Source organism: Enterobacter sp. HK169, assembly GCF_001719105.1.
Lineage (GTDB): Bacteria > Pseudomonadota > Gammaproteobacteria > Enterobacterales > Enterobacteriaceae > Enterobacter > Enterobacter asburiae_B.
The window spans coordinates 4447058-4504728 of record NZ_CP017087.1 but is presented as its reverse complement, the minus strand read 5'-3'; the positions used below and the strand labels follow the sequence as shown (position 1 = coordinate 4504728).

At 55.2% G+C, this 57671-nt stretch carries 43 protein-coding genes (1 of these 43 cut by a window edge); 11 read left to right on the top strand and 32 right to left on the bottom strand.

Annotation, left to right across the window (positions count from 1 at the left end):
• Positions 1 to 917: the 3' portion of an aspartate transaminase gene (gene aspC / locus EnteroDNA1_RS21325; protein ID WP_069303891.1), read on the top strand. Its footprint begins 274 nt before the window's first position; the window shows 917 of its 1191 coding nt (coding positions 275-1191); its start codon lies off the left edge, out of view; it ends in the stop codon at positions 915 to 917.
• A 48-nt stretch (positions 918 to 965) separates the two neighbouring features.
• Here the strand turns inward: aspC and EnteroDNA1_RS21320 are convergent, their stop codons facing one another.
• The 7 genes from EnteroDNA1_RS21320 to cmoM all read right to left on the bottom strand — a co-directional run bounded on the left by EnteroDNA1_RS21320 (position 966) and on the right by cmoM (position 11603).
• Positions 966 to 1613, bottom strand: coding sequence for an MBL fold metallo-hydrolase (locus EnteroDNA1_RS21320; protein ID WP_033145105.1), 648 nt, complete (start codon positions 1611 to 1613; stop codon positions 966 to 968).
• Between the two features lie 20 nt (positions 1614 to 1633).
• The gene (locus EnteroDNA1_RS21315) at positions 1634 to 2185 is read right to left on the bottom strand and encodes a YcbK family protein (RefSeq protein WP_033145104.1); all 552 of its coding nucleotides are present in this window, start codon (positions 2183 to 2185) and stop codon (positions 1634 to 1636) included.
• A gap of 174 nt (positions 2186 to 2359) precedes the next feature.
• Entirely contained in the window at positions 2360 to 4183 is a 1824-nt protein-coding gene (ldtD, locus tag EnteroDNA1_RS21310; protein ID WP_033145103.1) for a L,D-transpeptidase, read from the bottom strand.
• Between the two features lie 178 nt (positions 4184 to 4361).
• A complete protein-coding gene (mukB, locus tag EnteroDNA1_RS21305; protein ID WP_069303890.1) occupies positions 4362 to 8813 on the bottom strand; it encodes a chromosome partition protein MukB in 4452 nt (1483 codons plus the stop codon).
• A complete protein-coding gene (gene mukE / locus EnteroDNA1_RS21300; protein WP_008499954.1) occupies positions 8813 to 9517 on the bottom strand; it encodes a chromosome partition protein MukE in 705 nt (234 codons plus the stop codon). The genes mukB and mukE overlap by 1 nt, the downstream gene beginning before the upstream one ends.
• Positions 9498 to 10820: a chromosome partition protein MukF gene (gene mukF / locus EnteroDNA1_RS21295; protein WP_033145101.1), complete on the bottom strand. Its 1323-nt coding sequence runs from the start codon at positions 10818 to 10820 to the stop codon at positions 9498 to 9500. Before mukF ends, mukE begins: the two co-directional genes overlap by 20 nt.
• Before the next feature lie 3 nt (positions 10821 to 10823).
• Complete coding sequence (gene cmoM / locus EnteroDNA1_RS21290; RefSeq protein ID WP_023311004.1) at positions 10824 to 11603, bottom strand: tRNA uridine 5-oxyacetic acid(34) methyltransferase CmoM; 780 nt, start codon at positions 11601 to 11603, stop codon at positions 10824 to 10826.
• 124 nt (positions 11604 to 11727) lie between these two features.
• Between cmoM and elyC the strand changes: the two genes are divergently transcribed.
• Positions 11728 to 12507 carry an envelope biogenesis factor ElyC gene (gene elyC, locus EnteroDNA1_RS21285; protein WP_069303889.1) on the top strand — a complete coding sequence of 260 codons (780 nt, stop codon included), beginning with the start codon at positions 11728 to 11730 and terminating at the stop codon, positions 12505 to 12507.
• Here elyC and EnteroDNA1_RS21280 read toward each other — a convergent pair.
• The 13 genes from EnteroDNA1_RS21280 to EnteroDNA1_RS21220 form a co-directional block, all read right to left on the bottom strand.
• Entirely contained in the window at positions 12484 to 13377 is an 894-nt protein-coding gene (locus EnteroDNA1_RS21280) for a YcbJ family phosphotransferase (RefSeq protein WP_023311002.1), read from the bottom strand. The two genes, elyC and EnteroDNA1_RS21280, sit on opposite strands and share 24 nt — an antisense overlap.
• Positions 13378 to 13519: 142 nt before the next feature.
• On the bottom strand, positions 13520 to 14266 hold the full coding sequence (gene kdsB / locus EnteroDNA1_RS21275) for a 3-deoxy-manno-octulosonate cytidylyltransferase (protein ID WP_023311001.1): 747 nt from the start codon (positions 14264 to 14266) through the stop codon (positions 13520 to 13522).
• Positions 14263 to 14445, bottom strand: a complete 183-nt coding sequence (gene ycaR / locus EnteroDNA1_RS21270) for a protein YcaR (protein WP_006174474.1) — start codon at positions 14443 to 14445, stop codon at positions 14263 to 14265. The genes kdsB and ycaR overlap by 4 nt, the downstream gene beginning before the upstream one ends.
• A 45-nt stretch (positions 14446 to 14490) precedes the next feature.
• Positions 14491 to 15720, bottom strand: a complete 1230-nt coding sequence (locus EnteroDNA1_RS21265) for a winged helix-turn-helix domain-containing protein (RefSeq protein WP_069303888.1) — start codon at positions 15718 to 15720, stop codon at positions 14491 to 14493.
• 44 nt (positions 15721 to 15764) lie between these two features.
• Positions 15765 to 16742, bottom strand: coding sequence for a tetraacyldisaccharide 4'-kinase (gene lpxK, locus EnteroDNA1_RS21260; RefSeq protein ID WP_069303887.1), 978 nt, complete (start codon positions 16740 to 16742; stop codon positions 15765 to 15767).
• A complete protein-coding gene (gene msbA / locus EnteroDNA1_RS21255; protein WP_069303886.1) occupies positions 16739 to 18490 on the bottom strand; it encodes a lipid A ABC transporter ATP-binding protein/permease MsbA in 1752 nt (583 codons plus the stop codon). The genes lpxK and msbA overlap by 4 nt, the downstream gene beginning before the upstream one ends.
• 36 nt (positions 18491 to 18526) lie before the next feature.
• The gene (locus EnteroDNA1_RS21250) at positions 18527 to 20791 is read right to left on the bottom strand and encodes a ComEC family protein (RefSeq protein ID WP_069303885.1); all 2265 of its coding nucleotides are present in this window, start codon (positions 20789 to 20791) and stop codon (positions 18527 to 18529) included.
• A 214-nt stretch (positions 20792 to 21005) separates the two neighbouring features.
• Positions 21006 to 21293, bottom strand: a complete 288-nt coding sequence (ihfB, locus tag EnteroDNA1_RS21245) for an integration host factor subunit beta (protein ID WP_008499965.1) — start codon at positions 21291 to 21293, stop codon at positions 21006 to 21008.
• Positions 21294 to 21463: 170 nt separating this feature from the next.
• Positions 21464 to 23137 carry a 30S ribosomal protein S1 gene (rpsA, locus tag EnteroDNA1_RS21240; protein ID WP_014169387.1) on the bottom strand — a complete coding sequence of 558 codons (1674 nt, stop codon included), beginning with the start codon at positions 23135 to 23137 and terminating at the stop codon, positions 21464 to 21466.
• A gap of 111 nt (positions 23138 to 23248) precedes the next feature.
• Entirely contained in the window at positions 23249 to 23932 is a 684-nt protein-coding gene (gene cmk, locus EnteroDNA1_RS21235; RefSeq protein ID WP_013097305.1) for a (d)CMP kinase, read from the bottom strand.
• Between the two features lie 185 nt (positions 23933 to 24117).
• Positions 24118 to 25401 (bottom strand): 3-phosphoshikimate 1-carboxyvinyltransferase, encoded by a 1284-nt coding sequence (gene aroA, locus EnteroDNA1_RS21230; protein WP_029739498.1) that lies wholly within the window; start codon positions 25399 to 25401, stop codon positions 24118 to 24120.
• A 69-nt stretch (positions 25402 to 25470) separates the two neighbouring features.
• Entirely contained in the window at positions 25471 to 26559 is a 1089-nt protein-coding gene (gene serC, locus EnteroDNA1_RS21225) for a 3-phosphoserine/phosphohydroxythreonine transaminase (RefSeq protein WP_069303884.1), read from the bottom strand.
• Between the two features lie 162 nt (positions 26560 to 26721).
• Complete coding sequence (locus tag EnteroDNA1_RS21220) at positions 26722 to 27414, bottom strand: DUF421 domain-containing protein (protein ID WP_023310994.1); 693 nt, start codon at positions 27412 to 27414, stop codon at positions 26722 to 26724.
• A gap of 127 nt (positions 27415 to 27541) precedes the next feature.
• Here EnteroDNA1_RS21220 and ycaO point away from each other — a divergent pair, with 127 nt between their 5' ends.
• From ycaO to pflA, 4 genes are all read left to right on the top strand, one after another.
• On the top strand, positions 27542 to 29302 hold the full coding sequence (gene ycaO / locus EnteroDNA1_RS21215; RefSeq protein ID WP_048976855.1) for a 30S ribosomal protein S12 methylthiotransferase accessory factor YcaO: 1761 nt from the start codon (positions 27542 to 27544) through the stop codon (positions 29300 to 29302).
• A gap of 406 nt (positions 29303 to 29708) precedes the next feature.
• Entirely contained in the window at positions 29709 to 30566 is an 858-nt protein-coding gene (gene focA / locus EnteroDNA1_RS21210) for a formate transporter FocA (protein WP_008499974.1), read from the top strand.
• A gap of 51 nt (positions 30567 to 30617) precedes the next feature.
• Entirely contained in the window at positions 30618 to 32900 is a 2283-nt protein-coding gene (gene pflB, locus EnteroDNA1_RS21205; protein WP_033145088.1) for a formate C-acetyltransferase, read from the top strand.
• Between the two features lie 204 nt (positions 32901 to 33104).
• A complete protein-coding gene (gene pflA / locus EnteroDNA1_RS21200; RefSeq protein WP_023310991.1) occupies positions 33105 to 33845 on the top strand; it encodes a pyruvate formate lyase 1-activating protein in 741 nt (246 codons plus the stop codon).
• Positions 33846 to 33881: 36 nt separating this feature from the next.
• On the opposite strand, the gene EnteroDNA1_RS21195 is transcribed toward pflA, so the two are convergent.
• From EnteroDNA1_RS21195 to lrp, 10 genes are all read right to left on the bottom strand, one after another.
• Entirely contained in the window at positions 33882 to 34403 is a 522-nt protein-coding gene (locus EnteroDNA1_RS21195; RefSeq protein WP_069303883.1) for an anti-virulence regulator CigR family protein, read from the bottom strand.
• Between the two features lie 123 nt (positions 34404 to 34526).
• Positions 34527 to 35675 carry an MFS transporter gene (locus EnteroDNA1_RS21190; protein ID WP_069303882.1) on the bottom strand — a complete coding sequence of 383 codons (1149 nt, stop codon included), beginning with the start codon at positions 35673 to 35675 and terminating at the stop codon, positions 34527 to 34529.
• A gap of 275 nt (positions 35676 to 35950) precedes the next feature.
• The gene (locus EnteroDNA1_RS21185; RefSeq protein WP_069303881.1) at positions 35951 to 36814 is read right to left on the bottom strand and encodes a dimethyl sulfoxide reductase anchor subunit family protein; all 864 of its coding nucleotides are present in this window, start codon (positions 36812 to 36814) and stop codon (positions 35951 to 35953) included.
• A 1-nt stretch (position 36815) separates the two neighbouring features.
• Positions 36816 to 37433, bottom strand: coding sequence for a DMSO/selenate family reductase complex B subunit (locus EnteroDNA1_RS21180; protein WP_047061494.1), 618 nt, complete (start codon positions 37431 to 37433; stop codon positions 36816 to 36818).
• A gap of 10 nt (positions 37434 to 37443) precedes the next feature.
• Positions 37444 to 39888 carry a dimethylsulfoxide reductase subunit A gene (dmsA, locus tag EnteroDNA1_RS21175; protein ID WP_069303880.1) on the bottom strand — a complete coding sequence of 815 codons (2445 nt, stop codon included), beginning with the start codon at positions 39886 to 39888 and terminating at the stop codon, positions 37444 to 37446.
• A gap of 211 nt (positions 39889 to 40099) precedes the next feature.
• Positions 40100 to 41392, bottom strand: a complete 1293-nt coding sequence (gene serS, locus EnteroDNA1_RS21170; protein ID WP_008499983.1) for a serine--tRNA ligase — start codon at positions 41390 to 41392, stop codon at positions 40100 to 40102.
• A gap of 92 nt (positions 41393 to 41484) precedes the next feature.
• On the bottom strand, positions 41485 to 42828 hold the full coding sequence (rarA, locus tag EnteroDNA1_RS21165; RefSeq protein WP_033145084.1) for a replication-associated recombination protein RarA: 1344 nt from the start codon (positions 42826 to 42828) through the stop codon (positions 41485 to 41487).
• Between the two features lie 9 nt (positions 42829 to 42837).
• Positions 42838 to 43452, bottom strand: a complete 615-nt coding sequence (lolA, locus tag EnteroDNA1_RS21160) for an outer membrane lipoprotein chaperone LolA (RefSeq protein WP_023310983.1) — start codon at positions 43450 to 43452, stop codon at positions 42838 to 42840.
• 128 nt (positions 43453 to 43580) lie between these two features.
• On the bottom strand, positions 43581 to 47291 hold the full coding sequence (locus EnteroDNA1_RS21155; RefSeq protein ID WP_069303879.1) for a DNA translocase FtsK 4TM domain-containing protein: 3711 nt from the start codon (positions 47289 to 47291) through the stop codon (positions 43581 to 43583).
• 135 nt (positions 47292 to 47426) lie between these two features.
• Complete coding sequence (gene lrp, locus EnteroDNA1_RS21150; protein ID WP_000228469.1) at positions 47427 to 47921, bottom strand: leucine-responsive transcriptional regulator Lrp; 495 nt, start codon at positions 47919 to 47921, stop codon at positions 47427 to 47429.
• Positions 47922 to 48465: 544 nt separating this feature from the next.
• On the opposite strand from lrp, the gene trxB reads away from it, so the two are divergent.
• The 5 genes from trxB (at position 48466) to infA (ending at position 54289) form a co-directional block, all read left to right on the top strand.
• The gene (trxB, locus tag EnteroDNA1_RS21145; protein WP_058842107.1) at positions 48466 to 49434 is read left to right on the top strand and encodes a thioredoxin-disulfide reductase; all 969 of its coding nucleotides are present in this window, start codon (positions 48466 to 48468) and stop codon (positions 49432 to 49434) included.
• Positions 49435 to 49548: 114 nt separating this feature from the next.
• Complete coding sequence (gene cydD, locus EnteroDNA1_RS21140) at positions 49549 to 51315, top strand: heme ABC transporter permease/ATP-binding protein CydD (protein ID WP_032658216.1); 1767 nt, start codon at positions 49549 to 49551, stop codon at positions 51313 to 51315.
• On the top strand, positions 51315 to 53036 hold the full coding sequence (cydC, locus tag EnteroDNA1_RS21135; RefSeq protein ID WP_048979707.1) for a heme ABC transporter ATP-binding protein/permease CydC: 1722 nt from the start codon (positions 51315 to 51317) through the stop codon (positions 53034 to 53036). The genes cydD and cydC overlap by 1 nt, the downstream gene beginning before the upstream one ends.
• Positions 53037 to 53081: 45 nt before the next feature.
• On the top strand, positions 53082 to 53786 hold the full coding sequence (gene aat, locus EnteroDNA1_RS21130; RefSeq protein ID WP_069303878.1) for a leucyl/phenylalanyl-tRNA--protein transferase: 705 nt from the start codon (positions 53082 to 53084) through the stop codon (positions 53784 to 53786).
• Between the two features lie 284 nt (positions 53787 to 54070).
• Positions 54071 to 54289, top strand: a complete 219-nt coding sequence (gene infA / locus EnteroDNA1_RS21125) for a translation initiation factor IF-1 (RefSeq protein WP_002211347.1) — start codon at positions 54071 to 54073, stop codon at positions 54287 to 54289.
• Between the two features lie 170 nt (positions 54290 to 54459).
• Here infA and EnteroDNA1_RS21120 read toward each other — a convergent pair whose 3' ends face one another.
• Both EnteroDNA1_RS21120 and EnteroDNA1_RS21115 read right to left on the bottom strand, forming a co-directional pair.
• Entirely contained in the window at positions 54460 to 55986 is a 1527-nt protein-coding gene (locus EnteroDNA1_RS21120; protein ID WP_069303877.1) for an aryl-sulfate sulfotransferase, read from the bottom strand.
• A 22-nt stretch (positions 55987 to 56008) separates the two neighbouring features.
• Entirely contained in the window at positions 56009 to 57562 is a 1554-nt protein-coding gene (locus tag EnteroDNA1_RS21115) for a bifunctional metallophosphatase/5'-nucleotidase (RefSeq protein WP_069303876.1), read from the bottom strand.
• Positions 57563 to 57671 lie beyond the last annotated feature (109 nt).

Sequence of the window (57671 nt, the reverse complement as noted above, 5' to 3'; positions counted from 1 at the left end):
ACAAACGTGCCCGTACAGCACAGACCCCAGGCGGTACCGGTGCGCTGCGCGTAGCGGCGGATTTCCTTGCGAAAAACACCTCTGTTAAGCGCGTATGGGTGAGCAACCCAAGCTGGCCGAACCACAAGAGCGTGTTTAACTCTGCGGGTCTGGAAGTGCGTGAATATGCATACTACGACGCGGCAAACCACTCTCTCGACTTTGACGGCCTGCTGGCGAGCCTGAGCGAAGCGCAGGCAGGTGACGTGGTTCTGTTCCACGGCTGCTGCCACAACCCAACCGGTATCGATCCGACGCTTGAGCAGTGGCAACACCTGGCGAAACTGTCCGTTGAAAAAGGCTGGCTGCCGCTGTTTGACTTTGCCTACCAGGGCTTCGCCCGTGGTCTGGAAGAAGATGCCGAAGGCCTGCGCGCGTTCGCAGCCGTTCACCAGGAGCTGATTGTCGCAAGCTCGTATTCCAAGAACTTCGGTCTGTACAATGAGCGCGTGGGTGCCTGTACGCTGGTTGCCGCTAACGAAGAGACCGTCGATCGTGCGTTCAGCCAGATGAAATCGGTTATCCGCGCTAACTACTCTAACCCACCGGCACACGGTGCGTCTGTTGTTGCCACTATCCTGAGCAACGATGCACTGCGCGCTATCTGGGAACAAGAGCTGAACGATATGCGTCAACGTATTCAGCGCATGCGCCTGCTGTTTGTGAACACACTGGTTGAGAAAGGCGCGGACCGCGACTTCAGCTTTATTATCAAACAGAACGGCATGTTCTCGTTCAGCGGCCTGACCAAAGAGCAGGTTCTGCGTCTGCGTGAAGAGTTTGGCGTGTACGCCGTGGCCTCTGGCCGCGTGAACGTTGCTGGCATGACGCCTGACAACATGGCGCCACTGTGCGAAGCGATTGTCGCCGTACTGTAATTTGCGTCCATAAAAAAGCCTGCGTTATGCAGGCTTTTTTTATTCTGGTTACCAGACAGGCATCTCATCCTGAAGGAACGGATTATGGAGCCGTTCGTAGCCCAGCGTCGACATCGGACCGTGTCCAGGGATAAACGTAACGTCATCGCCCAGCGGCAATAACTTTTGCTTAATCGACTGAATCAGCTGCCCGTGATCGCCGCGCGGAAAATCGCTGCGTCCTACGCCACCTTTGAAGATCACATCGCCGGAAATCAGCAGACGGGACTGGTCATCAAAGAAGACGATATGGCCTGGCGTATGCCCAGGACAATGCAACACCTGTAAAGTCACATTCCCTACGTTAACGCGCTCTCCTTCGTTCAGCCAGCGATCGGGCGTCAGGGGCTGACACTCATCAAGGCCAAACATGCGGCTTTGGGCGGGTAACCCCTGCAGCCAGAACTCATCTTCTTTTTCCGGACCGACGATCGGCACACCGTAGTGTTTAGCGAGTTCAGCCGCTGCACCCACATGGTCGAGGTGACCGTGCGTCAGTAAAATCTGCATGAGCGTCACGCCGCTGTCGGCGACTTCCTGCTTGATTTTCTCAGCGTCACCGCCGGGATCGACAAGCGCGGCCAGTTTAGTCTGTTCGCACCAGATCAATGAACAATTCTGGGAGAACGCGGTAACCGGAATAATACGATAGTTCATACTGCTCCTGTGTTTCGTTATTACCAGTGCCGAACCGGACCGGTATCAATATGCACAAAGTTGCTGCTGGGGTAATATCCTACACCACCTGCGCGCATAGATAACGCGGCTTTGCGAATATTGGCTAACGAAACGCCTTCAATATGGAAATCCATTGCCTGTCCCTTCGTGTGATAGCTTTTTTTGGCTACCCCGCGACTGTGGGCGCGCAGTTCATTATTGGTATCAATCGAACGATAGCCAGAAATGAGCTGCACCGGCCTGCTGGTGCCCAGCAGGCCCTGAAGGCGGAAAATCTGATCAAACAGTCCTGGATCGATGGCTTTTATTTTATTCGCGCGGAAATCACGGAAAAAATGGTTAAGTCTTGCTAATTCATCCTGAATATAGCCTCTGCCATCGAAAAACTCCGCTTTTAGCGACTCACCGGTATGCAGGTTGTTGAGCGTTAAAACTCGCGGACGAGGTGTCGAGAGGGTGGCAAATGCTGGCGTCGGCAAGATGGCCGCTGCGCCAAGCGCAACACCACCTAACGCCAGCAGTTTGCGGCGATTAGCGTCAAATTTGTCCATGATAATCAGGTCTACAGGTAAAAGAAATCGTAATATGCTTAGCGCACGAAGGGCACCTTAACTGGCAAAACCAGGTACGTCAAGGCGCCCAACCCCAGTGAATACGCGGCTTACAGCGATATTGCCCCCTATTCACCCTAACTTACGACAATCATTTTTCCCGAACTGCTTCATTTACCTGATTAATTGTTCCGCTTTTGGCAAAATTTGTGCGCCGGATCGCGCGGTGAGATCATAATTGTAAATATCTGTACGATACTGGGTACGCCCGTCCTCACCCACAAATGCCGTCAGATAGTAAAGATTGACCGGAATATTGTGGCGAATATTCACGTAACGCGTATCCCCCTGCTTCAGGGCATCCGAGATACGCGTATCGTTCCAGCCCGCATCCTGCAACAGCATATTGGCCAGCTCTGAAGCTTTGTTCACGCGCACACAGCCAGAACTCAGCGCGCGCGTATCTTTCTGGAACAGATTGTGGTTCGGCGTATCGTGCAGATAGATCGCTTCTGAACTCGGCATGTTGAATTTGTAGCGCCCTAAAGAGTTATGCGCTCCGGGAGCCTGCTGGAAGCGGAACGGCAGATTCGACGCTGTGATGGTCGACCAGTCGACCATATAAGGATCGATGGCCTCTTTACTGTTCCATCCACGCATCACCGTGTAGCCATGACGCTCCAGATAACCCGGATCGTTCCAGACTTTCGGCAGAATGTCTTTACGCGCCAGCGTCGGCGGTACGTTCCACGGCGGGTTAACCACCACGTTATTCAGCGCGCTGCTCATCATCGGTGTTTTACGATCCGGACGCCCGACAATCACGCGGGACGCCAGCACTTCGCTGCCGTTCTGGTAATAGACCAGGGAATACGCCGGGATGTTAACCATAATTCCGGTAGAGAGCGTTCCCGGCAGCAAGCGCAAACGCTGGATATTGAGCGCCAGCACCCCTGCCCGCTGCGCAGGCGATACGTTCAGCCAGTCGCGCGTCGTCTGGCCAATGACGCCATCGGCCCCCAGCCCCTGAGCGGCCTGGAACTGTTTAACGGCCGCAACCAGCTCGCGATCGTAAGCAGCGGGTTTGTTGCTCAGGGCAACGGCTTTCTTCTCTTTAACTGGCGCTGACGGGCTGACGGCGACGTTTTGTGGATCGTCACCCGGGAGAACAATCTTTGGCCCGCCGTCAAGAAGACCAGAACGCGTCAGGATCTCGCGCAGGGCAGGAACATCGCTGCTCCACTGCCCCGGACGCAGCGTCGCGGTGCCGCGCATCTGCGGCCATGGACGCGTGTCCCCCACCAGCGTGAGGAGCGACTGGTGCAGGGTGGCATAGTGCGGATGCGCCGGTGCCAGGCTGGCAATAAAGCGCGGCAGTTCGCCGTTATCCAGCGCGAGCTGCCACTGGTTAATCACCGACAGCGCCGGCGTCGCCAGCTTGTACGGCTTATCGCTGTACAGCCAGCGGTTGCCGTTGACCGGAATACCCGCCACAAACTGCAGGTAGCCCATCATGGCATCGGAAAGCACCACGTCCCGCGCCTGCCCGGTGACGGCAGGATCGGTTAACAGCTCAACCCACTTTGTAAACTGCGGCTGAAACCCTGCAATCGCAACCTCTGCCAGCTGCTGCTGGAAGGCACGCACGGCATCGCGATTTTCCCACATCGGTTTCATATCGCGGGCAGCATAGAGGAGCGTGAGCTGGTTGATATAGACAGGCGTGTAGCCTGACGGCAGCTCCGACTGCAGCTGCTGGCTGAGCGATTCCGCGTCGATGCCTTCCGGCAGCGGTTTAATTCCGGCCATGATCGCCGTTGCCGGAGACTGTTCCAGCGGCTGGGACAACGACGTTGGCTGCGCGCCTGTCGTTGCCGAGCTGTCAGTCGGCACAATTTCAGGCTCGTCGGCCTGGGCGGTTAACAGCGGAGCAAACATCACTGCCAGGCATAAACTCAGCGCAGACAGCTGACGACCACATTCTTTCTTTAGCAACATCCCTTGCCCCCTGTTTTCACGACATGCCCATCACGCTGGGGCTTTCTTTCATTATAGGTAGACGGCTAAGCTGTTGCCTTACCTTATGTAAAGAAGTTTAAAGATAACGCAGCCCCAAGCACAAGTTAAGTTTAAAAAAAAAGCGGCGCCAGTGCGCCGCTTCGGGTCAGAAGACGCTTCAGGAAGCGTCCGCCGTGGTTTCCGTCAACGACTCCGGCGGCTGCGGCGCAAAGCCACGCAGCCCCACAACGTGAACGTGTTCGCTGTTCTGGAACACCTTACGCACCAGTTTGTAGGTGGTGCCCTTCTCGGGGCTGATGTTCTCCGGCGCCGCGATAATGAGCTGCATATCGAGACGTTCGCAAAGCTCGAACAGCGTGGCAATCGAGCGGGCATCAAGACGCGCCGCCTCATCCAGGAACAGCAGTCGGCATGGCGAGATATCTTTGCCGCGCAGGCGGCGCGCTTCATCTTCCCAGCTCTGTACGACCATCACCAGAATTGACATCCCGGTACCGATCGCTTCACCGGTAGAGAGCGCCCCGGATTCCGCACGCAGCCAGCCGTCTGAGCCACGGTTTACCTCAACTTCCATTTCCAGGTAGTTACGGTAGTCCAGCAGCTCTTCACCGATGGTTTGTGGAGTACGCTGGCCCATATCAATCTGCGGGTTCAGGCGCTGATACAGCTTCGCCAGCGCTTCGGAGAAGGTCAGACGGTTGCTGTTGAACAGATCCTGATGCTGCTCGTGCTGCTCTGAGAGCACTTCCAGCAGCGTCGCGTGGGCTTCACGCACGTTGACGTTGAGGCGCACGCTGTTCACCTGGCCAAACGACACGCTCTGCAGACCCTGGTTCAGCTGGCGGATACGGTTCTGCTCGCGCTGAATGGTTTTACGAATAATGTTCGCCACGCTGCGGGAGCTGATCGCCAGCTTCTGCTCGCGGGAGGTCAGTTCTTCCGTCAGACGGCCCAGCTCGATTTCCATCTGTTCGATGGCTTCGACCGGATCGTCGGTACGGATGATGTCCTGACGAATACGCTCGCGCAGGTGCTGGTAAACTGCCACGAAGAACTGGATTTTACGTTCCGGACGTTTCGGATCCTCCGACATGCGCAGCACGTCGCGCAGGTGTTCGTTATCCGCCACCGCCAGACGCAGCGCACCCAGCGCCTTATCCGACATGGAGCGCAGCTCATCGGCAGAGAGATACGCCAGCTCGCGGCGGTGCAGACGACGCTCAACGTTATTGTCTTTCACCATGCGCATCACCGCGCACCAGCCCGCCTTGGCGGTCACGACCTGCTCGCGCATTTCGTGATAGTCGCGTTCCAGCTTGCGCAGGCGACGGGTCAGGTTATCCATTTCGGCTTCGCAGAAGGTCAGCGCTTTTTCCAGCTGATTACGACGCGCGCGGTTATTGCTGAGCTGCGAATGCAGCTCGTCACGACGAATACGCGCGCGCTCTTCTGCCCCGCTGTCGGCACGCACGCCGATGTCCTGAAGCTCTTTCTGCAGATCGTTTAACAGCTCTTTCTTGGTGTCGAAGGAGCTTTTCAGCGAGGCCAGCACCTGGTTGTACTGGTTCAGCTGAGCGGAATGGCTGCGCATTGCTTCGCGGGCGCGAGTACGTTCCGCCTCCGCCTGCTCAAGCCGCTGACGCAGTTTTTCGTTCAGATCGCTGTTACCGCTCAGCATTTCAGCCGAATCGGAGTAGCCAAAGTGGGCCCGACGCTGCACCACTTCCGTCAGGGCAAACGCCTGCTGACGCGCTTCGCGCTGCACCTGCTGCGACCAGGCATAATCTTCTTTTAACTGCTCGAACTGTTCCGGGTCGCTCTGCAGGACAGACACGACGGGCTCCAGCTTCGCCAGCTGATTGCCGTGCTGCTGAACGAAACGCGCGGCTTCCTGCGCTTCATCCAGACGCTCCTGGATCTCATCCACACGGTCAGCCAGCGTGTCATCCGCCAGCAGATTCAGGCGCGGCAGAATGCGGTTAAGGGCAGCGACGCCCTCTTTCGCCTGTTCAAACTGAACGCGACTCTGCTGGTTATCGCTTTCATGGCTGGCAATCGCACGTTCCAGCTCGCCACGGCGGGTATTGAGCTTGCGGATTTCGGCTTCCGGATCCGCGTCAAACGCTACGGCGAGATGGCTGCCGATAAAGCGGCTGAACGACTGGTGCAAACGCTGGGTTTTCTGCACGTCAAACGACAGGGTCGCAAAACGTTCAGACAGCGTTTCACGCTCGGCGTGCAGGCTCTCGATGCGGCTTTCGCGCGCGGCGCGGCCAAACAGCGGCAGCTCCGGGAAGCGGGAATAACGCCACTGACGGTCGGCAATTTTCACCACCACCGCTTTTTCCAGCTCGTCGACGCTGAATACGCTGTCATCGAACGACTGCGGATCCCCTTCGATCAGGTAGAGATCTTCCGGGCAATCTTCCAGGCCGGCAAGCTGCTCAGAAATCAGCGACAGATCCGGGACCACAATCGCGTTGCGGGATGGACCGTACAGCGCGGAGAAGTACGGGGCATCATCGAGGCCAACGTCGTCATAAATCTCGGACAGCAGCACGCCGCCAAAACGCTCGGCTAATGCATTCAGGCGCGGATCTTCTGACCCGCCCGGCTGGCTTAAGCGCTCAATTTCCTCATCGACGTCGCGCTTGCGGGCGCCCACTTCATCACGCTCAACGATGGCTTCACGTTCGCGCTCCAGCAGCTGCTGCAGGTATTCGGTCACTTCCTGACTGGATTCGAACTGCTCGCCGCACTGCTCGCTGAGCTGGTTCAGGCTGCTTTGAGCCGCCAGCCAGACCGGCGCACGCTCCAGGAGCGTCTTCGAACGGGACTGAATCTGCTCCAGCTCCTGACGCAGGGTCATACGCTGTTCGCTGGCGTTTGATACGGTATCGGACAGGGCCGCAATACGCGCTTCCAGCTCCTGATGCAGGGCCTCAAGCTCGTCGAAATCGTAATTTTTTCCCTGACGCTTACAGAATTCCGCCAGCAGACGCTCGGCTTCCTGCTGCTCGCGCAGGCGCTGCTCCAGCTCGTTCAGACGCATACGCAGCGGCTGAACCTGCTCGGCCAGATGGCGCTGGTTCACACCGTCGCGCAGCAGTTCACGGGCAACGTCCCAGGCTTCGTTACGCGCCAGCGGGCCGTTAATCGCGACTACCAGCTGATAAGCCTGCTCAAACTGGCTGTGCGCCGTTTGCGCGACGCTCATTTTCTGTTCGAGGGAGAGCAGTTTCTCGGTGGCTTCCTGCTCTTTGGCCTGGAAGGTATCCAGCCATTCGTCGGCGCTGTCCGGCGTAAGGTCAGGCAGATGGCACAGCTCTTTCGCACGCTGTAATGCCTGCAGTGCCTGGGTGTACTGAATCGCTCGCGTTTGCTGCACGTCCAGCGCCTGCTGGTAATCGGCAAGCTGGCTTTTCAGCTCATCCACTTCCAGCTCGGCCGCTTCGGCGCGGGCTTCGTTCTCTTCCTGCATGTCGGCGGCTTCAGCCACCACTTCATTTTGCTCTTCGAGACGAATCTGCAGCTCATCGAGGTCCGCTTCATAGCGCTCGATTTTTTCCTGCTGACGCAGCGCGGTCTGCACCAGGTTCAGATGATCGCTGGCGGCCTGATAGTCGGCTTCCAGGTCGCCTTCAGCACCGTTGTGCTCGCCCAGCTCGCGCGCCATTTCAACGTGCTTGTACTGCTCGGCCACAAGCTGTTTACGGGAGGTAAACAGCTCGCGGCGGTATTCTAATGCCTGATCGAGATGCACCCGGCGCTCGTTGGCGTGGCGCATGTAGTCTGCCGCCACGTAGTTGGTGGCTTCGCTGATCAGGTGTTTAAACAGGTCGCGGTCAGACTGGGTAACGCGAATCGCTTCCAGCGTCATGCGGTTTTCGCGCAGCGCCGCTTCCATATCCTGGAAGGCCTTACGCACGCCGCTGTTTTCCGGCAGCAGGTAGTCGCGCAGGGAGCGGGTAATCGCGCTGGAGATACCGCCGTACAGAGACGCTTCGATCAGGCGGTAGTATTTGCTACGGTCTGATGCCGTGCGCAGACGACGCGCCACCACGCCCAGATCGAACATCAGCGAGTGGTAGTCGGTAATCGAGTTGAACTGCTTGAACTGCACGCCTTCGATGGCTTCAAGCTTGTCCTTCAGCTCCTGCAGCGTCAGCACGCGCGCCTGGCGTTCGTTCAGGGTTTCCGTCAGCAGCGCCGTCGGCTGCACGGAGGTTGGCAGCCCCTGGATTGCAAACGGTTTGATATCCACTTTACGGTCGCGACCGGCGACCTGCTGCAGGCGCACGCCCACCACAACGCGCTGATGACGGGAGTTAATGACGTCCAGAACCGAATAACAGACGCCAGCCTTCAGCTTACCGTGCAGACCTTTATCACGGGAGCCGCTTGTGGCTCCCGCTTCGGTGGTGTTACGGAAGTGAAGCAGCGTCAGGTCAGGGATCAGCGCCGTAACAAAGGCTGCCATGGTGGTGGATTTACCCGCACCGTTACCGCCGGAGAGCGTCGTGACCAGCTCATCCAGATCGAACGTTCGGGCAAAGAAGCCGTTCCAGTTAATCAGCGTCAGTGAGCGAAATTTACCGCGTTCAATCATTACTCTTCCTCCCCGCTATCCGGCAGATTCTCTTCATGCTCGTCATTGAGCTGCAAATGGTTTTCCACCGGCATCGCTTCACCGTCGCGGATCATGCGAAGCTGCGCTTCACGCGCGTCATCGCCCGCACGCACGTCGGCGCCGAAGCGGAAGACAGATTCCGTAATGCGGAATTTGCTGCTGTCATGGCCCATAAACCAGACCATCCCCAGACGACGCAGACGGTTCAGGGAAGAGCGAACCTTTTCCTGTAATTTCTGACGGTCAAGGTCCGACCCCGTGGAGCGGTTGTTCACCAGCTTGAGCAGCTTGCTCTCATCAGCCAGCGTCAACAGCTCGTCGTAAAGTTCCTGCTGGGTGAAGATCCCTTCATTCGCCAGACGTTCCGGGCTGAGGTAGAGGTAGCAGAGAATTTTGCCGACCATCATATCCAGCTCGGAAAGCACGGAACGCGGGATCAGCGTCGTGGAGCGCGGACGCAGGTAGAAAAACCCTTCCGGCGCGCGGATAAGTTCCACGTTATAGCGTGCGTAAAACTCTTCCAGGTACTCCTGGAAGTCCATCAAAAAGGCGTGATTATCCAGCTCGTCTAATCCAATGTGACGACCGGCACGCAGCTGGCTGTCCAGCGCCGGAAATAACGGATTCGCCAGCGCCTGTGCCAGCTTAACTGGCATCACTTGTTCAATATTTGTCAATGACATGCGCCTGTACCTTGGCTCCGTAATCGTTGATTGGCTGCCACTTCGGCGGCAGTCCGGTGAAATCTGCTTGCGCAACGCCCAGGCGCACCGCCTGGTCTACCACAATGCGGGCAATGTCGAAGTGGCGCGCGCGTGGATATTGCGCCAGATAGTCGCGCACCACGAGCCCAAGATCCAGCGGCACTTGTCTGGTTTTGTAGACAGCGAGCTGTTCTTCAATCATCGCCGCAAGCTGCTCGCGAATTTCGTTAAATTCTTCGTATTCCAGATCCGGCGGCAGTTCACCGGTCACCTCTTCATCGCGCAGCGCCATCTCTTCGTCGCGCATATCCAGCAGACGATCGGCATTGGCGTAGGTCAGCGCCCACGGCGCATCGAAATAGGTCTGCACCGACTGACGCAGACGCTGAGCAAAGACGCGGTTTTTATCCATATCAATCGCGGTACGGATAAATTTATGCACATGTCGGTCATAGCCGATCCACAGGTCGATCGACTGCTGGCCCCAGCTGATAATGCGATCGAGTTTGCTCTGCAGATCGAACACCAGGCGGTCGACAAAATGCAGATCGTCGTGTGCCAGCGTCGCATCCTGGATACGCAGCAGGTTAGCCTGCAGCTTGTCTCCTGCGGCTTCCAGCGTATCCTGGAGCTCACGCAGCGTGCCGGAGGTTTCTGACAGCAGAAGTTCACAGCTGGAGATGGCCGCTCGCCAGTCTTTATTCAGCAGCTGGGCGATATCGTCTTTCACCTGCTGCTGCTGTTCGTCCATCAGGCGCTGGGTGAGATCGATACTGTCGAAAATCTCGGCCACCGAATATTTCAACGGCGCGTAGACGTTACGGTGCCAGTGGAATTCGTCACCGTTTTCATCCGCCGCGTCGGCGGCGCGCTTAAGCTCACCCGCCACGATCGAGAGCTGCATGGAAAGACGCAGCGTAGAAAATTCACGCTGGCGAATATAGTAATCGGTGATGCCGATGCCCAGCGGCGTCAGGCGATAGATGGCGTTTCCTTCCGCCTGCTCGCTGGTAAAGCGGTTCAGCAGACGTTGACGCACCATATCGTTGATTGCGTTGTTGGCACGCACGCTAATGGTTTCGCTGGTTTGCTCAAACGCATCACTGACATGGCGGAACGCATCCACCAGTTCACCCTCGCTCATTTCACCGTCCAGCCGTTCGCCGTTCAGCGTAGCAACCGCCAGCAGGAAAGAGAGTCTGTCTACCGGCAGCGAGATGGAGAAATCGTTTTTCCTGGCCCAGGCAACCAGTTCGGGGACTGTCTGGGAAAATTCACTCATAGGTTATCCTTGCATCTGCGGCTTGTGCGCGGTGACGTGAATATAGCGGCCAAGGCTGATAAAAGGCTCCTGACGGCAATACCGCGTTTCTAATTCTGTTAAGGTGTCAAAACAGTCACGCTGTTTGTGTTTTTCACGCAGATAATCATGAAACACCCTGACGCCCGTCTTCCCGACGATCTGCCAGCCAATCGCTTCCAGCCAGCCATAAACCTGCTGTGGATCGCGCGGATAGTCCGGGGAAAGCGTGCGCTTTTTCTTTTTGGGCATCCCGACCTGCACATAGTCGAAGTTTCCTGCAACCATGTTGTGCATCAGGAAGCCGTTAGCATTGTAGAACATCAGCGACAGCGTGCCGCCCGGGCGCAACATAGACCACAGGGTTTGTAACACGCTTTGCGGATCGGCAACCCACTCCAGCACCGCATGAAACAATATCAGATCAACCTGTGTTTCCAAATGCTGTGCGATGTCCTGAGCGGCGCATTGTATAAAATGCATGTTGTCGCTCACACCTTTCTCTTCTGCAGCACGCGTCGCGCGGGCGACCATTTCAGCAGAAAGATCGCAAAGCGTGACGTGATGACCGCGCTCGGCCATTTTTATCGCCGTCTGCCCTTCACCGCCACCGGCGTCCAGCACGCGCAACGTTTGCCCACCAAAGGTGGCCAGAATGGTGTCCAGATCCTGCCAGAGGATCGTCTGACGGAGCTGACCTTTCGTGGTGCCATAAATGTTGCGCGAAAACTTTTCCGCGATGTCATCAAAATTGCGATCCCGCATTGGGAGAGTTCCACTCGCTAACTGCAAAACCGCTATTTTGTCACACCCGCGCGGAGAATGAACCTCTCTGGTGTAATATCACGGGTAATCACCTGCTATATGGTCAAAAAAGGAACCAAAAAGGATGCTTTTTACCCTTAAGAAATACATTGGAGGGATGATGCTTCCCCTTCCGCTGCTGCTCATCATCATCGCGCTGGGGCTGGCGCTGGTGTGGTTCAGTCGCTTTCAGAAGAGTGGCAAAACGCTTATCACGCTCGGCTGGTTTGTCCTGCTGCTGTTGAGCCTGCAGCCGGTCGCAGATGGTCTGTTACGCCCCATCGAAAACACGTACCCAACATGGCAGGGAAATCAGAAAGTGGCGTACATCGTGGTACTGGGCGGCGGATATACCTGGGATCCTGACTGGGCGCCCAGTTCAAACCTGATCAACAACAGCCTGCCACGGCTAAACGAAGGCATTCGCCTCTGGCTGGCGAACCCGGGTTCAAAAATGATCTTCACTGGCGCGGCGGCCAAAACAAACCCGGTGAGTACGGCTGAAGCGGGCGCCAGGGTCGCAGAATCCCTCGGCGTGCCGAGTTCCTCGATTATCACTCTGGACAGTCCAAAAGATACCGAAGAAGAGGCTGCCGCAGTGAAGCAGGCAATTGGCGATGTCCCGTTCTTACTGGTGACCTCCGCCTCACACCTGCCCCGCGCGATGATTTTCTTCCAGAAGCAAGGCCTGCACCCGCTTCCCGCACCGGCAAACCAGATGGCTATCGACGCGCCGCTCAACCCGTGGGAACGGGCGATCCCATCCCCGGCCTGGCTGATGCATAGCGATCGCGTCGGTTATGAGACGCTCGGACGCCTCTGGCAGTGGCTGAAAGGATCGTCAGGCGAGCCAGGGCAAGAGTGATTTTGTTGCCAGATCGAAATTTGCGCGATTAAAACGTCCGGTGTTGACCAACTGCGCGACTTCGTCCCAGAGCAGGTAAAGCCAGCGCCGCCAGAGAAACGCTTCTGCAACGGGCGCGCGTTGAAGGTAGTGCCACAGTAAACCTTCCGCCGCCCCGCTGTCGCTGAGCCTGAACAGCTCGTATTCGCGCGGAGCCCAGAGCATGATCCCCGGCCCAAGCATCGCCAGAAGCTGATCGCTGCGGGAGTCCTTGAGCATGCTGCGCAGGGTGAAATTACCGTGAATCAGCACGCAGTTGTCATTAAAACCGTCGAACAACGCCGGTAAGCACTCGCGGGTGCGAAACAGAATACGTTTGTCCTGCATGGTTAAACCGGTATTGTTGAACTGGTTAAGCGTTCCCCACAGCACTTCCACCCGCTGGCGATACCACAGCGGCCACAGGTTTTCCTGAGTGCTGTCGACCGGACCGACAAGCCCGCGGCTATCCTGACGGTGCCAGGCCAGCAGCGCCTCGACAATCTGGTCTTTTAACTGCTCCCAGCGTTCAGGCGTGCGCGCGGGCGCTTCAACGGGCACGCCGCGTAAACGCTCAATCAGCAACACATCCGGGCCGGGGTGTTCCTCGTGGGTCATCACGCCGTACACCGTCGGCATACGGACGGTTCCCTCCCGCGCCAGCATCGACATTTTCCATGCCAGCTGCCTGGCAACGCCCGGCGAGGTGAAACTTCTGGCCATCAGCGGCATTGGGTTGCCCTGACTGTCATACAACGACCAAAGCGCGGTATCGGCCTTTTCACTCACGCATTCGACCCGGCTTAATTTCTCACCCAGCAGATGGCTAAGTTCGGCACGCAGCTGTTCCATATGAGATTACCCCCATTAAGACTACTGCTTTTATAATGAGCGTCCTGAAGGGAGATGTCACCCGGAAGAGAACAATTAGGAAAAAGAAAGAGGAATTATCGAGGGAGAGAACATCCCTCCGACAGGAGGGATGCAGGCGGGATTAGCGCAACTCGGCGCGAACGCGCTCAAGATCTTCCGGCGTATCAACGCCCGTTCCAGGCACTTCGCTGGCAACGGCAACGTGAATTTTTTCGCCGTACCAGAGCACGCGAAGCTGCTCCAGCATTTCGATATGCTCCAGCGGACTCGGCGCCCAGGTAACATATCGACGAATAAAACCGGCGCGATAGCCGTAGATCCCGATATGACGCAGGAAAGTATCACCGATCGTCTCTTTAGAGAGCGCAAAGCGATCGCGATCCCACGGGATCGTGGCGCGTGAGAAATAGAGCGCATAGCCTTCGGCATCCATGACCACCTTCACCGCATTGGGATTGAATGCCTCTTCAGCGTGGTGAATGGGTACCGCGAGCGTCGCCATACCGACCTGACGCTGAGCCAGGTTTTCTGCCACCTGACGGATAATCACCGCCGGGATCATCGGCTCGTCACCCTGAACGTTAACGATGACCGTATCATCACTGAAGCCACATTTCTCAACCACTTCCGCCAGACGCTCGGTGCCGGACTGGTGATCGGCGCGGGTCATGCACACCTCACCGCCAGCCGCCTCAACCGCACGGGCGACGTCAGGATGATCGGTAGCAACAATCACGCGATCGGCACCGGATTCACGCGCACGCTCAAGGACATGCACAATCATCGGCTTGCCGTTGATATCCACCAGCGGTTTACCCGGAAGACGCGTTGAGGCATAACGCGCAGGAATAATGACAACAAAACTCATGGTTTGCTCTCTTCTGCCACCAGGGAACGAGCTTCATTTTCCAGCAGCACCGGAATGCCGTCACGCAGCGGGAAAGCCAGGCTGTCCAGCTTGCAAATCAGCTCCTGTTTGTCCTGGCTGTAGTAGAGTTTGCCGTTGCATACCGGGCAGGCAATAATTTCAAGTAAACGGTGATCCATAGTTCCTCCGTATGGGTAATCGCTAAAGCTTAACACATTCCCTTTTCAGGGAGTGCCTGTTTCCCAGCCACTTCGACAGGATGTAAACAGTCCGTCGGGTACCCGGCCCAGCGTCACGTCGCGGGCACCCTGCCAGCGCGCGAATTCGCTAATGGCGGACGTTAACCCTTTTTCCAGGCTCGCCGTCACCCTGACGCCCTCTTCCAGATAAAGCGCAATGATTTCAAGCGTGCCGGTCTTGCGGTGCATTTTGGCGTCCATACGCCCGACCAGTTGCCCCTTATGCAGCAGCGGGAGAACAAAGTAACCATACTGGCGCTTTGGCGCTGGGGTATAACATTCCAGCCGGTAGCTAAAATCGAACAGCTGCTCGGCGCGTTTTCTGTCCCAGACGACCGGGTCGAAAGGCGACAACACCGCACTGTGGGTTGCCTGAAGTTTCCCCTCCTGGGCCAGAGGCAGTAGCGGGAGGAGATCCCCATGCAGCCACATTTCGCCCAGCGTTTCCACCGTGACGGGGATGATGCGCTGTTCGCGTTGCCAGATATCCAGCAGCGGTTTCAGCGCGGGCTGGCGAAGGCGATAATAATCAGCCAGCCATTGCGGGCGGAAAATTCCCAGGCTGCGGGCGCTGTTTTCGAGCATGATAGCCTCGGCCGCCTCCTGGGTAAGCAGGTCACGCTCGTCGTCCCAGTGCGGCATCACGCGATGCGTCAGGTCGTAGACGCGCTGAAAATTACGCCGCTCAATCACCATGACTTTGCCAGAGGTAAACAGCCCTTCGAGATGACGTTTATGCGGCTTCCACTCCCACCAGCCGCTGGTGCCTTTGCGCGGGTGTTCAAAATCGGCGGAGCGTACGGGACCGTTTTCCTGAATATGCGCGATAAGCTGCTCAATTTCGGCAGCATGTTCCAGCATCCACGCCTGACGGTATTTCCAGCCCATCTTTTGAGGGGCAAGCATACGGTGGCGAACCAGGGCAAAATCGCTGCGGGGCAGGAAGCAGGCTTCGTGCGCCCAGTACTCCATTAACTCCCCCTTGCTGAGCGCCTCATCCAGCCACTGCGAAGGATAATTTCCCAGACGGCTAAACAGCACCAGGTAAGGGCTACGGGCCACAATGTTAATGGTGTCAATTTGAAGCAGCGACATGCGCTGGACGGTCGAGAGAATATCGGCAGGCTGCGCGCGGCGGCGGGGCTTTTTAAGCAGCCCCTGCGCGGCAAGGTGTAAATGACGTGCGGCTGAAAGCGAGAGTTGCGGTAAAGACATGCGTTATCCTGTCAGTCAAAGCGCCACCAGAACCGCGTAAGCGTTTATTTCACCAACGCAATCAGTTCCTTGAGCAAACGTTCCGGCTGCTCGCCGCTGAGTTCAGCGTCAACCGGCAGATACCACCAGTTTTCTTTCGCGAAGGCACGGCATTTCACCGCATCTTTTTCGGTCATAATCAGCGACTGCCCGGGTACGGTCAGGGCGTCGACCTGCCCTTCCACCAGCGCCTGGTGGTCGGCCAGCGGAACGCGTTTTTCCAGCCGGGCACCACAGTGTTCCAGCGTCGCGAAGAAGCGCGGCGGATGGCCAATCCCCGCCATCGCCACCGGTGAAGGCAGCTCAGCAACTGACCGGCGCTCACCCGTCACCAGGTTGATCGCCAGGCCTGGCTGCAGGTACATCGGGATTTCACCCGCTTTTGCCTCACCACCGTTCACAATCACCGCATCAACGGACTTAAGGCGCGAAGCGCGTTCGCGCATGGGCCCGGCCGGCAGCCACCAGCCGTTACCGAAGCGGCGAACCCCGTCGATGACCACAATCTCTTTATCACGCGCCAGGGCGTAATGCTGCAGGCCATCGTCAGTGATAATAATTTGTACCGCGTGTTCGGCAAGCAGTGCCTGAACGGCGTCGCTGCGCACCGGGGAGACCGCAACCGGCGCGCCGGTACGCTGGAAAATCAATACCGGCTCATCACCCGCTTCGGCGGTCGTGGTTTCCGCCGTCAGCAGCAGCGGATAACGCGCCGCTTTACCACCATATCCGCGCGATACCACCCCCGGGCGGATACCGCGTTTTTGCAATTGCTCCACCAGCCAGATCACCACCGGCGTTTTACCGTTGCCGCCCGCCGTAAGATTACCGACCACCACCACCGGAACCGGCGCGCGCCAGGCACGCTTCAGCCCGAGACGGTAAAGCAGACGAATTGTGCCGCTCACCAGGCCGTAAAGCCAGGAGAGCGGCAAAAGCAGCAGCCACAGCGGGGATTCACCGGACCAGATGCGTGCAATCATTGTTGGCCAAACTGCATCTTATGAAGCTGGGCGTAAACGCCGCGGTGTTCCAGCAAATCAGCATGGCTTCCGCGTTCAACAATGATACCGTCCTCAACCACGACGATTTCGTCAGCCTGCTCGATAGTCGACAGACGGTGAGCAATCACCAGCGAGGTACGGTTCTTTTGCAGCTCATCCAGCGCAGACTGAATAGCGCGTTCAGATTCCGTATCCAGCGCGGAGGTCGCTTCGTCCAGAATCAGAATTGGGCTATCGCGCAGCAGCGCACGCGCAATGGCGATACGCTGACGCTGACCGCCGGAGAGCAGCACCCCGTTCTCACCGATTATCGTATCCAGACCGTTATCCATCTTGTTGATAAAGTCCATTGCGTAGGCCATACGCGCGGCATTCTCAATCTGCTCACGGCTGTATTCATCCGTGCGCGCATACGCAATGTTGTTTGCCACAGTATCGTTGAACAGGTGCACGTTCTGGGAAACCAGCGCCACCTGGTTACGCAGCGACTGCAGGGTATATTCCCGCAGGTCATGACCGTCCAGGAGGATCTCACCTTCGTTAATATCGTAGAAACGGGTGATCAGGCTGGCAATCGTCGATTTACCCGAGCCGGAACGGCCCACCAGCGCCACGGTTTTACCCGCCGGAATGGACAGGTTGATATTACGCAGCGCCGGCGTTTCACGTCCAGGATAGGCGAAAGTGACATTGCGGAATTCAACATCGCCACGGGCGCGCTCAATCTCGCGAGTACCTTCATCTTTTTCCTGTTCGGAATCCAGAATGCTGAACAGCGTCTGACAGGCGGCCATCCCGCGCTGGAACTGGGCGTTCACGTTCGTCAGGGATTTCAGCGGACGCATCAGTGCAATCATAGAGGAGAAGACCACGGTGATGGTACCCGCCGTCAGCGTCTCCATCACGCTTGGGAAGCTTGCCGCATAGAGGACGAATGCCAGCGCCAGTGACGCTATCAGCTGAATAATCGGGTCAGAGATGGAAGAGGCCGAGACCATTTTCATCCCCTGCAGACGCATTTTATTGCTGACTTTATCAAAGCGTTTGGTTTCGACGTCCTGACCGCCAAAAATCAGAACTTCTTTATGCCCTTTCAGCATCTGTTCCGCGCTGGTCGTTACCTGCCCCATCGTGTTCTGCATATTCTTACTGATATTGCGGAAGCGCTTTGAGACGACGCGGATAGCAATAGAAACTATCGGCGCCAGAACGATAAGGATGATCGACAGCTGCCAGCTGTAATAGAACATCATCGCGAACAGGCCGATGATTGACGCACCCTCACGCACAACGGTGATCAGCGCGCTTGAGGACGAGGAGGCAACCTGCTCTGAGTCGTAGGTAATACGGGACAGCAGCGTCCCGGTAGACTGCTTGTCAAAGAACGAGACCGGCATGCCCATCATGTGGCTGAACAGGCGACGGCGCATGGTCATCACCACTTTCCCTGATACCCAGGAAATACAGTAGCTGGAGATATAGCTGGTGATGCCGCGTAAGATCATCAGTCCGATAACCACCAGAGGCATCCATAGCAACACTGAGCGATCCGTTTTACCAAAACCGTCGTCCAGTAACGGTTTGAGAAGCGATAGCATAAAAGTATCGCTGGCTGCGTTGAGGATTAACGCTACTCCCGCCACGATCAGGCCTGTTTTAAAGGGCGCAATCATCGGCCAGAGTCGGCGGAAGGTTTGCCACGTGGAGAGATCTTTGTCGTTATGCATTCAAAAAACCAGCATTCGTTGAAATAGCCGCATATTCTACCCGTTATCGACGGGCTCGCCAAACCACTGATGATACCAAACGGGTAAAAATTGCTCTCGCAAGCGCCGGATTTGCCAGTGATGTTGCGAGAATGTCACCGATATTTGTCCAGAATGAGGGGTATCGTGCCAGATGTACCCCTCTTTTCGATAGCGTCGGACAACTTTTGCCGACGGGAATCGCCATGCGTTATAGCGGGCCGCTGAATCCAGGGCGATCTGACCTTCCACCCGCTGTACCAGCGGCAATGACGACGAAGTATTGCTGCCATGATGGGGCACCTGTATAAGCGTGGACGTCAGATAACGCCAGTAATGGCTAAGCATAGCCTGTTCCGCTTGCGCTTCAATGTCCCCCGTAAGCAGAACACTCTGCTCACCGTCGTCCACCTTGACCACGCAGGAATGGTTATTTCCCTGAGCCGGGTAATTTTCGGGGGGCCAGTGGACGGTGAAGGAGAGTCCCTGCCATTTCCATCTCTGCCCGCGAAAACAGGGGCGATGTCTCGCCTGGCGCAATGGGCTTCTTACCCACGCGTCAGGCCACGCTTTTTGCAACGATGCGAGTCCTCCCGCATGGTCGAGGTGCTCATGACTGAGAATAACGCCTTCAGGCCGCAGGTGATGCCAGCGAAGCCACGGGATGATCAACCGCTGCGCGCTATCCCCGCCCGGCCAGGCGAGTCCGGTATCATAGAGAATGGCTTTTCCCTGCCGTTCAATGACCATCGCCAGCCCCTGCCCCACATCCAGCATATGCAGCGTCCAGCTCTCGCTTTTTTCCGTTCGCCAGAGAGGAAATGTCAGTAAGACACTTCCTGCCAGACAAACGGCTGGAAGGGTTTTCCAGGCACGAAAGCGCCAGCCGATGATGATAAGCCAGGGCAGTAATGTCATGTACTCCCAGCGTTGGTCGACATTTTGCCAGCCGTCAGGCAGGCGCATGAGGAGCCAGAACAGCCCCGCAAGTGACTTATCGGCTGCGAACCATACGACGCTTTCCAGTGCCGCCAGCGGTAGGAGATGAAGCAGCATGCCGAGCAGGATCAGCGGCACGGAGACAAACGTCACCAGGGGAACGGCAAAGAGATTCGCGACCAGAGAAGAAATGCTGAAGCCGTGGAAAATCAGAACCTGTAACGGCATCAGCAGCATCAACATGCCCAACTGCAGATAGATCAGGTTCAGCAGCGGCCGTAGACGTCGTGCCCTGCGCCAGCCAGGAAGAGGAAGCCACTGAAACCAGAAAATCAGCGCGGCGACGGCAAATGCGGACAGGGCCAGACTCTGCGAAAGTACGGCTAAGGGATCGCTTATCAGGATCGCCGCGATACAGCAGACCCACACCTGCCAGGGAGACCACCGACGGGCAGCGTTCCGCAACATTGCAAGCACAGCAAGCGCGATGACCGTTCGTAGCGCAGGCGGTTGCAGACCGGTAAGCCAGGCGTAGAAAGCGGCAAAGCATAACCCGGCCAGAAGAGGCATTTGCCAGTGGATCCGGTGGCTGGGTAATAAAAACTGGAGCCCACGTGCGAGTAACCAGGCGAGGGATGCCGCCAGCGCGATATGCAGTCCCGAAATCGCCATCAGATGCAGCGTCCCGGTTTCGCGCATCAGGTCTTGTATTTCCCGGGGCACATCCAGACGTTCACCCATTCCCAGTCCGAGGATAACCGCCCCCCATCGGTAAGCAGAAAGGCGGTTTTGCAGTGAGATAAGATATTGCGCTCGCAGGCTGCAGCGTCCATCGACGAGTTCCGCACGGGTGAAGCGTCCGCTCAGCGTTTGATGGCGGGCAAAAGCGCTGCGCTGAGAATCATAACCGCCGTCGTTCAGCTCGCCGTGGGCAGGCCTGAGCCTGAGCGTCATGGTCCAGCGCTGACCGGCACACGCTTTCTGTGGCAGATAATTGCCATACAGCGTTATGCCGGTAGAGGCCCACCAGCGCTTGCCATCAATGCTAAGAATGTTTCCCTGATGCTGCGTTGCGCCATCTGTGGCGGTGATCGCTACCTCAGCCTGCACGGCCCCCGTGGTTAAATGCTGCATCGGCCAGACGCTCTCCTTCGCAGCCAGAATACCCCACACGCAACATAACAGCGTGATACCCGCATACTTCAGTCGTACGTTTCGCCGTGCGGCCAGCACGATCCCGCCAACAATCATTATCCACACGGTGTGACGTGATGGCAGTTCAGGTAACCAGAGTAACGGGGCTATCGCCAGAATGGCGCAGATACTAAGCGCGGGAATTCCCATTGCTACCTCCCTGTTTCAGAGGGGCAGTATGTAATCAGGTAGAAGGAATTGTCAGATGGTAAGAATGCGTTTTACAGCGCGCGCTGTGCTGTTTTTATCGGTTTGCAGAAAACGAAACGGAAAATGCGGGGTATCTTCAGAATGAAAGCGACAGAGACAAAAAAAGCACCCGCAGGTGCTTTCTTTCGAACCCAGTTTAACCGACTGGCTAAACTCAGTTACCGTAAATATTGGCGCGATCGCGCAGTTCTTTACCCGGCTTAAAGTGTGGAACGTACTTACCTTCCAGCTCGACTTTATCGCCAGTTTTCGGGTTACGCCCGGTACGTGGAGCACGATAGTGCAGAGAAAAACTACCGAAACCGCGGATTTCAATGCGCTCGCCCTGGGCAAGAGTGGAGGCCATATGCTCCAGCATCTCTTTTACGGCATCTTCCACTGCCTTGGCAGGGATATGCGGTTGCTGACTGGCAAGTCTTTCAATCAATTCTGACTTGGTCATGATTCCTCCGGTTCCTTTCAAACCAATTAGCTGAACAGCTCATTAAACAAGGGCGGCCGTAGCCGCCCTTTGTTATTGATTACAGGACGAATCCTGCAATCTGTCAAGTTTGCTCCTCATCCTTCACGCTGTAAATGCGTTACAGCGCAAATGATGCTGAGAACCTGATATTACTCGCCTTTAGCTGCTTTGAAAGCTTCAGCCATTGCGTTGTTAGAGAAGTTTGCATCTTCCTGTTTGTTAACAGTTGCGATTGCATCTTTCTCATCAGCTTCGTCTTTAGCACGAACAGACAGGCTGATTGCACGGTTCTTACGGTCAACACCGGTGAACTTAGCTTCAACGTCGTCGCCTACGTTCAGAACCAGAGTGGCATCTTCAACGCGGTCACGTGAAGCTTCAGAAGCGCGCAGGTAACCTTCAACGCCGTCAGCCAGTTCTACGGTTGCGCCTTTAGCGTCAACTGCAGTCACTTTACCGTTTACGATTGCGCCTTTCTTGTTCAGTGCAACCCAGTTGTTGAACGGATCTTCTGCGAGCTGTTTAACGCCCAGGGAGATACGCTCACGCTCTGCGTCAACCTGCAGAACAACTGCAGCGATTTCGTCGCCTTTTTTGTATTCACGAACTGCTTCTTCGCCTGCAACGTTCCAGGAGATGTCAGACAGGTGAACCAGGCCATCGATGCCGCCGTCCAGGCCGATGAAGATACCGAAGTCAGTGATAGACTTGATTTTACCTTCAACACGGTCGCCCTTGTTGTGGGTTTCCGCGAACTGCTGCCATGGGTTGTTTTTGCACTGTTTCAGGCCCAGGGAGATACGACGACGTTCTTCGTCGATATCCAGAACCATCACTTCCACTACATCACCAACGTTAACAACTTTGGATGGGTGGATGTTTTTGTTGGTCCAGTCCATTTCGGAAACGTGCACCAGACCTTCAACGCCTTCTTCGATTTCAACGAAGCAGCCGTAGTCAGTCAGGTTGGTTACGCGACCAGTCAGTTTAGTACCTTCTGGGTAACGCTTAGCGATAGCTACCCATGGATCTTCGCCCAGCTGTTTCAGGCCGAGGGATACACGAGTACGCTCGCGGTCGAACTTCAGCACTTTAACAGTGATTTCGTCGCCCACGTTCACGATTTCGCTTGGGTGCTTAACGCGTTTCCACGCCATGTCGGTGATGTGCAGCAGGCCATCAACGCCGCCCAGGTCAACGAATGCGCCGTAGTCAGTGAGGTTCTTAACGATACCTTTGACTTCCATGCCTTCCTGCAGGTTTTCCAGCAGCTGATCGCGTTCTGCGCTGTTTTCGGATTCGATAACGGCACGACGGGATACAACAACGTTGTTACGCTTCTGGTCCAGCTTGATTACTTTGAACTCAAGCTCTTTGCCTTCCAGGTGCAGAGTGTCACGAACTGGACGAACGTCTACCAGAGAACCTGGCAGGAACGCACGAATACCATTCAGCTCAACAGTGAAGCCACCTTTAACTTTGCCGTTGATAACACCGACCACAGTTTCAGCTTCTTCGTAAGCTTTTTCCAGCGTGATCCATGCTTCGTGACGTTTAGCTTTCTCACGAGAAAGCAGGGTTTCACCGAAGCCGTCTTCTACTGCGTCCAGAGCAACGTCAACTTCGTCACCTACCTGGATTTCCAGCTCGCCCTGGGCGTTTTTGAACTGCTCTGCCGGAATGGCGGACTCAGATTTCAGACCGGCGTCAACCAGTACTACGTCTTTGTCGATAGCAACAACAACACCGCGAACGATGGAACCCGGGCGGGTTTCGATTGTTTTTAAGGATTCTTCAAACAGTTGAGCAAAAGATTCAGTCATGTTTAATCTTCAGGTTAATATTAACGTCCACCTGGCTCCGTGCCGGATGGGGTTGTTTCACATACCCGCCGTCAATCCCTTGCAGCGGGGGTACTGCTAAATCGGTCGCGATTACGCGAGTGCCAGTTTTTGGCGCGCATATTGTAGCGCTTTTTCAATCACTTGCTCAATAGTTAAACTGGTTGAATCCAGAACTAATGCATCTTCTGCAGGAACAAGTGGGGCGACGGCGCGGTTACGATCGCGGTCATCGCGCTCTTTTATCTCGGATAAAAGGCGATCAAAGTTAACACTAAACCCCTTTTCCTGCAACTGAAGCATGCGGCGTTGAGCACGTTCTTCCGAAGAGGCGTCAAGGAAAATTTTCACTGGCGCATCAGGGAATACCACGGTTCCCATATCGCGTCCGTCAGCGATCAGCCCCGGGGCTTCACGGAACGCGCGCTGACGACGTAACAGTGCCTCGCGAACGCGCGGGAACGCCGCGACCTGAGAGGCCGCATTAGCTACTTCCTGCGTACGGATTTCGCCGCTCACGTCTTCCCCTTCAAGGATGACTTCCAGGTTGCCATCGGTCGATACGAAACGCACATCCAGATGCGCAGCCAGCGGAACCAGCGCTTCTTCAGACGCGACATCCACATGGTGATGCAGCGCGGCCAGCGCCAACACGCGATAGATTGCTCCCGAATCTAAAAGATGCCATTGCAATGCTTCCGCCATCGCTTTGCACAGAGTACCTTTCCCTGCGCCACTCGGCCCATCAATGGTGATTACCGGGGCAACTGCCGTCATCTTTTTCTCCTTAAATAAGGCATACCGTTTACATGAACGCCGCGCATTATACGCGCCAACGTGCGCAACTGTTACCTTTGCGTGCAAATTACGGAATGATTGAAGCAGAGTGTAGAAGAAATGAGCGGAGGTGTTCGTAATGAAGCGTAAGCAAATGCCGCATCGGGCGATGCGGCAATACGTTATCAGGCCAGCGTGCTAATGCGTGCCAGCTGTTCGAAGTAGTCCGGGAAGGTTTTCGCGGTACATTTCGGGTCAAGAATGGTGACTGGCGTGTCTGACAGCGCCACCAGCGAGAAGCACATCGCCATGCGGTGATCGTTATAGGTGCCGATTTCCGCAAACTGCAGTTTAGCCGGAGGGGTCACGCGAATGTAGTCTTCGCCCTCTTCCACCTCGGCACCGACTTTTCGCAGCTCGGTCGCCATCGCGAACAGGCGGTCCGTCTCTTTTACGCGCCAGTTGTAGATGTTACGCAGCGTGGTAGTGCCTTTGGCAAACAGCGCCGCCGTGGCAATGGTCATCGCCGCATCCGGGATATGGTTCATGTCCATGTCGATGGCGTTCAGCTCGCCGTGAGTACAGGAGATGAAGTCATCGCCCCAGGTGACAATGGCGCCCATTTTTTCCAGCACGTCCGCAAAACGGATGTCGCCCTGCACGCTGTTACGGCCAATACCGGTCACTTTTACCGTGCCGCCTTTAATCGCACCCGCGGCCAGGAAGTAGGACGCGGATGACGCATCCCCTTCAACCAGGTAGTTGCCCGGAGACTGGTACTGCTGCGCCCCGCGCACCACGAAGCGCTGATAAGACTGGTTTTCCACCTCAACGCCGAAGGTTTTCATCAGATGCAGCGTGATATCAATGTACGGTTTGGAGACCAGCTCACCTTTAATGGTGATAACCGTATCCTGCGGTGCCAGCGGCGCGGTCATCAGCAGTGCCGTCAGGAACTGGCTGGAGACGCTGCCGTCCACCTCGACGTGACCGCCGGTAAAACCGCCTCGCAGACGCAGTGGCGGATAGTTTTCCTGCTCCAGATACTCAACCTGCGCGCCGCCCTGACGCAGAGCATCCACCAGGTGACCAATCGGACGCTCTTTCATGCGAGGTTCGCCGGTCAGCACAATGTTGTTGCTACCCAGGCACAGGGCCGCCGCCAGCGGGCGCATCGCGGTACCGGCGTTGCCCAGAAACAGCTCAAGCTCTTCGCCCGAGCGCAGCGCGCCGCCGTTGCCGGTCACTTCGCAGCGGGTACGATCGTCGGAGAGAGTGTAATGAACGCCCAACGCTTTCAGCGCATTGAGCATATGGCGCACGTCATCGCTGTCCAGCAGGTTTGTGAGGACGGTGGTGCCGTTTGCCAGAGCTGCCAGCAGCAGAGCGCGGTTCGAGACACTTTTTGAACCAGGCAGATTGATGGTGCCATCTACCCGCGCGATAGGTTGTAACGTCAGGGATTCCATGAAAACTAAACTCTCAACTCAACATAATAAAAACCCCGCAGGGACGCTGCGGGGGTGAAAAACAGCAAATTAACCGTGACGACGTTCGAAGTCGATCATGAAATCCGTCAGGGCTTTAACGCCTTCCAGCGGCATCGCGTTATAGATGGAGGCACGCATGCCGCCAACGACACGGTGACCTTTGAGCGCATGCAGACCTGCCGCGAAGGACTCTTCCAGGAACACTTTGTCCAGGCTGCTGTCCGCCAGCTGGAACGGCACGTTCATGCGGGAACGGTTCGCTTTCGCCACATCGTTGCGGTAGAAATCGCTCTTGTCGATCACGCCATACAGCAGTTCAGCTTTCTGCTGATTGACCTTGTCCATCTGCGCCACGCCGCCGTTTTGCTTCAGCCATTTGAAGACCAGGCCGGAGAGATACCAGGCAAACGTTGGTGGGGTGTTGAACATCGAATCGTTATCGTTCAGCACGGTGTAATCGAGAATCGAAGGACAGGATTTATGTGCTTTACCCAGCAGGTCTTCACGCACAACGACGATAGTCAAACCGGCCGGGCCGATATTTTTCTGCGCGCCCGCATAGATAACGCCGTAGCGGCTGACATCAATTGGCGCAGACAGAATGGTGGAGGAGAAGTCGGCGGCAACCACGACATCGCTACCGAAGTTTGGCGTCTCGTCGATGGCAATCCCGTCAATGGTTTCGTTCGGGCAGTAGTGCAGATACGCTGCGTTATCGGAAAGCTGCCACTCGCTCATTGGCTTCACGGCGCGCAGACCGTCAACGGTCACTTTGGCGTCGATAACATTCGGCGTGCAGTATTTATGCGCTTCTTTAACGGCGCTTGCCGCCCAGTAACCTGCGTCAACGTAGTTAGCCGTCGTTTTGTCACCGAGAATATTCAGCGGAACGCCTGCAAACTGGCCGCGTCCACCGCCGTGACAGAACAATACTTTGTAGTTCGAGGGAATATTCAGCAGATCGCGAAAATCCTTTTCTGCCTCTTCCGCCACCTGAATAAACTCTTTACCACGGTGGCTGATTTCCATCACCGACGTACCGAGACCGTTCCAGTCACAGAGTTCCTGTTGAGCCTGTTTAAGCACGTCTGCCGGTAACATTGCCGGACCTGAACTGAAATTAAAGACTTGAGCCATTTCCCCTCACCACGCTAAAAGCCATAAGTTATAACTGTGGATATCGGTTTTATCATTCAGTGACACGCGCCGCAATGTCTAAAACTTATGACCCGTGAAATGTGCCCCGCGTCACACAAAACAATCTGCCGCCTCGCCAGGACAAAACCGACAAAATGGCTGTCAGGTGATGCGTTTGGCCCGGCTAACCTTCGTCCATTCCGGATTTGCACAGCGGGGGCATAATTGGCGATCCCCCGGCTGCATCGCGACTACATGGCTACATCTTACGCAAGCATACTCGCCTGACTCAGGTACGGTTCTGAAACGCTCGATCAGCATATCCGGCAGGATACACAGTCCCGGCTTCACCTCGTCGTCAGAATAGTAATAGACGCTGATCTGCCCGTTGGTTTCCATGATCGCCAGACGCACCTGCCCGAGCTGTTCAACGCTGTTCAGGCGAAGCTCCATAAAGAACTCAAACTCGGTCATATTGGCGCTTTGTACATTTTCCCAGGCCAGCTGTCCGTCCTCGACGATAACGACCGGCTTCCCTTCAAGCAGATCTTCCAGCTTTTCGCTTTTCGACATCAGCCACATGACAAGACGGTAAAGTAGCGCCAGTGAGACAAAAACGATAAACACCGGCACCATCGGCACGTCGTCATAAAAGGCGACGTCACCCGCCGCCGAGCCCAGCGTAAGGATGATCAACACCTCAAAGAGCGACATCTGCCGCACGCCGCGGCGGCCGGTGATTTTAAGAAACAGGAAGACGAGGACGAAGGTATACAGGCTGCGCAGCGCCACTTCGCCCAGAAATTCAGGAGGAACTTTATCAAACGCCATCCGCTGGAGATCAAATGCTTTCATTTTTCTATGCCTTTACAGTCAGTTACTGCCACTAAGCATAGCCCAGCCTTTTATTTTCGCCGAAGATAGCACCCGTCACGCAAAACCCGTATCATTGCGCGCTTTACGTACGATAAAAGTGAACGCCATGACTCAAACGTTTATCCCCGGCAAAGACGCCGCTCTGGAAGATTCCATCGCTCGCTTCCAGCAGAAACTGACCGACCTGGGTTTTAACATCGAAGAAGCCTCCTGGCTCAATCCGGTACCTCACGTCTGGTCCGTGCATATTCGCGATAAAGACTGTGCCCTGTGCTTTACCAACGGTAAAGGCGCGACAAAAAAAGCGGCACTGGCCTCTGCGCTGGGTGAGTATTTTGAGCGTCTGTCCACCAACTATTTCTTCGCTGACTTCTGGCTGGGCGAAACCATCGCTAACGGCCCGTTCGTTCACTATCCAAATGAAAAATGGTTCCCGCTGACCGAAGATGACGAGCTGCCGGAAGGTATTCTCGACGCGCGCCTGCGTGCCTTCTACGATCCAGACAGCGAACTGACCGCCAGCATGCTGATCGATCTGCAGTCTGGCAATGAAGACCGTGGGATCTGCGCCCTGCCGTTCACCCGTCAGTCTGACGAGCAGACCGTATATATTCCGATGAACATCGTCGGCAACCTGTATGTGTCCAACGGTATGTCCGCCGGTAACACCCGCAATGAAGCACGCGTGCAGGGTCTGTCTGAAGTTTTCGAACGCCACATTAAAAACCGCATCATCGCTGAATCCATCAGCCTGCCAGAAATTCCGGCAGACGTGCTGGCGCGCTACCCGGGCGTAGTGGAGTCCATCGCTAAGCTGGAAGCAGAAGGTTTCCCGATCTTTGCCTATGACGGCTCGCTGGGCGGTAAGTATCCGGTTATCTGCGTAGTGCTGTTTAACCCGGCCAACGGTACCTGCTTCGCCTCATTCGGCGCGCACCCTGACTTCGGCGTGGCGCTGGAGCGTACCGTTACCGAGCTGCTGCAGGGCCGTAGCCTGAAAGATCTCGACGTCTTCACCCCGCCAACGTTTGACGATGAAGAAGTGGCCGAGCATACCAACCTTGAAACCCACTTCATCGACTCCAGCGGTTTAATTTCCTGGGATATGTTCAAGCAGGACGCCGACTATCCGTTCGTGGACTGGAGCTTTGCCGGTACCACGGAAGAAGAGTTCGCCACGCTGATGGCGATCTTCAACGCGGAAGATCGGGAAGTTTATATTGCCGACTACGAACACCTTGGCGTATACGCGTGCCGCATTATTGTTCCAGGCATGTCCGACATCTACCCGGCTGAAGATCTGTGGCTGGCGAATAACAGCATGGGCGCGCACCTGCGCGAAACGCTGCTGGCTCTGCCGGGCAGCGAGTGGGAGAAAGAAGATTATCTGAACCTGATCGCCCAACTGGACGAAGAAGGCCACGATGACTTTACCCGCGTACGCGAACTGCTGGGCCTGGCGACCGGTAAAGACAACGGCTGGTATACCCTGCGCATCGGTGAGCTGAAAGCGATGCTGGCCCTAGCGGGTGGCGATTTGGATCAGGCCCTGGCCTGGACCGAGTGGACCATGGAATTCAACCAGTCGGTCTTCTCTGCCGAGCGCACCAATTATTACCGCTGCCTGCAAACCCTGCTGCTGCTGGCCCAGGAAGAGGATCGCGAGCCGCTGCAATACCTGAATGCTTTCGTGCGGATGTACGGAGCTGAGGCCGTAGAAGCAGCCAGTGCAGCCCTGAGCGGCGAAGCGCCGTTCTATGGTCTGCAGGCTGTTGATAGCGATCTGAAAGCCTTCCCGGCGCATCAGTCGCTGCTGAAGGCCTACGAAAAACTGCAGAAAGCAAAAGCCGCTTACTGGTCAAAATAAGCGCACATAACATTACCAGCTGTAGGCGTATTCAATCGTCTGGGCTATATTACGGGGCAATTTCATTGCCCCGTTTTTTATTTTCTTCGGCAATGACTGTTGATTGTAATAATAAAGTTAAACATGGGTAAATATAATAATATTTACCTGGGCTTTACTGTTACTTTTTATGGTAAATACTCCATATTAATTAACTGCGTCAGAGGTGGCTGAACGAAAAAATTCAACTCTTTTCATAACTTTTAAAATTTATTTTTATACGGATAATCAAATACTTACTCCGCATTTGCTGTAAAACCATACACACTGCGGGCCTATAAGCCAGGCGAGATATGATCTATATCAATTTCTCTTCTATAATGCTTTGTTAGTATCTCGTCGCCGACTTAATAAAGAGAGAGTTAGTGTGAAAGCTGACAACCCTTTTGATCTTTTACTCCCTGCTGCGATGGCCAAAGTTGCCGAAGAAGCGGGTGTCTATAAAGCAACGAAACACCCGATGAAGACGTTCTATCTGGCGATCACGGCTGGTGTGTTCATCTCTATCGCTTTCGTCTTCTACATCACCGCCACCACCGGTACTGCCGGAATGCCTTTCGGCATGGCCAAACTGATTGGCGGCATTTGCTTCTCACTGGGTCTGATTCTCTGCGTCATCTGCGGCGCCGACCTCTTCACCTCAACGGTGCTGATTGTCGTGGCAAAGGCCAGCGGAAGAATTACCTGGGGTCAGCTGGCACGCAACTGGCTTAACGTCTACGTGGGTAACCTGGTTGGCTGTCTGCTCTTTGTTTTGTTGATGTGGCTTTCTGGCGAGTACATGACCGCCAACGGTGGCTGGGGCCTTAACGTCCTGCAAACCGCCGACCACAAAATGCACCACACATTTATCGAAGCCGTTGCTCTCGGCATCCTCGCTAACCTGATGGTCTGCCTGGCTGTATGGATGAGCTACTCGGGTCGTAGCCTGATGGACAAAGCCTTAATTATGGTTCTGCCGGTTGCGATGTTTGTTGCCAGCGGCTTTGAGCACAGTATCGCGAATATGTTCATGATCCCAATGGGCATTGTCATCCGCGACTTTGCAAGCCCGGAGTTCTGGACCGCAGTTGGTTCATCCCCGGAAAGTTTCTCTCACCTGACTATTATGAATTTCATTACTGATAACCTGATCCCTGTCACTATCGGGAACATTATCGGTGGGGGTCTGTTAGTTGGGTTGACATACTGGGTCATTTACCTGCGTGGCGACGATCATCATTGATGGTTTTCTCAGGCAGTAAATAAAAAATCCACTTAAGAAGGTAGGTGTTACATGTCCGAGCTTAATGAAAAGTTAGCCACAGCCTGGGAAGGTTTTGCGAAAGGTGACTGGCAGAATGAAGTAAACGTACGTGACTTCATTCAGAAGAACTATACCCCGTATGAAGGTGACGAATCCTTCCTGGCTGGCGCAACTGACGCGACCACCAAGCTGTGGGACAGCGTAATGGAAGGCGTTAAACTGGAAAACCGCACTCACGCGCCAGTTGATTTTGACACCTCCGTTGCTTCCACCATCACTTCTCACGATGCTGGCTACATCAACAAAGCCCTTGAGAAAATCGTTGGTCTGCAGACTGAAGCACCACTGAAACGCGCAATCATCCCGTTCGGTGGTATCAAAATGGTTGAAGGTTCCTGCAAAGCGTATAACCGCGAGCTGGACCCAATGCTGAAAAAAATCTTCACCGAATACCGCAAAACCCACAACCAGGGCGTATTCGATGTTTACACCAAAGACATTCTGAACTGCCGTAAATCTGGCGTTCTGACTGGTCTGCCAGATGCGTATGGCCGTGGCCGTATCATCGGTGACTACCGTCGCGTTGCGCTGTACGGTATCGACTTCCTGATGAAAGACAAGTACGCGCAGTTTGTTTCCCTGCAGTCCGATCTGGAAAACGGCGTAAACCTGGAAGCGACTATCCGTCTGCGTGAAGAAATCGCTGAACAGCACCGCGCGCTGGGTCAGATCAAAGAGATGGCGGCAAAATATGGCTGCGATATCTCTGGTCCTGCGACCAACGCTCAGGAAGCCATCCAGTGGACCTACTTCGGCTACCTGGCCGCTGTTAAGTCTCAGAACGGTGCAGCAATGTCCTTTGGTCGCGTATCCACCTTCCTGGATGCGTACATCGAACGCGACATCAAAGCAGGCAAAATCACCGAGCAAGACGCTCAGGAAATGATTGACCACCTGGTCATGAAACTGCGTATGGTTCGCTTCCTGCGTACTCCTGAATACGATGAGCTGTTCTCTGGTGACCCAATCTGGGCAACAGAATCAATCGGTGGTATGGGCGTTGACGGCCGTACTCTGGTAACCAAAAACAGCTTCCGCTTCCTGAACACCCTTTACACCATGGGTCCTTCTCCGGAGCCGAACATCACCGTTCTGTGGTCTGAAAAACTGCCTCTGAACTTCAAGAAATTCGCCGCTAAAGTGTCCATCGATACCTCTTCTCTGCAGTACGAGAACGATGACCTGATGCGTCCGGACTTCAACAACGACGATTACGCTATCGCTTGCTGCGTAAGCCCAATGGTTGTTGGTAAACAAATGCAGTTCTTCGGTGCGCGTGCAAACCTGGCGAAAACCATGCTGTACGCAATCAACGGCGGCGTTGATGAAAAACTGAAAATGCAGGTTGGTCCTAAGTCTGAGCCGATCAAAGGCGACGTTCTGAACTTCGACGAAGTGATGGAACGTATGGATCACTTCATGGACTGGCTGGCTAAACAGTATGTCACTGCGCTGAACGTAATCCACTACATGCACGACAAGTACAGCTACGAAGCCTCTCTGATGGCGCTGCACGACCGTGACGTTATCCGCACCATGGCGTGTGGTATCGCTGGTCTGTCCGTTGCTGCTGACTCCCTGTCTGCAATCAAATATGCGAAAGTTAAACCAATTCGTGACGAAGACGGCCTGGCTGTAGACTTCGAAATCGAAGGTGAATATCCGCAGTTTGGTAACAACGACTCTCGTGTTGATGACATGGCGGTTGACCTGGTAGAACGTTTCATGAAGAAAATTCAGAAACTGACTACTTACCGTAACGCTATCCCGACTCAGTCTGTTCTGACCATCACCTCTAACGTTGTGTATGGTAAGAAAACCGGTAACACCCCAGACGGTCGTCGTGCTGGCGCGCCATTCGGCCCAGGTGCTAACCCAATGCACGGTCGTGACCAGAAAGGTGCGGTTGCCTCTCTGACTTCCGTTGCTAAACTGCCGTTTGCTTACGCGAAAGATGGTATCTCTTACACCTTCTCTATCGTGCCAAACGCGCTGGGTAAAGACGACGAAGTGCGTAAAACTAACCTCGCGGGTCTGATGGATGGTTACTTCCACCACGAAGCGTCCATCGAAGGTGGTCAGCACCTGAACGTGAACGTCATGAACCGTGAAATGCTGCTCGACGCGATGGAACACCCTGAGAAATATCCTCAGCTGACCATCCGCGTATCTGGCTACGCAGTACGTTTTAACTCCCTGACTAAAGAACAGCAGCAGGACGTTATCACCCGTACTTTCACTCAGTCCATGTAACTGGAATTGACTGAAATCACGCGTTAAAAAGCGTACAATAAAGGCTCCACGTCAGTGGGGCCTTTTTAGCACCCTCTCCACCTCAGTCTCTTTTGTCCGCTATCTATACTCTATGGATATCAGCCAAAACAGACTTCAACACAGCCGGCTTTGAGCTGTGCATACTCAGGCCCCGGACGGGCCGATGCTGGAGATATCACCGCAATGTCAATTATTGGTCGCATTCACTCCTTTGAATCCTGTGGCACCGTCGATGGCCCGGGTATCCGTTTCATCACCTTTTTCCAGGGCTGCCTGATGCGCTGCCTGTACTGCCATAACCGTGACACCTGGGATACGCACGGCGGTAAAGAAGTGACCGTTGAAGACTTGATGAAAGAGGTGGTGACCTACCGCCACTTTATGAACGCGTCCGGCGGCGGCGTCACCGCATCCGGCGGTGAAGCCATTCTGCAGGCCGAATTTGTCCGCGACTGGTTCCGCGCCTGCCATAAAGAAGGCATTCATACCTGCCTCGACACCAACGGCTTTGTGCGCCGCTACGATCCGGTTATCGACGAGCTGCTTGAAGTGACCGATCTGGTGATGCTCGATCTTAAACAGATGAACGATGAGATCCACCAGAACCTCGTTGGCGTCTCAAACCACCGCACGCTGGAATTTGCCAAATACATTGCCGATAAAGGCATCAAAACCTGGATCCGCTACGTGGTGGTTCCCGGCTGGTCAGATGACGACGACTCCGCGCACCGCCTGGGGGAATTTACCCGCGACATGGGCAACGTCGAAAAAATCGAGCTTCTGCCCTATCACGAGCTGGGTAAACATAAATGGGTGGCGATGGGCGAAGAGTACAAACTTGATGGCGTGAAGCCGCCAAAAAAAGAGACGATGGAACGCGTCAAAGGTATTCTTGAACAGTACGGCCACAAGGTGATGTATTAAAGAAAAGGCCCGGTGAGAACCGGGCTTTTTTATATTCTATTTAAAGACGCCGTTAATAACGGACGTCACGATGGCTGTACTCAGCGCAATTAAGACCAGGTCGTCTCCGACCACGCGCCATTCATAGCCAGGGTAGGAAGGAAGCTGGCCCAGCATTGAGGCCGGCACGGTTTTCTTCGCAATGCCCGGAGGCAACGGCTTACCGCGCGCCAGGTTTTTCGCGATACCCGGAGGCAGAGAGTCATAGCCCGTTAAGCCATAATTCAGCGCCAGATGGCGGGCATGATCGAAGCTCACGCGAGCGTCGACATCGTTACCGACATCTTTACTGCTTTTAAAGCTTTTATCCGATTTTCCAGGGTTATCCTGACCGTTATTTTGCTTATTGCCATGGTTACCAGAATTCCCGTTACCATGATTACCGCCATTACCTTGCCCGCCACCGTTTCCGTGACCACCGCCATTCCCGTTTCCAGGATTAGCCATGACCGAAGCCGTTGCAAACGTTAAAGACAACACTACGGCAAGTGCGGTAGTGGAAAAACGACGAATAGACATGATTGCTGCCTTATAGTGGTAGGACTCACATGAATTATCGCCTGGCGCAATAAACAAACAATAAGTAAAACTCTTAGTTGTGACAGGGACAAAAAAGCCTGTCATCGACAGGCTTTTATTTAATCAGGCATGTGCCACAGGCGTTGGATGCTCGCCTGCTTTGCGCAGCAGCATCAAGAGATAAATAAACGACACGCTGGCGATCATGATAAACAATAAATTATCGGAATAATTCTGCATCAGCATCGCGGTAAACGTCGGCCCTAATAAACTGCCGATGGTATAGCTCAGTAACAGCGCCTGGTTCATTGCCACCAGCTGGTGATGTTCAACTTTCTCACAGGCCCAGGCCATCGCGACCGGATAGAGCGTAAAGCCGGCCGCCCCGAGAATAAACAGCGCAGGCGCCATCGCGGCGTTGCTGAGCATGGCAAGGCATCCCATGATGACCACAAAGACCTGAACGCGCAGCACCAGCAGACGGCCGAAACGATCCGCCAGTCGGCCAATCGGCCACTGCCCGACGATGCCCGCACTCACCATGACCGCCATCCAGAAACCAATTCCGGAATCGCTGACGCCTTGATGATTCAGATAGAGCGGCATCAGGCCGTAGAGCGAGCCCAGTACAATCCCCGAGATAATGCAGCCGTTAACGCCAAGACGCGCCTGACGGAGTCTGAGCATCGGCCAGACGTGGGTCGCTTCCTGATGCTCGCTGTTCTGGTTCACAATGCGCGTGAAGATCAGCGGCAGGATCGCGGCGAGCACCATGCTCGTTACCCACGGCAGAACGCTCATCAGGTCGGTTGGCAGCTTGCTGACCATCAGTTGACCCAGCACGGTGCCGATGTAGTAAACCATCATATAGGCCGCCAGCAGGCGTCCACGGTTGCGCGAAGTGCCGCTGCACATCAGCGCGCTTTCAACCACCACCCAAATCATCGCGCAGCCTACGCCTGCGATAAAGCGCCATGCCATCCAGCTCCAGAAGCCGACCATCAGGCCCAGTCCGGCACACCCGGCGGCGAAAATCAGCGAAGCCAGATAATAGCTGCGATTAAAGCCAAAGCGCTTAATCAGGCTCCCGGTCATTAGCGTACCCAGCAGGTTCCCGGTAAAAAAGGACGAGCTGACCATACCCACCTGCCAGGTCGGTAAGTTTTCATGGGCGAGCCATAGCGGGACGAGCGTATTTAACACTGCGATCGCCAGGGTCAACAGAAGCAGGCCACAGAGCAACAGAAGCACTGGCCGGGTATAGGTGGTCATGGATTAAAAACCGTGAGGAAGTTCAGATTTCGTGCGCATCATGCCACTGGCAAAAACAAAGTCAATCCACTGATTTAGCCGCCTCGCACAATATGTTCCCTGTCGATTTAAAAAACTTATCCTGCTAATGCCACGCCTGCTATAGATATTAATTATGTGTCTGTTTTTATTTATTAATGGGCGAAATTAAAACAAAACGACAGTCGAAAAATTTCATGATCGAAAAAAGAAAAAGCCGGGCACTCAGGCCCGGCTTGATATAACTCAATGCAACGTTAACTGGCGATAGCCATACCAACGGTCATATGCAACCCGTAGAACACACCGCGGCCAATCAGTTCACCCGCCAGGACCAGCACAAAGGCCAGTGACAGCAGCGGCAGCGCGGGCTGATAACCTTTAAGCTGAGGAGCGATCCAGAATACCAACGCCGCGACCAGCAGAACGATGCGCCAGGCCATCAGAGAACCGTAGTCCGGCACCAGGGCAGAAGCCTGCTGGATAGAGCTGTGAATGGTTGCCAGTTCTGCCCCCTGCATCAGGGCGACCATCGCACTCACCACCAGCGCCAGCAGCGAAACAGCCGGCAGCAAATGCATTGCCCACCCGTCTACGCCCGCCACGCGCAGCAGCAGGTAGCCCAGCAGCGGCCCGCCGATAAACATCGTCAGGAAGAAGCTCATCGGCGTCCAGACGCTGTACCAGGTTGGAACGGTATCGATGGTGTTATAGACGCGCACCATCATCCACACGAACACCACGCCCAGCACCATGGTCACGATCAGCCACAGGCTGCGCAGACCCGCAGGCAATTTCTTCAAAGCGGCCAGCAGCCAGCCCAGCCCACCGACGGCAAAGAAAATTGCCCCGCTGGCAATCTCGTTACTGAGGGACGATGCCCCTACGCGGTTCAGAGAGTTAAACGCGCGCATCGGCGAACCCAGGTGCAGCGTAGAGGCGATAAAGCCAATTCCCATCAGCACCCACAGGCCAAACATGCTCAACACTAAACGCTGCTGCTGTTCGGCATTGAGATTCCCCTTCAGCAGCGCCAGCGCGAGCACAATGAAACCGCCCGCCACACACTGGCCAAAGACCGTGAAGATCATCAGCGGCCATTCATGCCATCCACTTCCCATCTCACACCTCCTTCGGATTTGCCAGGTAGCCGGTGGTGTCACCTGTAGGACGGCTGTTGGCGTTAGGTTTAATCACAATGCTCGGCTTCGTGAAGTGCGCAGACGGCAGCGGTGCCACTGCGGCAAGCTGACCGTGTTTTTGACGCAGCTCTTCAATCGGGCCGAAGTCCAGCGCGCGCAGCGGACAGGACTCGACGCAAATCGGCTTTTTGCCGTCCGCCACGCGGGTGTGGCAACCGTCGCATTTGGTCATATGACCTTTGGCGGCGTTGTACTGCGGCGCGCCGTACGGGCACGCCATGTGGCAGTACCGACAGCCGATGCAGACATCTTCGTTCACCACCACAAAACCGTCTTCACGCTTGTGCATCGCCCCACTCGGGCAGACCTTGGTGCAGGCCGGATCTTCACAGTGGTTACAGGCAATCGACAGGTAATAGGCAAAGACGTTCTGATGCCAGACGCCGTTATCTTCCTGCCAGTCGCCCCCGGCGTATTCGTAGATGCGGCGGAAGCTGACGTCCGGGGTCAGGTCTTTGTAATCTTTACAGGCCAGCTCGCAGGTTTTGCACCCGGTGCAACGGCTGGAATCGATAAAAAATCCATACTGGGTTGTCATCGGCTACTCCTTAAACCTTTTCAACCTGGACAAGGTTTGTGTGGGATGGGTTGCCCTTCGCCAGCGGCGACGGACGCTGCGTGGTCAGTACGTTAATACTGCCCGCCTGGTCGATGCGGTTGGCATCAGGGCTGTACCAGGCCCCTTCCCCCAGCGCCACCACGCCTGGCATCATGCGCGGCGTCACCTTAGCTTCAATGTGAACCTCGCCGCGGTCGTTGAAGATACGCACGCGATCGCCATTGCTGATGCCGCGTGCTTTGGCATCCATCGGGTTGATCCACATCTCCTGACGGCAGGCGGCCTTAAGTACTTCGACATTGCCGTAGGTGGAGTGAACGCGCGCTTTGTAGTGGAAACCGGTCAGCTGCAGCGGGAATTTCGCCGTCAGCGGATCGTTATAGTTCTCGAAACCTGGCGTGTAGATCGGCAGCGGATCGATAACATCCCCTTCCGGCAGCTCCCAGGTCGACGCGATTTTTGCCAGCTCTTCTGAGTAGATTTCGATTTTGCCCGACGGCGTGGTCAGCGGGTTCGCCTGCGGATCTTCACGGAACGCTTTGTACGCCACGTGGTGCCCTTCCGGATCGCGCTGTTTGTACATCCCCTGCTTGCGGAAGGTATCGAAATCCGGCAGGTCAGGGACCGCCTTACGGGAGAGTTCATGCAGATGGCGCATCCAACCTTCCTGAGTACGCCCCTCGGTAAACTGCTGCTCAACGCCAAGGCGTTTCGCCAGCTCAGAGGTCATCTCATAAATGGTTTTGCACTCGAAGCGCGGTTTAATCGCCTGGTCGGTAAAGATCACGTAGGACATGTTGCCGCAGGAGGCGTCCAGCGCGAAATCCATCTGCTCAGAGGCGGTGCAGTCCGGCAGCAGGATATCGGCGTATTTCGCCGAGGAGGTCATGTGGCAGTCGATGACCACAATCATCTCGCACTTCTTATCATCCTGCAGGATTTCATGGGTACGGTTGATTTCGGAGTGCTGGTTGATGAGACAGTTACCGGCATAGTTCCAGATCATCTTGATCGGCACGTCCAGCTTGTCCTTGCCGCGCACGCCGTCGCGCAGAGCGGTCATTTCAGGACCACGTTCGATCGCATCGGTCCACATAAACATGGAGATGCTGGTCTGAACCGGGTTATCCAGCGTCGGCATGCGTTCGAACGGTACTTCATACGAGCCTTCACGCGCGCCGGTGTTACCGCCGTGAATACCGACGTTGCCGGTCAGAATGGAGAGCATGGAGATGGCGCGAGTCGCGATTTCGCCGTTCGCATGGCGCTGCGGTCCCCAGCCCTGGCTGATGTAGGCCGGTTTGGCCGAGCCAATCTCACGCGCCAGCTGAACGATACGCTCGGGCGGAATACCGGTGATGGTGGACGCCCACTCGGGCGTTTTCGCCACGCCGTCGCTGCCCTGCCCGAGAATATAGGCTTTGTAATGACCGTTAGCAGGCGCGCTGGCTGGCAGGGTTTTCTCGTCATAGCCGACGCAGTATTTATCCAGGAAAGGCTGATCGACGAGGTTTTCTGTGATCATTACCCACGCAAGCGCCGAGACCAGCGCTGCATCTGTACCCGGACGGATTGGGATCCACTCGTCTTCACGTCCGGCGCCGGTGTCGGTATAGCGCGGATCGATAATGATCATGCGGGCATTGGATTTGGCGCGGGCCTGTTCGAGGTAATAGGTTACCCCGCCGCCGCTCATGCGGGTTTCGCCCGGGTTGTTACCGAACAGGACGACCAACTTACTGTTTTCGATATCGGACGGGCTGTTGCCGTCCGCCCAGCCGCCGTAGGTGTAGTTCAGGCCCGCAGCAATCTGCGCCGATGAGTAGTCACCATAGTGATTAAGATAACCACCGCAGCAGTTCATCAGACGTGCCACCAGCGTTTTACCCGGTGGCCAGGAGCGGGTCAGCGTACCGCCGAGCGTCCCGGTGCCGTAGTTCAGGTAGATGGATTCGTTGCCATACTCTTTGATAAGGCGCTGCATATTGGTGGCGATAATGTCGTAGGCTTCATCCCAGCTAATCCGCTCGAACTTCCCTTCCCCACGCTTACCGACGCGCTTCATCGGATATTTCAGACGGTCCGGATTATACACGCGACGACGCATGGAGCGGCCGCGCAAGCAGGCGCGAACCTGATGTAACCCTTCATAGTTATCGTCCCCGGTGTTGTCGGTTTCGACATATTTTATTTCGCCATCCACTACGTGCATACGCAGCGGACAACGGCTACCGCAGTTTACGGTACAGGCACTCCACACCACTTTTTCCGGAGCTGAGGCTGGGGATAGTGCATCAGCCGCTGAGGCCAGTCGGGTAAAAGGAAGCGTGAAGGCGCTGCTGGCTACGGCCAGGCCGCCTATTGCCGTGGTTTTCATCAACCCACGGCGAGTGACCTCGGCAGCCATTAATGCTTCAGGCGCGTTGATTTTCATAGAGACTCACTTTGGTTGCTCACAAAGAAAAGAGTGGCGGCGCAAACCGCTATGTAGTTTTATATACAACGAATTTTTACGTAATCAGCTTTTTATGCTGACTTTCATTCGGAGGAGTATTACTACTTTAGAGGGAGGGGGTATTGCGTCGTGTCAATTCAGAGGCATAAAAAAAGCGCCCAAAGGCGCTTTTTTGTTGTGAGGCAAAGAATTAGCCGATGTACTGCTGGCCTTTCATGTATGGACGCAGCACTTCAGGGATCTCAATACGACCGTCTGCCTGCTGGTAGTTTTCCAGCACGGCAACCAGCGTACGGCCCACAGCCAGACCAGAACCATTCAGGGTATGCACCAGACGGGTTTTCTTGTCAGATTTGCTGCGGCAGCGTGCCTGCATACGACGCGCCTGGAAATCCCAGACGTTAGAGCAGGAGGAGATCTCACGATAGGTGTTCTGAGCAGGCACCCACACTTCCAGATCGAAGGTTTTGCAGGCGCCAAAGCCCATATCACCGGTGCACAGGGCCATACGACGGTACGGCAGGCCCAGCAGCTCCAGCACTTTCTCAGCGTGGCCGGTCATCTCTTCCAGCGCGTCCATGGACTCTTCAGGGCGGACGATCTGCACCATCTCAACTTTGTCGAACTGGTGCATACGGATCAGACCGCGCGTGTCGCGACCGTAAGAACCTGCTTCAGAACGGAAGCACGGTGAATGTGCCGTCAGCTTAATTGGCAGATCGTCTTCATCGATGATCTCATCACGCACGAGGTTAGTCAGCGGCACTTCAGCGGTTGGGATCAGCGCGTAGTTGCTGCTGTCTGCTTCCTCGTCCAGCGGACGGGTATGGAACAGATCGCCGGCAAATTTCGGCAGCTGGCCCGTACCGTACAGCGTATCGTGGTTGACCAGATACGGCACGTAGGTTTCACTGTAGCCATGCTGCTCGGTGTGCAGATCCAGCATGAACTGCGCCAGCGCGCGGTGCAGATGGGCAATCTGGCCTTTCATCACCACAAAACGGGAGCCGGTCAGCTTAACCGCTGCCGCAAAGTCCAGGCCCGCGTGCATTTCGCCCAGCGTCACGTGATCGCGCACTTCGAAGTCAAACTCACGAGGCGTACCCCAGCGTTTCACTTCAACGTTGTCGTTTTCATCTTTGCCGACAGGCACGCTGTCGTCAGGAATATTCGGGATAGCCAGGGCAATATCACGAATCTCGGCCTGAAGAACGTCCAGCTCAGCTTTAGCCTGATCCAGTTCTTCACCCAGTTTGTTCACTTCCAGGCGTAATGGCTCAATATCTTCCCCGCGCGCTTTCGCCTGGCCGATGGATTTCGATCGAGAGTTACGCTCTGCCTGCAGATTTTCAGTTTGTACCTGCAGAACTTTACGACGCTCTTCGAGAGCGCGCAGCTTATCTACATCCAGCTTAAAGCCCCGGCGTGCCAGTTTTTCAGCGACTGCGTCTGGCTCATTACGCAGCAGATTGGGATCGAGCATGCTTATCCTGTGCTTATCGAATTAAAATAGGAAAATGTGACCACAGCCTGCGGCCACAAGGATACATTGCCAACATTACCGCAACGATTGAACTAACGGTAGCGTTTTATAGGGCTATTTTGATCCTGTCCGGCGAGCCAGGTGAGCTTTTCACCAATCTTGCCTTCAAGACCTCTGTTTGTGGGGTGATAATAGCGCGTTTGTGCCATCTCCTGCGGGAAATATTCCTCCCCGGCAGCGTAGGCATTGGGTTCATCATGAGCGTAACGATACTCCTGCCCATACCCCATCTCTTTCATCAGTTTGGTCGGCGCGTTACGCAGGTGAACCGGCACATCGTAGTCCGGACGTTCACGCGCGTCGGACATCGCCGCTTTAAAGGCGGTATAAACCGCATTGCTTTTCGGCGCGCAGGCCAGATAAACAATCGCCTGCGCAATGGCACGTTCGCCTTCCGCAGGTCCAACGCGGGTGAAGCAGTCCCAGGCCGACAGCGCAACCTGCATGGCGCGAGGATCGGCATTGCCGACATCTTCTGACGCAATCGCCAGACAGCGACGCGCGACATATAACGGATCGCCGCCCGCAGTGATAATGCGCGCGTACCAGTAAAGCGCCGCATCCGGCGCGCTGCCGCGCACGGACTTATGCAGCGCCGAGATCAGGTCGTAAAAACGGTCGCCTTTGTTATCGAAACGCGCGCTGCGCTCCCCCGCAATTTCGGTGAGCAGTTCCGGTTTCAGCACCCGCTTCCCGGCATCGTCGATTTCGGCCATATCGGCCATCATTTCCAGCGTATTCAGCGCACGACGCGCATCGCCGTTGACCAGCTCGGCAATCGCACGACGCGTGTCGTCAGGCAGAACGATATCCTGTCCGCCGTAGCCGCGCGCTTTGTCGTCCATCGCCTGGGTGAGAACCTTTTCGATATCCTCGGTGGTGAGCGATTTGAGCAGGTAAACGCGCGCGCGGGAAAGCAGCGCCGAGTTCAGTTCAAACGACGGGTTTTCGGTGGTCGCACCGATGAAGAAGATCGTGCCGTCTTCAATATGCGGCAGGAAGGCATCCTGCTGGCTCTTGTTGAAGCGGTGGACTTCGTCCACGAAGAGGATGGTACGCCGCCCGGCGTTGCGGTTCTGCCGCGCACGCTCGATCGCCTCACGGATCTCTTTCACGCCGGAGGTGACCGCCGAGATACGTTCAACGTCCGCGTTGGCATAGCGGGCGATAACTTCTGCAAGCGTAGTCTTGCCGGTGCCAGGGGGGCCCCAGAGGATCATGGAGTGAAGATGCCCGGCCTCAATGGCGCGCGGCAATGGCTTACCGGCAGCCAGCAGATGTTGCTGGCCGATGTACTGCGCTAAATTTTCTGGCCGCATACGGGCGGCCAGAGGTTGAAACGCGTTATCTGAAAAATCGAGCGACAGATTGCCCACTCACGCCTCTTACTTATTGCGTTGGTCGTCCACCGTTACGCCCTGCGGCGGGGTAAAGGTGAATTTCGATGCATCAACGGCGCCGTTTTGCTGAGACTTGAGCTGGTAGCTGCTGCGCTGATCGTCCTGCTCAACCGCGCCAAACTGATTAATCGTACCGTTGGTGCTTACGTTAATGGTGAACTGCTTCAGGTTGCCGTTACTGCCTTTCGGCGTCAGGACAAACTCGTCACCCGTCTGTTTAATATTGTACTGCTGCCAGTCGCTGGACTGGTTACGGGCAATCAGCATAAACGGCGTATTGCTGGTGGCATCTTTCAGCCAGGTCGCCGTTGCCTGCTCAACGAACGGGTTGAAGAACCATAAGGTTTTGCCGTCAGAGACCAGGATGCTCTCATCCGGCTGGGTCATGTGCCAGTTGAACAGATTTGGGCGTTTTACCCACAAATCTCCCTGACCTTCCTGCACCGCGTTGCCGCTGCCGTCAGTCACTTTTTGCGTGAAGCTGGCGTGGAAGCTGCTTACTTTATCCAGTCGGCTTTTAAGGTCGCTGGCTGCATCAGCCCAGACGCTGCTGGCGACAAAACTGGTGAGTAATGCACAGGCGATGGCGATTTTTTTCATTGTTATTCCTTAAAATACGTCTTCCCGATATGGGGTTTCCGTCTTCTATTCTGGACCTGCCCGAAGGCAGGCGACAGAAGAAAATGCTTAATTTTGGCTGATTTACCCTTCTTTGCAATCGCTGTAGGTTAATCAAACGGCGGTGGTGCCAGCACCTCGCGGTTACCGTTATGCCCCTGCTCGCTCACAATACCCTGCGCTTCCATCTGCTCGATGATGCGCGCTGCGCGGTTATAGCCGATGCGGAACTGACGCTGCACGCCAGAGATGGACGCTTTGCGTTTTTCGGTAACGAAGTTAACCGCCTGATCGAATAACGGATCCAGCTCTTCGCCGCCGTCGAAGCCACCGCCGCCGCCTTCGCTTTCCGTGTCGCTGGTAATACCGTCAACGTATTGCGGACGACCGCGCGCCTTCCAGTCCTGCACGACGGCGTGAACTTCCTCATCGCGGACGAACGCACCGTGGACACGCACCGGAGAGGTGGAGTTCGGGCCGGAATAGAGCATATCACCCATACCCAGCAGCGACTCTGCGCCGCCCTGGTCAAGAATGGTACGGGAGTCAATTTTACTGGATACGGTAAAGGCGATACGCGTCGGGATGTTCGCTTTGATAAGACCAGTGATCACGTCCACGGAAGGACGCTGGGTCGCCAGCACAAGGTGAATACCGGCCGCACGCGCTTTCTGCGCCAGACGGGCAATCAGCTCTTCTACTTTCTTACCGACGGTCATCATCAGGTCAGCGAATTCATCGACCAGCACGACGATATAAGGCAGCTTTTCCAGCACCGGATGCTGGGCATCCATGCTGTCACCCGGCTTCCAGTAAGGATCCGGGATCGGACGCCCCATGCGCACAGCCTGGGCAATTTTCTCGTTATACCCGGCCAGGTTACGCACGCCCAACGCAGACATCAGCTTGTAGCGGCGTTCCATCTCATTGACGCTCCAGCGCAGGGCGTTGGCGGCGTCCTTCATATCGGTGACCACTTCGGTCAGCAAATGTGGGATGCCTTCGTAGACCGACAGTTCGAGCATTTTCGGGTCGATCATAATGAAACGCACTTCTTCCGGCTGCGCTTTATAGAGCATGCTGAGGATCATGGCGTTCACACCGACAGACTTACCGGAACCGGTGGTACCTGCTACCAGCAGGTGAGGCATTTTGGCGAGATCCGCGACTACCGGATCGCCAGCGATATCTTTACCCAGCACCACGGTCAGCGGAGATGGGTTATCGCGGAATTTGGTGTTATCCAGCACTTCACGCAGGTAGACGGTCTGACGTTTCTTGTTCGGCAGCTCAAGGCCAACGTACGGTTTGCCCGGTATCACTTCCACCACTCGCACCGCAACGGTCGAGAGAGAACGCGCCAGGTCGCGGGACAGGTTGGAAATACGCGCGGCTTTAACGCCGGGCGCCAGGTTCAGTTCAAAACGGGTGATCACAGGACCCGGCGAGTAGTTCACCACGTCCGCTTTGATGCGGAAGTCAGCCAGACGCGCTTCCACCAGACGCGCCATCTGCTCCAGCGCGAAGGTATCGACCGGCTCCACTTCTGACGGCGGAGGCGTTAACAGATCCAGAGACGGCAGCGGCGTGCTTGGACGCTGCAGCGGACGGCTGTCACCGTTACGCATCAGCAGAGGGTGAATCAGACTTTCCTGCGGCTGAGGCGCAGGCTGCTGGAACTGCGGCGGCTGTGGTGGCTGCTGCGGTTGCTGAACAGGTTGATGCGGCTGCGCATACGGCTGCTGAACAGGCTGCTGCGGCTGCGCGTAGGCCTGTGATGCTGGCTGCTGGCGCACAGGCTCAGCTTCCGGCATCACGCTAGGGGTAAATAAAGGCTCGCTCGGGCCATCATCCACCAGATCCTTCATCGGCGAGAATTCAAAATCAGACAGCGAGAACGGATTTGCACCAGCCGGTTGTTCACCTGAATAGCGCTGCTGCTGGGTGGCGGCAAACTGGCGCGCCAGTTCTGCTTCAGCCGCGTCCTCTTCGTCTTCCAGCATAGGTTCATCGTGCTGGTATTCATTACCGTAGCGCTGATTCTGCTGCGCGGCGAACTGACGGGCCAGCTCGTCCTGCTGCATTTCATCGGCGTCATCTTCGTACTCAGGCTCGCGCGCTTTCTCTTCCGCCATACGCTGGGAAGGCAGCCTGATGCCATAAGAGGCAAGCTCACGACGGGTTGGAACGCGAACGCGGTTAGGGCGAGGCAGTTGCGGACCAATCCCCTCTTTCACCTGAGGACGTGGCGCGCCACTGGTTGCCAGGCTAAAAACAGGTGCAGCCACGGCAGCGGCCGCGGTAGCCTGCTTCACGCTTTCCGCTACGGGTGCGACTGCAGGCGTCGGGTCGATCGGTGGAACGGAAACAGAAGGCGCTTTCGTCACCGGCTCCTGCACCGGTTCAGGCACAGGCTGGTACCAGGCCGCCAGCTGCTCGCGTTCACGCGCGCGACGCTCTTCAACTTCTTCAAAATAGTACATCGGCGGACGAGAGGGTTTTACCTCTTCCACGATTTCAGGTTCAGGCTGCGGCTCTACATAAGGCTGCACAGGTTCAACCGGTTCAGGCACATACTCCTGATAAGGTTGGGCCACAGGCTGTTCATAGTGCGGGTACTCTTGTGGTTCATACGAAGGCTGCGGCGGCTGATATGGCTGCTGCCACTGCTCCTGCTGCACAGGGATGTAGCTCTCTGGTTCAGGTGCGATAACCGGCTCCGGCGTGTGAACGCCTGGCGCAGTCTGCCAGTCAACCTGAGGCTGCTGAATAACGGATTCCGGCGGCGAAACCGGCGCGGATGGCATCACGGCATCGACAGGCGCGGCATACGCCTGCGCAGCGGTCGTCGCGGCTGCGGCGGCTGCAACCGGCTCGGTAACCGAGTGGCCATTTAACAGCGGATCGTATTCGTCGAAGTCACCCGGAGTGGCCCGGCTGCCGGAGAAGAGCACATCGTCAGGATCGACGGCGACACCCGCAGCGCGATACGCCACCTGCTCGTCTTCATCCATGCGTTTACCGGAGAAGAGCGCCGCATCGGTTTTACGACCCAGCGGGTTGGCAAATTTCTCTGCAACACGCTGACGACGCGCCAGCGCGCCGCGCAGAATACGCGCACGACGAGACTCGCGACGCTGCACAGGCGCGTCATCTTCCTCTTCATCTTCGTATTCGTCTTCATCAACCCACGTATCGTCACGGCGGGTACGGTTGCTGGCGAAAGTCAGAATGGTGAGGATAAAACTTCCGATCTTCTCAGCAATGCTTACCCAGGACCAGCCGGTAAACAGCGTCAGCCCGGCCGCCCAGATGCAGAGTAGCGCCAGCGTGCCGCCGCTGCTGTGCAGCATCGGCTGCAGCGCAGAACTGAGTAAACTGCCGATCACTCCGCCAGAGGCGAAGTACCAGATATCATCCGCATTGATTGCCGCCAGCCCGCACGAGGTGAGGATCAGCGCCAGCGCGCCAATCAGGCGCAGCGACACGGCAAAATAGTCGATGTAATCATCGTTCTGACGATGACGCCACGCAAACCAGCATCCGCCAATGATAATGACGGGAAGGGTGTAGGCCATCACACCGAAAATGAAGAACAGCGTGTCCGCAAGCCAGGCACCGGGGACACCGCCTAAATTATGGATAGGCTCATGCCATGCAGTTTGTGACCAGCTGGGATCTGAGGGGTTGAAACTGAGTAAGGCTGCCATCAGCCAGACGGCAAAAAGGGCAATAACAATCAGCAAAGCCTCGAGGAGACGACGTCCGCTGCTTAGCTTCGATAGTGTGACTTCTTTGTCTTCAGTGTATTCCTGGCTCAAAAAAGGCTCTCCAGGTATCAGGCATATCCTGCCTTTTTGCTAAAACGGACAACAGCGCCGGGACTCCCCGGCACTGTTGCTGTATGGATTAACAGGAGTGTAATCAAACTACGCTGATTTTGCACCTGTTCCGTGTTAGCGCGTCTTAATAACCAGACGATTGCTCTGTTTGACCTCTTCCATCACCACATATGTACGGGTGTCGTTCACGCCTGGCAGACGCAGCAGGGTTTCCCCCAGCAGCTTACGGTAGGCGGACATATCAGGCACACGGGTTTTCAACAGGTAGTCGAAATCACCGGATACCAGATGACACTCTTGAATTTCTTCAAGTTTTTGTACAGCGGCGTTAAATTGCTCAAACACATCCGGCGCACCACGATTCAGAGTAATCTCAACAAATACCAGAAGTGAGGCATCCAGATAATGCGGGTTCAGCAGAGCAGTATAGCCCTGAATGAAACCCTGTCTTTCCAGTCGGCGCACACGCTCAAGGCACGGCGTCGGGGAAAGTCCCACACGTTTTGAAAGCTCGACGTTGGAAATACGCCCATCCTTTTGCAATTCATTAAGAATGTTACGATCGATACGGTCGAGATCTTTGCCAGGGCGCTTCTTGCTATCTACCATTATTATTGTCTCTCTGTATTCCTTCCCTACTCCTGCCTGGACCCTGTGCACATCACTGTTCAGAGCCTGTACCCGTTAGTCATCACATCGCCTGGTTTTGTATTAGACGCGATGCGGATTCGGGTTCTGTTGGTAAGAAGACCGTTGCCCGAAGGCAGTCACCGACATCACGTATGGCGTCTGTCCACGCCATGCGTAGATTTCACTGACCCGGTAAAAATGGCATTTACGTGCATGCCTATGCGGCATACGGTTAACGCGGTTTTTTTTCTTCCTTGAATGTTTTCGCAAAAGCGCAGGGGATTGTCAAAGCAAAACATCGTTTTTTAGTACAACATGCCGGATATTCATTACGGCAGGGTATTAATCCTCATTTTATTGCCTTACAAACGACCGGTTTTCAGGCGAAAGCGTGATGTTATAGCGCCTCATTCATCGCTCGTGGCTATTACACAGATTGATATCAAAATTGCTGCGCTCTTTTTTTACGACAACAAATTCCCTACAATCCAGCCAAATGTCTGCCAACAACAATGGGGATCTCATGGGCACGGCCAAACACAGTAAGCTGCTAATCCTTGGTTCTGGACCTGCGGGATATACCGCAGCGGTCTATGCTGCACGCGCTAACCTGCACCCGGTACTCATCACCGGCATGGAAAAAGGCGGTCAGCTGACCACCACCACCGAAGTGGAAAACTGGCCAGGGGACCCGAACGACCTGACCGGGCCGCTGCTGATGGAACGTATGCACGAGCATGCCGCTAAATTCGAAACTGAAATTCTGTTCGACCACATCAATAAGGTCGATCTGCAGAACCGTCCGTTCCGCCTGACGGGCGACAGCGGCGAATACACCTGTGACGCGCTGATCATCGCCACCGGCGCCTCTGCCCGTTACCTCGGTCTGCCATCCGAAGAAGCGTTCAAAGGCCGCGGCGTCTCTGCCTGCGCAACCTGTGACGGTTTCTTCTACCGCAATCAGAAAGTCGCGGTCATCGGCGGCGGCAACACCGCAGTGGAAGAAGCGCTCTACCTGGCGAACATTGCCTCTGAAGTGCACCTGATCCACCGTCGCGAAACCTTCCGCGCGGAGAAGATCCTGATCAAACGTCTGATGGATAAAGTGGCAAGCGGCAACATCGTGCTGCACACCAACCGTACCCTGGAAGAGGTGACGGGCGACCAGATGGGCGTTGCCGGTCTGCGTATCCGTGATACCCAGAACACCGATAACGTCGAAACGCTTGAAGTGGCGGGCCTGTTCGTGGCGATCGGTCACAGCCCGAACACCGCGATCTTCGACGGTCAGCTGGAGCTGGAAAACGGCTACATCAAAGTGCAGTCCGGCATTCACGGTAACGCAACCCAGACCAGCATCCCGGGCGTGTTCGCGGCTGGCGACGTAATGGACCATATTTATCGTCAGGCGATCACCTCTGCGGGCACCGGCTGTATGGCCGCGCTGGACGCTGAACGCTACCTCGATGGACTGGCTGAACAAACTAAATAATCTTTACAAGTCAGTAACAAACGTAAATAAAGGCGGCGATAAGTCGCCTTTATTGTCTCCCCGTTGTAACATTGCGCTGCCCAATTTCTAATAACGTCACCTGCAAAGTACGCAATGGAAAAAACCCGTCAACAAGAGTTAACACGCTGGCTGAAACAGCAAAGCGTTATTTCCCGCCGCTGGCTTACGATTTCCCGTCTCCTGGGGTTCGTTAGCGGTCTGTTGATTGTTGCCCAGGCATGGCTGCTGGCCCGCATTCTTAATCACATGATCATGGAGAACATCCCGCGCGAAGCGCTGTTGCTGCCTTTTATTGTCCTGATCCTGATTTTTATCCTGCGCGCCTGGGTGGTGTGGCTGCGTGAGCGCGTCGGTTTTCACGCCGGTCAGCACATCCGCTACGAGATCCGCCGCCAGGTGCTCGATCGTCTTCAGGAAGCCGGGCCCGCGTGGATCCAGGGTAAACCTGCCGGTAGCTGGGCGACGCTGATCCTTGAGCAGATTGACGATATGCACGACTACTATGCGCGCTATCTGCCGCAGATGGCCCTTGCCGTCTTCGTTCCGCTGCTGATCGTGATCGCCATCTTCCCGGTGAACTGGATGGCTGCGCTGATTCTGATGGGCACCGCCCCGCTGATCCCGCTGTTTATGGCGCTGGTCGGCATGGGTGCAGCGGATGCCAACCGCCGTAACTTCCTGGCACTGGGTCGCCTGAGCGGTCATTTCCTCGATCGTCTTCGAGGCATGGAGACATTACGCATTTTTGGCCGCGGTGAAGCAGAAACCGAAAATATTCGCCAGGCATCGCAGGACTTCCGTCAGCGCACCATGGAAGTGTTACGCCTCGCCTTCTTGTCTTCCGGCGTACTGGAATTCTTTACCTCGCTGTCGATTGCCCTCGTGGCGGTCTACTTCGGCTTCTCCTATCTTGGCGCGCTGGATTTCGGCCATTACGGCACGGCGGTAACCCTTTCAGCCGGTTTCCTGGCGCTGATCCTGGCCCCGGAGTTTTTCCAACCGCTTCGCGATCTGGGGACCTTCTATCACGCCAAAGCGCAGGCGGTTGGCGCAGCCGATAGCCTGAAAACATTCCTGGAAACGCCGCTGGCACACCCGGAGCGGGGTGACGTGACGCTGAATGCTAAAGATCCCGTGACCATCGAAGCACAGGACTTTTCTATTCTGTCACCCGAAGGCAAAGTGCTCGCGGGTCCGCTGAACTTTACCTTACCTGCCGGACAACGGGTGGTGCTCGTCGGCACCAGCGGTTCCGGTAAAAGTTCTCTGCTGAATGCGCTATCCGGCTTTATGGCCTACACGGGTTCACTGCGGATCAACAAAACCGAACTGCGCAACCTCGATCCAGACGCCTGGCGTAAACAGCTCAGTTGGGTAGGACAAAACCCGCAGCTTCCGGCCTCAACGCTGCGCGAAAACGTCCTGCTGGCGCGCCCGGACGCGCGTGAAGATGAACTGCAGTCGGTTCTCGACCGCGCCTGGGTCAGCGAGTTTCTGCCCCTGCTCCCGCAAGGTGTAGATACCGTGGTAGGCGACCAGTCCGCCGGGCTGTCGGTCGGACAGGCGCAGCGCGTAGCCGTTGCCCGCGCGTTGTTGAATCCTTGTCAGCTGATGCTGCTGGATGAGCCCGCCGCCAGCCTCGATGCCCACAGCGAGCAGCGCGTAATGGAGGCCCTGAACGCCGCCTCCCGGCAGCAAACCACCCTGATGGTTACCCATCAGCTGGAGGGGATTGCCGACTGGGACCAGATCTGGGTCATGGAGAACGGCCGTATTGTTGAGCAAGGCGATTACGCCTCTCTCGTTGCCGCGCAGGGACCGTTTGCCGCCCTGCTGGCGAACCGTCAGGAGGACATCTGATGCGTGCTCTGCTGCCTTATCTTGCGCTCTATAAACGCCACAAATGGATGCTGACGCTGGGGATTGTGCTGGCGATTGTCACGCTGCTCGCCAGCATTGGCCTGCTCACGCTTTCCGGCTGGTTCCTGTCGGCCTCGGCCGTCGCGGGCTTTGCCGGTTTATACAGCTTCAACTATATGCTCCCGGCTGCCGGTGTTCGCGGTACCGCCATCACGCGGACTGCCGGGCGCTATTTCGAACGTCTTGTCAGCCACGACGCCACTTTCCGCGTGCTGCAGCACCTGCGCATCTACACCTTTAGCAAACTGCTGCCCCTCTCCCCTGCCGGGCTGGCGCGTTTTCGTCAGGGTGAGTTACTTAACCGTGTCGTTGCGGATGTCGACACGCTGGATCACCTGTACCTGCGCGTGATTTCCCCGATCGTGGGCGCGTTTGTGGTGATTGTGGTGGTCACGCTGGGGCTGTCTGTGCTGGATGTTTCCGTTGCGCTGACGCTGGGCGGGATCATGCTGCTGACGCTCATCATTCTGCCGCCGCTGTTTTACCGCGCCGGGAAATCCACCGGGGAAAACCTGACGCGCCTGCGCGGAGACTACCGCCAGCAGCTCACCTCCTGGCTTCAGGGGCAGGCAGAGCTGACGATTTTTGGCGCCAGCAAGCGCTATCGCGCCCGCATGGAAAGTACGGAGCTTAACTGGCATGAGGCCCAGCGCCGCCAGTCGGAGCTGACGGCCTTTTCTCAGGCGCTGATGATGTTAATCGGCGGCGTGGCGGTGATTGCCATGCTGTGGCTGGCTTCCGGCGATGTCGGGGGGAATTCACAGCCGGGTCCACTTATTGCCCTTTTCGTCTTCTGCGCGCTGGCGGCGTTTGAGGCGCTGGCCCCGGTGACGGGCGCCTTCCAGCATCTGGGTCAGGTGATCGCCTCTGCCCTGCGCATCACGCAGATTGCCGAGCAGGAGCCTGAAGTCACGTTCAGTGCCGGGCAGACCGCGGTACCAGAGCAGGTTGCGCTGACGCTTGAAGATGTCACCTTCGCCTATGACAAACAGGCGCAGAACGCGCTGGACGGTATCAACCTTTCTGTTAATGCAGGACAGCGGATGGCGATCCTCGGCCGTACCGGCTGCGGTAAATCGACGCTGCTGCAGTTGCTGACCCGCGCCTGGGATCCGCAGCGCGGACAGATTCGTTTTAATAACACGTTGCTGACCGATTTCAGCGAGCAGGCCCTGCGCAAGACGGTGAGCGTCGTTCCGCAGCGCGTGCATCTGTTTAGCGCCACACTGCGCGATAACCTGCTGCTGGCCGCGCCAGAGGCCTCTGATGATGCGCTTCGCGCCGTGCTGGAGCAGGTCGGGCTGCAAAAACTGCTTGAGGACGACGGGCTAAACAGCTGGCTGGGCGAAGGCGGCCGTCAGCTGTCCGGCGGTGAACTGCGCCGTCTGGCAATTGCGCGCGCGCTGCTGCACGATGCGCCGCTGATGCTGCTCGACGAACCCACCGAGGGGCTGGATGCCACAACCGAGAGCCAAATCCTTGATTTGCTGGCGAATGTCATGACCGGCAAAACCGTGCTGATGGTCACTCACCGCCTGCGCGGACTGGCGAGTTTTGATCGGATAATTGTGATGGACAACGGACACATTATTGAGCAAGGTAGTCACGCAGAGCTGTTGGCGAAACAGGGTCGCTACTACCAGTTTAAACAGCGTCTGTAGACTATATTTGTAGCGTCCTTACTCGCGTACTGGAGTTTTGCTGTCATGCGCCTGGTCCAGCTTTCTCGTCATAACATCGCGTTCCCTTCTCCGGAAGGGGCGCTGCGTGAGCCCAACGGGCTGCTGGCCCTTGGTGGTGACCTCAGTCCCGCACGGCTTTTGATGGCGTACCAGCGCGGTATATTTCCCTGGTTTTCCCCCGGCGATCCGATTTTATGGTGGTCCCCCGATCCGCGTGCCGTGCTGTGGCCAGCGCAGTTTCACGCGAGCCGCAGCATGAAGCGTTTCCATGCGAAATCACCCTACCGCGTCACCCTCAATCACGCCTTTGGTCAGGTCATTGAAGGCTGCGCTGAAGACCGCTATGAAGGGACATGGATAACCCGCGATATCATTACTGCCTACCACCAGCTCCATGAGCTTGGCTACGCCCACTCCATCGAGGTGTGGGAAGGCGGAGCACTCGTCGGCGGCATGTACGGCGTGGCGCAAGGCACGCTATTTTGCGGCGAGTCGATGTTCTCTCGTGCGGTTAACGCCTCGAAAACCGCACTGCTGGTCTTCTGCGAGGCGTTTGCCCAGCGCGGCGGACGCCTGATCGATTGTCAGGTGCTCAACGAGCACACGGCCTCGCTGGGTGCTGTTGAAATCCCGCGACGCCAGTATATCGAGCATCTGGACGTCAGCCGCCAGGAGAAGCTCCCGCGCGACTTCTGGATACCGAGAACGCTCTTTATGCCCAATGCCTAAATGTTTTCCGCATATTTTTTGTGAGGGTGTTATAATTATGCCGCAGAGTAGCTTCTGCCTGTTGCCCCGCCGCCGTTTGGGACCCTCGCTTCAGATAACGTCCTGACGTTTATCCTGTTGTCTCCCCTTTACGAATGCGCTTCCTGTTCGGTTGTACCGTGACGCTTGGGCAATGCGCCGAAACTGTTTTGCTGCGTTTTAATCGCGCAATTCTTTACTTAATTGATGAATTTCGGCATTATCTTGCCGGTTCAAAACTTGGTAGTGATACCCCAGAGGATTAGATGGCCAAAGAAGACAATATTGAAATGCAGGGTACCGTACTTGATACGTTGCCTAATACCATGTTTCGCGTAGAGCTGGAAAACGGTCACGTGGTAACTGCGCACATCTCCGGTAAAATGCGCAAAAACTACATCCGCATTTTGACGGGCGACAAAGTGACTGTTGAACTGACCCCGTACGACCTGAGCAAAGGCCGCATTGTCTTCCGTAGTCGCTAATTGTTTTCGCCTGTAATGGCAGATGAATATTAATTAAGGCCGGGATTTTCCCGGCCTTACTTTTTTGTGCTGCAGGCTATTATTTGAACAATTATTTGTCCGTTCGATTCAGCGTCAGGGCTGTATGTTCGACAGCAATGCCCTTTTAATGGCTGTGTCTGGCTATGCTATCAGCCGTTTGCCACCTGATAACCTATATTTATCAAAGCATCAAGCTCGTCTTTTGCAAACAACCTTGCCCGGTAGCATTCACCAGAGAACTCTGGATAGCCATCCATCGAGCAAATCAGATCGTAGATTGTGGCAATAATATGGCCTGTTGCATCGCTGATAAAGAAAGAGCGTGCGTGGTTGGTGTAGATGCCATAGTACTCACCATAATCTATTGCTGCCCCCATAAAATCAGTGACCTGAGGAACACGATCGGAGGGTAACTGGATAATGCTACCTGTCTGGGTTGCTGTATTGGCGACGAGATCAACAGCATAGAACATGACTCTCGCAGGATCGGTTTTGTAAGAATCAGCCGTTGAATCACGTGTAATATCTCGAGTAACCGCATTGCCTTCATTATCCACGCAGGAGCGATTATCAAAGAGCGAAAGAACAAATTTTCCTTCAGTCTCATTGCTTAACCCAGCAAAAGCACTATTTTTAGTGACGAATACGGTATGAGCGCCATTTTCAAAACTCTCAATACCGGAAGTATCTATCTGCGTAACGCCCTGTCCTGCTGCGAAATTACTGTTAAATCCCCCGGTATTAATACTCCATAATATCTTGCCGTCGGCAGGAGAAATACCAAACGTCAGGCCTGCAGAGCGAGTATGGACAACAATCGCTTCAGCATTTGCCTCACCTGCGGGGATCCAGGAAAGCGAGTTAAGGTGAGCATCGTTTGTGGGGCTATTATTCAGGATCTGAGTATTATCAAATGCACGAGTATAATTTTTTGCCCACAGCATCACGCCTGTCTTTTCATCAAATTTTAAAATTGATGCGTCCTGTCTCATCGTGTTGGTCGAACGGTCCGGGTTATCATTACCAATCATGAAAAGATTATCGGCGGAATCCCAAATCAGGTCGTGGGTGTTAGCATAGCGGTTACCATCGCGGTCACGTAAATCAAACTCCAGAATCTCGTTGCCCAAAATATCGATTTTGAAAAAGCGTCGCCCATACCAGTGTTCATCTTCATCACTGCCGATATAGAAATAACCATTATGCGTTTTTAGCATCTGATTACGGTAGGGCTGAGCATAATAGCAGCGAAGATCGCCGTTCCGGTCGTAGCCATCACAATTGGTAGTCATTAACCAACTGTTTCCCCATACGGTCGTGAAGTTAGCGGGATCCGTTTGCTCAATATCGATATGGAAAATCGTCCCATCGCGGTAGAGTTGTTGCTGTGTGCTTACCTGGATGGTTTGATTAAAAACTTCCACTCCGCTAAGGTTTTTAAAGACAACCTGCACCTGGTTAAGGTAGTTTGCATACAGTCCAATAACCGGAATTTTTATCTCAGGTAAAGAGACAATGTCATTTGAAGAATACGTGAAGTCTAAACTTGCCGTGCTAGTCGATCTTCCCAGTACCGTATAGGAATATGTTATCGCCTCATCAATTATAAACTTCAGATAGACCGCAAGCTGGTTGTTAGCAGGGGCGAGTTCCATTCCAAGATAGGTAATTGCCATATTATTCACCTGTTGTTAATTATTACTGTGTAACTTCTTTTACTCGCATCTCATTCACCTGTTGGGGAATGATCTTATTTCCTTTCACCAGATAATCAATAACCGCATTGGAAAGGTTATATCCACCTTTTACCTGTTTGTTCTGACCATCAATGAATGCAGTAAAGCCATCGCCACCAGGAGCAAGGAAACTATTTGTCGCTACGCGATAGGTTTCAGAGTCTACAATTGGCTTGCCATTAAGCGTAAATAGTACAACGCGTTGCCCGACAGGTTTATGTTGGTCGTAGCGCATCTCCAGTCCTTTCGACATCTGCAAAACACCGTTAGTGAGTGACGCACTATGCTCCATAAGATTTCGTAAGGATTTCCCATTCAAATCCATTACGGTAAGCTCATTTGGAAACGGGAACGCGCTAATAACATCGCCGAGGGTTATCGGACCGGCATTCAAATCAGCCCGCAGACCACCTGAATTAGTGAGCGCCAGTTGCGCATCAGGCGCAGCGGCAAGCATTGCATCGGTAAATAAATTGCCCAGCGAAGATGATTCCCCGTAGGCACGCGTAAGCGTAACAGGCGTCTCTCCAACTTTTTGGCGAACCGTTTCGGAGAGCTTTTTATTCCAGCTATCAATAACACTCTGAGTTGCCGGATCGGGTTTCCATTCATCAGCGTAAAGGGTTTTAAGCTCGAAGCTTTTTATTTTGTTGTGATGTTTTTTTAGATCCACATCCAGGACCAGCTTACCAATATCAATCCCACCGCTGTCAGTCGAAAGCACCAGCGTGTTACCTACTTTAAGCGGCTCCGGCGTTCCAACATGCGCATGTCCGGTAATCAGAATATCCAGTCCTTTCACCTGCTTCGCCGTCTGGATATCCTTATCAAGGGCGCGTTTGACATCAGTCTTGCCGATACTGGACTGGCGTGCAGGGAAACCTTCATGCATGAGTGCAACGGTTATATCTACTTTTCCACGTAGTTCATCCAGATAACGCTGGAGATATTTCACCTCGTCACGCGCTTCAATGCCCTGACGCATTGACGATGAAACGGTATCATCAAAAGCGAATACGCCATGCAACCCAATGACCCCAATTTTAATGCCATCCTTTTCAAGGATTGTATACGGCTTATTCCAGAAAAGGACATTACTATTTTTATAAAACACGTTACCTAACAGTATCGGGAATTTAGCCTGACTGAGCTGTATCAGCGTATTATCCCAACCATGGTCGAACTCATGATTGCCGACAGACGCAGCATCAAATGACATTGTATTCATAATATCTATGATTGCCCGCCCTTTTGTCAGGCTGCTAATGTATGGACCGGTAAAGTAATCTCCAGCATCGAAATAAAAAGTAGCCTTATTCTTTTGCTTTTCTTGCTTGACGTAAGTCGCAATATTTGCGAAGCCACCGACAGCTCTTTTACCTTCTGCAACATAAGGAAGTTTATAGGGCTCAACATGTGCATGCAGGTCATTGGTATAAATGACGGTAACGTCCTGCGCTGGACTTAGCGAAGCATATCCCGATAGTAATAAAACCGCGATTACTGTTTTTTTCATTTTTTAACTCTCGAATTAAAGAAAGAATTTCATTATCGATTAGCAAAAAACAGATTTTGTGAACCTTCTCACGACATATGAAAAAGGGAGACGCGAAAATTTACGACTA

Excerpts from the sequence above, each read along its gene's own strand:
- trxB (WP_058842107.1), top strand. The coding sequence starts at position 48,466 with ATGGGCACGGCCAAACACAGTAAGCTGCTAATCCTTGGTTCTGGACCT.
- aroA (WP_029739498.1), bottom strand. The coding sequence starts at position 25,401 with ATGGAATCCCTGACGTTACAACCTATCGCGCGGGTAGATGGCACCATC.
- mukF (WP_033145101.1), bottom strand. The coding sequence starts at position 10,820 with ATGAGTGAATTTTCCCAGACAGTCCCCGAACTGGTTGCCTGGGCCAGG.
- EnteroDNA1_RS21220 (WP_023310994.1), bottom strand. The coding sequence starts at position 27,414 with ATGAAAGCATTTGATCTCCAGCGGATGGCGTTTGATAAAGTTCCTCCT.
- cydC (WP_048979707.1), top strand. The coding sequence starts at position 51,315 with ATGCGTGCTCTGCTGCCTTATCTTGCGCTCTATAAACGCCACAAATGG.
- cydD (WP_032658216.1), top strand. The coding sequence starts at position 49,549 with ATGGAAAAAACCCGTCAACAAGAGTTAACACGCTGGCTGAAACAGCAA.
- ldtD (WP_033145103.1), bottom strand. The coding sequence starts at position 4,183 with ATGTTGCTAAAGAAAGAATGTGGTCGTCAGCTGTCTGCGCTGAGTTTA.
- serS (WP_008499983.1), bottom strand. The coding sequence starts at position 41,392 with ATGCTCGATCCCAATCTGCTGCGTAATGAGCCAGACGCAGTCGCTGAA.
- EnteroDNA1_RS21265 (WP_069303888.1), bottom strand. The coding sequence starts at position 15,720 with ATGTCTTTACCGCAACTCTCGCTTTCAGCCGCACGTCATTTACACCTT.
- EnteroDNA1_RS21320 (WP_033145105.1), bottom strand. The coding sequence starts at position 1,613 with ATGAACTATCGTATTATTCCGGTTACCGCGTTCTCCCAGAATTGTTCA.
- ycaO (WP_048976855.1), top strand. The coding sequence starts at position 27,542 with ATGACTCAAACGTTTATCCCCGGCAAAGACGCCGCTCTGGAAGATTCC.
- mukB (WP_069303890.1), bottom strand. The coding sequence starts at position 8,813 with ATGATTGAACGCGGTAAATTTCGCTCACTGACGCTGATTAACTGGAAC.
- dmsA (WP_069303880.1), bottom strand. The coding sequence starts at position 39,888 with ATGAAAATCAACGCGCCTGAAGCATTAATGGCTGCCGAGGTCACTCGC.
- EnteroDNA1_RS21190 (WP_069303882.1), bottom strand. The coding sequence starts at position 35,675 with ATGACCACCTATACCCGGCCAGTGCTTCTGTTGCTCTGTGGCCTGCTT.
- lpxK (WP_069303887.1), bottom strand. The coding sequence starts at position 16,742 with ATGATTGCACGCATCTGGTCCGGTGAATCCCCGCTGTGGCTGCTGCTT.
- EnteroDNA1_RS21315 (WP_033145104.1), bottom strand. The coding sequence starts at position 2,185 with ATGGACAAATTTGACGCTAATCGCCGCAAACTGCTGGCGTTAGGTGGT.
- msbA (WP_069303886.1), bottom strand. The coding sequence starts at position 18,490 with ATGCATAACGACAAAGATCTCTCCACGTGGCAAACCTTCCGCCGACTC.
- serC (WP_069303884.1), bottom strand. The coding sequence starts at position 26,559 with ATGGCTCAAGTCTTTAATTTCAGTTCAGGTCCGGCAATGTTACCGGCA.
- kdsB (WP_023311001.1), bottom strand. The coding sequence starts at position 14,266 with ATGAGTTTTGTTGTCATTATTCCTGCGCGTTATGCCTCAACGCGTCTT.
- mukE (WP_008499954.1), bottom strand. The coding sequence starts at position 9,517 with ATGTCATTGACAAATATTGAACAAGTGATGCCAGTTAAGCTGGCACAG.
- elyC (WP_069303889.1), top strand. The coding sequence starts at position 11,728 with ATGCTTTTTACCCTTAAGAAATACATTGGAGGGATGATGCTTCCCCTT.
- cmoM (WP_023311004.1), bottom strand. The coding sequence starts at position 11,603 with ATGCGGGATCGCAATTTTGATGACATCGCGGAAAAGTTTTCGCGCAAC.
- lolA (WP_023310983.1), bottom strand. The coding sequence starts at position 43,452 with ATGAAAAAAATCGCCATCGCCTGTGCATTACTCACCAGTTTTGTCGCC.
- EnteroDNA1_RS21250 (WP_069303885.1), bottom strand. The coding sequence starts at position 20,791 with ATGGGAATTCCCGCGCTTAGTATCTGCGCCATTCTGGCGATAGCCCCG.
- infA (WP_002211347.1), top strand. The coding sequence starts at position 54,071 with ATGGCCAAAGAAGACAATATTGAAATGCAGGGTACCGTACTTGATACG.
- aat (WP_069303878.1), top strand. The coding sequence starts at position 53,082 with ATGCGCCTGGTCCAGCTTTCTCGTCATAACATCGCGTTCCCTTCTCCG.
- EnteroDNA1_RS21280 (WP_023311002.1), bottom strand. The coding sequence starts at position 13,377 with ATGGAACAGCTGCGTGCCGAACTTAGCCATCTGCTGGGTGAGAAATTA.
- EnteroDNA1_RS21195 (WP_069303883.1), bottom strand. The coding sequence starts at position 34,403 with ATGTCTATTCGTCGTTTTTCCACTACCGCACTTGCCGTAGTGTTGTCT.
- pflB (WP_033145088.1), top strand. The coding sequence starts at position 30,618 with ATGTCCGAGCTTAATGAAAAGTTAGCCACAGCCTGGGAAGGTTTTGCG.
- lrp (WP_000228469.1), bottom strand. The coding sequence starts at position 47,921 with ATGGTAGATAGCAAGAAGCGCCCTGGCAAAGATCTCGACCGTATCGAT.
- EnteroDNA1_RS21120 (WP_069303877.1), bottom strand. The coding sequence starts at position 55,986 with ATGGCAATTACCTATCTTGGAATGGAACTCGCCCCTGCTAACAACCAG.
- ihfB (WP_008499965.1), bottom strand. The coding sequence starts at position 21,293 with ATGACCAAGTCAGAATTGATTGAAAGACTTGCCAGTCAGCAACCGCAT.
- ycaR (WP_006174474.1), bottom strand. The coding sequence starts at position 14,445 with ATGGATCACCGTTTACTTGAAATTATTGCCTGCCCGGTATGCAACGGC.
- rpsA (WP_014169387.1), bottom strand. The coding sequence starts at position 23,137 with ATGACTGAATCTTTTGCTCAACTGTTTGAAGAATCCTTAAAAACAATC.
- EnteroDNA1_RS21180 (WP_047061494.1), bottom strand. The coding sequence starts at position 37,433 with ATGACAACCCAGTATGGATTTTTTATCGATTCCAGCCGTTGCACCGGG.
- EnteroDNA1_RS21115 (WP_069303876.1), bottom strand. The coding sequence starts at position 57,562 with ATGAAAAAAACAGTAATCGCGGTTTTATTACTATCGGGATATGCTTCG.
- EnteroDNA1_RS21185 (WP_069303881.1), bottom strand. The coding sequence starts at position 36,814 with ATGGGAAGTGGATGGCATGAATGGCCGCTGATGATCTTCACGGTCTTT.
- cmk (WP_013097305.1), bottom strand. The coding sequence starts at position 23,932 with ATGACGGCAGTTGCCCCGGTAATCACCATTGATGGGCCGAGTGGCGCA.
- pflA (WP_023310991.1), top strand. The coding sequence starts at position 33,105 with ATGTCAATTATTGGTCGCATTCACTCCTTTGAATCCTGTGGCACCGTC.